The sequence below is a fragment of the Pseudoduganella sp. jia 9 genome, assembly GCF_055502615.1.
On the sequence record NZ_JBUPWE010000006.1, the window covers coordinates 1 to 56,049 of the forward strand.

General features: G+C 64.2%; 54 protein-coding genes and 1 pseudogene (1 of these 55 only partly in view). 33 read left to right on the forward strand and 22 right to left on the reverse strand.

Going from position 1 to position 56,049, the window contains the following annotated elements:
* Positions 1–178 precede the first annotated feature (178 nt).
* A pseudogene (locus ACY34H_RS08065) lies at positions 179–1,606 on the reverse strand (IS1182 family transposase); the annotation flags it as partial.
* A gap of 137 nt (positions 1,607–1,743) precedes the next feature.
* On the opposite strand from ACY34H_RS08065, the gene ACY34H_RS08070 reads away from it, so the two are divergent.
* The 4 genes from ACY34H_RS08070 (at position 1,744) to ACY34H_RS08085 (ending at position 4,678) form a co-directional block, all read left to right on the forward strand.
* Positions 1,744–2,211 carry a hypothetical protein gene (locus ACY34H_RS08070; protein ID WP_464976980.1) on the forward strand — a complete coding sequence of 156 codons (468 nt, stop codon included), beginning with the start codon at positions 1,744–1,746 and terminating at the stop codon, positions 2,209–2,211.
* Between the two features lie 505 nt (positions 2,212–2,716).
* The gene (locus tag ACY34H_RS08075; RefSeq protein ID WP_464976981.1) at positions 2,717–2,899 is read left to right on the forward strand and encodes a hypothetical protein; all 183 of its coding nucleotides are present in this window, start codon (positions 2,717–2,719) and stop codon (positions 2,897–2,899) included.
* Positions 2,900–3,244: 345 nt separating this feature from the next.
* Positions 3,245–4,120, forward strand: coding sequence for a TraB/GumN family protein (locus tag ACY34H_RS08080; protein WP_464976982.1), 876 nt, complete (start codon positions 3,245–3,247; stop codon positions 4,118–4,120).
* A 180-nt stretch (positions 4,121–4,300) separates the two neighbouring features.
* Positions 4,301–4,678: a hypothetical protein gene (locus tag ACY34H_RS08085; protein ID WP_464976983.1), complete on the forward strand. Its 378-nt coding sequence runs from the start codon at positions 4,301–4,303 to the stop codon at positions 4,676–4,678.
* A 10-nt stretch (positions 4,679–4,688) separates the two neighbouring features.
* On the opposite strand, the gene ACY34H_RS08090 is transcribed toward ACY34H_RS08085, so the two are convergent.
* The 4 genes from ACY34H_RS08090 to ACY34H_RS08105 all read right to left on the reverse strand — a co-directional run bounded on the left by ACY34H_RS08090 (position 4,689) and on the right by ACY34H_RS08105 (position 7,936).
* Positions 4,689–5,093: a VanZ family protein gene (locus tag ACY34H_RS08090; RefSeq protein ID WP_464976984.1), complete on the reverse strand. Its 405-nt coding sequence runs from the start codon at positions 5,091–5,093 to the stop codon at positions 4,689–4,691.
* Between the two features lie 648 nt (positions 5,094–5,741).
* Complete coding sequence (locus ACY34H_RS08095) at positions 5,742–6,251, reverse strand: TPM domain-containing protein (RefSeq protein ID WP_464976985.1); 510 nt, start codon at positions 6,249–6,251, stop codon at positions 5,742–5,744.
* Complete coding sequence (locus tag ACY34H_RS08100; protein WP_464977278.1) at positions 6,251–7,054, reverse strand: TPM domain-containing protein; 804 nt, start codon at positions 7,052–7,054, stop codon at positions 6,251–6,253. Before ACY34H_RS08100 ends, ACY34H_RS08095 begins: the two co-directional genes overlap by 1 nt.
* Before the next feature lie 279 nt (positions 7,055–7,333).
* Positions 7,334–7,936, reverse strand: a complete 603-nt coding sequence (locus tag ACY34H_RS08105) for a LemA family protein (RefSeq protein ID WP_464976986.1) — start codon at positions 7,934–7,936, stop codon at positions 7,334–7,336.
* A 157-nt stretch (positions 7,937–8,093) separates the two neighbouring features.
* Here ACY34H_RS08105 and pyrF point away from each other — a divergent pair, with 157 nt between their 5' ends.
* Positions 8,094–8,909 (forward strand): orotidine-5'-phosphate decarboxylase, encoded by an 816-nt coding sequence (gene pyrF / locus ACY34H_RS08110; protein ID WP_464976987.1) that lies wholly within the window; start codon positions 8,094–8,096, stop codon positions 8,907–8,909.
* A gap of 134 nt (positions 8,910–9,043) precedes the next feature.
* Here the strand turns inward: pyrF and sbcB are convergent, their stop codons facing one another.
* The gene (sbcB, locus tag ACY34H_RS08115) at positions 9,044–10,489 is read right to left on the reverse strand and encodes an exodeoxyribonuclease I (RefSeq protein WP_464976988.1); all 1,446 of its coding nucleotides are present in this window, start codon (positions 10,487–10,489) and stop codon (positions 9,044–9,046) included.
* A gap of 34 nt (positions 10,490–10,523) precedes the next feature.
* Between sbcB and ACY34H_RS08120 the strand changes: the two genes are divergently transcribed.
* Entirely contained in the window at positions 10,524–11,072 is a 549-nt protein-coding gene (locus tag ACY34H_RS08120) for a DUF5610 domain-containing protein (RefSeq protein ID WP_464976989.1), read from the forward strand.
* A gap of 36 nt (positions 11,073–11,108) precedes the next feature.
* Here ACY34H_RS08120 and ACY34H_RS08125 read toward each other — a convergent pair whose 3' ends face one another.
* On the reverse strand, positions 11,109–12,083 hold the full coding sequence (locus tag ACY34H_RS08125; RefSeq protein WP_464976990.1) for a GGDEF domain-containing protein: 975 nt from the start codon (positions 12,081–12,083) through the stop codon (positions 11,109–11,111).
* Between the two features lie 97 nt (positions 12,084–12,180).
* Here ACY34H_RS08125 and ACY34H_RS08130 point away from each other — a divergent pair, with 97 nt between their 5' ends.
* The gene (locus ACY34H_RS08130; protein ID WP_464976991.1) at positions 12,181–12,963 is read left to right on the forward strand and encodes a helical backbone metal receptor; all 783 of its coding nucleotides are present in this window, start codon (positions 12,181–12,183) and stop codon (positions 12,961–12,963) included.
* On the opposite strand, the gene ACY34H_RS08135 is transcribed toward ACY34H_RS08130, so the two are convergent.
* The 3 genes from ACY34H_RS08135 to ACY34H_RS08145 form a co-directional block, all read right to left on the reverse strand.
* Entirely contained in the window at positions 12,964–13,338 is a 375-nt protein-coding gene (locus ACY34H_RS08135) for an HPF/RaiA family ribosome-associated protein (RefSeq protein ID WP_464976992.1), read from the reverse strand.
* Positions 13,339–13,424: 86 nt separating this feature from the next.
* Positions 13,425–14,672, reverse strand: a complete 1,248-nt coding sequence (locus ACY34H_RS08140) for an MFS transporter (protein WP_464976993.1) — start codon at positions 14,670–14,672, stop codon at positions 13,425–13,427.
* A gap of 72 nt (positions 14,673–14,744) precedes the next feature.
* On the reverse strand, positions 14,745–15,770 hold the full coding sequence (locus ACY34H_RS08145) for a CDP-6-deoxy-delta-3,4-glucoseen reductase (protein WP_464976994.1): 1,026 nt from the start codon (positions 15,768–15,770) through the stop codon (positions 14,745–14,747).
* Positions 15,771–15,782: 12 nt separating this feature from the next.
* Here ACY34H_RS08145 and ACY34H_RS08150 point away from each other — a divergent pair, with 12 nt between their 5' ends.
* The 3 genes from ACY34H_RS08150 (at position 15,783) to ACY34H_RS08160 (ending at position 17,513) form a co-directional block, all read left to right on the forward strand.
* Positions 15,783–16,739 carry an SDR family oxidoreductase gene (locus ACY34H_RS08150; RefSeq protein WP_464976995.1) on the forward strand — a complete coding sequence of 319 codons (957 nt, stop codon included), beginning with the start codon at positions 15,783–15,785 and terminating at the stop codon, positions 16,737–16,739.
* 62 nt (positions 16,740–16,801) lie between these two features.
* Complete coding sequence (locus tag ACY34H_RS08155; RefSeq protein WP_464976996.1) at positions 16,802–17,065, forward strand: hypothetical protein; 264 nt, start codon at positions 16,802–16,804, stop codon at positions 17,063–17,065.
* Positions 17,066–17,270: 205 nt separating this feature from the next.
* Positions 17,271–17,513 carry a hypothetical protein gene (locus ACY34H_RS08160; RefSeq protein ID WP_464976997.1) on the forward strand — a complete coding sequence of 81 codons (243 nt, stop codon included), beginning with the start codon at positions 17,271–17,273 and terminating at the stop codon, positions 17,511–17,513.
* An 82-nt stretch (positions 17,514–17,595) separates the two neighbouring features.
* Here ACY34H_RS08160 and ACY34H_RS08165 read toward each other — a convergent pair whose 3' ends face one another.
* The 4 genes from ACY34H_RS08165 to ACY34H_RS08180 form a co-directional block, all read right to left on the reverse strand.
* Positions 17,596–18,375, reverse strand: coding sequence for a glycine-rich domain-containing protein (locus ACY34H_RS08165; protein WP_464976998.1), 780 nt, complete (start codon positions 18,373–18,375; stop codon positions 17,596–17,598).
* A 186-nt stretch (positions 18,376–18,561) separates the two neighbouring features.
* Positions 18,562–19,212 carry a glycine-rich domain-containing protein gene (locus tag ACY34H_RS08170; protein ID WP_464976999.1) on the reverse strand — a complete coding sequence of 217 codons (651 nt, stop codon included), beginning with the start codon at positions 19,210–19,212 and terminating at the stop codon, positions 18,562–18,564.
* A gap of 129 nt (positions 19,213–19,341) precedes the next feature.
* Positions 19,342–21,153, reverse strand: a complete 1,812-nt coding sequence (locus tag ACY34H_RS08175) for a CHASE domain-containing protein (RefSeq protein ID WP_464977000.1) — start codon at positions 21,151–21,153, stop codon at positions 19,342–19,344.
* 221 nt (positions 21,154–21,374) lie between these two features.
* Entirely contained in the window at positions 21,375–23,138 is a 1,764-nt protein-coding gene (locus ACY34H_RS08180; protein WP_464977001.1) for a glutamine--tRNA ligase/YqeY domain fusion protein, read from the reverse strand.
* 139 nt (positions 23,139–23,277) lie between these two features.
* Between ACY34H_RS08180 and ACY34H_RS08185 the strand changes: the two genes are divergently transcribed.
* From ACY34H_RS08185 to ACY34H_RS08200, 4 genes are read left to right on the forward strand one after another with little or no spacing between them, the layout of a single operon-like run.
* Positions 23,278–23,571 carry a DnaJ domain-containing protein gene (locus ACY34H_RS08185; RefSeq protein ID WP_464977002.1) on the forward strand — a complete coding sequence of 98 codons (294 nt, stop codon included), beginning with the start codon at positions 23,278–23,280 and terminating at the stop codon, positions 23,569–23,571.
* 32 nt (positions 23,572–23,603) lie between these two features.
* Positions 23,604–24,107: a hypothetical protein gene (locus tag ACY34H_RS08190; RefSeq protein ID WP_464977003.1), complete on the forward strand. Its 504-nt coding sequence runs from the start codon at positions 23,604–23,606 to the stop codon at positions 24,105–24,107.
* Positions 24,107–24,889 carry a hypothetical protein gene (locus ACY34H_RS08195; RefSeq protein WP_464977004.1) on the forward strand — a complete coding sequence of 261 codons (783 nt, stop codon included), beginning with the start codon at positions 24,107–24,109 and terminating at the stop codon, positions 24,887–24,889. The genes ACY34H_RS08190 and ACY34H_RS08195 overlap by 1 nt, the downstream gene beginning before the upstream one ends.
* Complete coding sequence (locus ACY34H_RS08200) at positions 24,889–25,761, forward strand: hypothetical protein (RefSeq protein WP_464977005.1); 873 nt, start codon at positions 24,889–24,891, stop codon at positions 25,759–25,761. The genes ACY34H_RS08195 and ACY34H_RS08200 overlap by 1 nt, the downstream gene beginning before the upstream one ends.
* A 203-nt stretch (positions 25,762–25,964) precedes the next feature.
* Here ACY34H_RS08200 and ACY34H_RS08205 read toward each other — a convergent pair whose 3' ends face one another.
* Complete coding sequence (locus ACY34H_RS08205) at positions 25,965–26,858, reverse strand: LysR substrate-binding domain-containing protein (RefSeq protein ID WP_464977006.1); 894 nt, start codon at positions 26,856–26,858, stop codon at positions 25,965–25,967.
* 100 nt (positions 26,859–26,958) lie between these two features.
* On the opposite strand from ACY34H_RS08205, the gene ACY34H_RS08210 reads away from it, so the two are divergent.
* The 8 genes from ACY34H_RS08210 to ACY34H_RS08245 all read left to right on the forward strand — a co-directional run bounded on the left by ACY34H_RS08210 (position 26,959) and on the right by ACY34H_RS08245 (position 36,675).
* Positions 26,959–28,170, forward strand: coding sequence for an MFS transporter (locus tag ACY34H_RS08210; protein WP_464977007.1), 1,212 nt, complete (start codon positions 26,959–26,961; stop codon positions 28,168–28,170).
* Positions 28,171–28,321: 151 nt separating this feature from the next.
* Positions 28,322–28,645, forward strand: a complete 324-nt coding sequence (locus ACY34H_RS08215; protein ID WP_464977008.1) for a hypothetical protein — start codon at positions 28,322–28,324, stop codon at positions 28,643–28,645.
* Between the two features lie 191 nt (positions 28,646–28,836).
* Positions 28,837–29,580 carry a glycerophosphodiester phosphodiesterase gene (ugpQ, locus tag ACY34H_RS08220; RefSeq protein WP_464977009.1) on the forward strand — a complete coding sequence of 248 codons (744 nt, stop codon included), beginning with the start codon at positions 28,837–28,839 and terminating at the stop codon, positions 29,578–29,580.
* Between the two features lie 87 nt (positions 29,581–29,667).
* Positions 29,668–32,277, forward strand: coding sequence for an alanine--tRNA ligase (gene alaS / locus ACY34H_RS08225; protein WP_464977010.1), 2,610 nt, complete (start codon positions 29,668–29,670; stop codon positions 32,275–32,277).
* A gap of 328 nt (positions 32,278–32,605) precedes the next feature.
* The gene (locus ACY34H_RS08230; protein ID WP_130190229.1) at positions 32,606–32,833 is read left to right on the forward strand and encodes a sulfurtransferase TusA family protein; all 228 of its coding nucleotides are present in this window, start codon (positions 32,606–32,608) and stop codon (positions 32,831–32,833) included.
* Between the two features lie 252 nt (positions 32,834–33,085).
* Positions 33,086–33,835: an electron transfer flavoprotein subunit beta/FixA family protein gene (locus ACY34H_RS08235; protein ID WP_464977011.1), complete on the forward strand. Its 750-nt coding sequence runs from the start codon at positions 33,086–33,088 to the stop codon at positions 33,833–33,835.
* Between the two features lie 18 nt (positions 33,836–33,853).
* The gene (locus ACY34H_RS08240) at positions 33,854–34,786 is read left to right on the forward strand and encodes an electron transfer flavoprotein subunit alpha/FixB family protein (protein ID WP_464977012.1); all 933 of its coding nucleotides are present in this window, start codon (positions 33,854–33,856) and stop codon (positions 34,784–34,786) included.
* 86 nt (positions 34,787–34,872) lie between these two features.
* Entirely contained in the window at positions 34,873–36,675 is a 1,803-nt protein-coding gene (locus tag ACY34H_RS08245; RefSeq protein WP_464977013.1) for an acyl-CoA dehydrogenase, read from the forward strand.
* A gap of 103 nt (positions 36,676–36,778) precedes the next feature.
* Here the strand turns inward: ACY34H_RS08245 and ACY34H_RS08250 are convergent, their stop codons facing one another.
* Both ACY34H_RS08250 and ACY34H_RS08255 read right to left on the reverse strand, forming a co-directional pair.
* Positions 36,779–37,210, reverse strand: a complete 432-nt coding sequence (locus ACY34H_RS08250) for a glycine zipper 2TM domain-containing protein (RefSeq protein ID WP_464977014.1) — start codon at positions 37,208–37,210, stop codon at positions 36,779–36,781.
* Positions 37,211–37,464: 254 nt separating this feature from the next.
* Positions 37,465–37,875 (reverse strand): TM2 domain-containing protein, encoded by a 411-nt coding sequence (locus tag ACY34H_RS08255; protein WP_464977015.1) that lies wholly within the window; start codon positions 37,873–37,875, stop codon positions 37,465–37,467.
* A 242-nt stretch (positions 37,876–38,117) separates the two neighbouring features.
* Here ACY34H_RS08255 and rpsP point away from each other — a divergent pair, with 242 nt between their 5' ends.
* The 8 genes from rpsP to ACY34H_RS08295 all read left to right on the forward strand — a co-directional run bounded on the left by rpsP (position 38,118) and on the right by ACY34H_RS08295 (position 45,466).
* On the forward strand, positions 38,118–38,366 hold the full coding sequence (gene rpsP / locus ACY34H_RS08260) for a 30S ribosomal protein S16 (protein WP_131147267.1): 249 nt from the start codon (positions 38,118–38,120) through the stop codon (positions 38,364–38,366).
* A gap of 21 nt (positions 38,367–38,387) precedes the next feature.
* Positions 38,388–38,948 (forward strand): ribosome maturation factor RimM, encoded by a 561-nt coding sequence (rimM, locus tag ACY34H_RS08265; protein ID WP_464977016.1) that lies wholly within the window; start codon positions 38,388–38,390, stop codon positions 38,946–38,948.
* Between the two features lie 37 nt (positions 38,949–38,985).
* Positions 38,986–39,744: a tRNA (guanosine(37)-N1)-methyltransferase TrmD gene (trmD, locus tag ACY34H_RS08270; RefSeq protein ID WP_464977017.1), complete on the forward strand. Its 759-nt coding sequence runs from the start codon at positions 38,986–38,988 to the stop codon at positions 39,742–39,744.
* Between the two features lie 131 nt (positions 39,745–39,875).
* On the forward strand, positions 39,876–40,262 hold the full coding sequence (gene rplS, locus ACY34H_RS08275; protein ID WP_464977018.1) for a 50S ribosomal protein L19: 387 nt from the start codon (positions 39,876–39,878) through the stop codon (positions 40,260–40,262).
* 125 nt (positions 40,263–40,387) lie between these two features.
* The gene (locus ACY34H_RS08280; protein ID WP_464977019.1) at positions 40,388–41,071 is read left to right on the forward strand and encodes a CoA pyrophosphatase; all 684 of its coding nucleotides are present in this window, start codon (positions 40,388–40,390) and stop codon (positions 41,069–41,071) included.
* 36 nt (positions 41,072–41,107) lie between these two features.
* Positions 41,108–42,067, forward strand: coding sequence for a CobD/CbiB family protein (locus tag ACY34H_RS08285; RefSeq protein ID WP_464977020.1), 960 nt, complete (start codon positions 41,108–41,110; stop codon positions 42,065–42,067).
* A 292-nt stretch (positions 42,068–42,359) separates the two neighbouring features.
* Complete coding sequence (locus ACY34H_RS08290; protein WP_464977021.1) at positions 42,360–42,671, forward strand: DUF3579 domain-containing protein; 312 nt, start codon at positions 42,360–42,362, stop codon at positions 42,669–42,671.
* A gap of 74 nt (positions 42,672–42,745) precedes the next feature.
* Positions 42,746–45,466 carry a M16 family metallopeptidase gene (locus tag ACY34H_RS08295; protein WP_464977022.1) on the forward strand — a complete coding sequence of 907 codons (2,721 nt, stop codon included), beginning with the start codon at positions 42,746–42,748 and terminating at the stop codon, positions 45,464–45,466.
* Between the two features lie 76 nt (positions 45,467–45,542).
* On the opposite strand, the gene ACY34H_RS08300 is transcribed toward ACY34H_RS08295, so the two are convergent.
* Entirely contained in the window at positions 45,543–46,280 is a 738-nt protein-coding gene (locus ACY34H_RS08300; RefSeq protein ID WP_137316515.1) for a GntR family transcriptional regulator, read from the reverse strand.
* A 379-nt stretch (positions 46,281–46,659) separates the two neighbouring features.
* Here ACY34H_RS08300 and ACY34H_RS08305 point away from each other — a divergent pair, with 379 nt between their 5' ends.
* The 3 genes from ACY34H_RS08305 (at position 46,660) to ACY34H_RS08315 (ending at position 51,386) form a co-directional block, all read left to right on the forward strand.
* On the forward strand, positions 46,660–49,461 hold the full coding sequence (locus ACY34H_RS08305) for a TonB-dependent receptor (RefSeq protein ID WP_464977023.1): 2,802 nt from the start codon (positions 46,660–46,662) through the stop codon (positions 49,459–49,461).
* A gap of 141 nt (positions 49,462–49,602) precedes the next feature.
* On the forward strand, positions 49,603–50,382 hold the full coding sequence (locus ACY34H_RS08310) for a cupin-like domain-containing protein (RefSeq protein WP_464977279.1): 780 nt from the start codon (positions 49,603–49,605) through the stop codon (positions 50,380–50,382).
* Positions 50,379–51,386, forward strand: a complete 1,008-nt coding sequence (locus ACY34H_RS08315; RefSeq protein ID WP_464977024.1) for a glycoside hydrolase family 18 protein — start codon at positions 50,379–50,381, stop codon at positions 51,384–51,386. The genes ACY34H_RS08310 and ACY34H_RS08315 overlap by 4 nt, the downstream gene beginning before the upstream one ends.
* Positions 51,387–51,471: 85 nt before the next feature.
* Here the strand turns inward: ACY34H_RS08315 and ACY34H_RS08320 are convergent, their stop codons facing one another.
* The 4 genes from ACY34H_RS08320 to ACY34H_RS08335 all read right to left on the reverse strand — a co-directional run.
* The gene (locus ACY34H_RS08320; protein WP_464977025.1) at positions 51,472–52,776 is read right to left on the reverse strand and encodes a tetratricopeptide repeat protein; all 1,305 of its coding nucleotides are present in this window, start codon (positions 52,774–52,776) and stop codon (positions 51,472–51,474) included.
* Positions 52,777–52,929: 153 nt separating this feature from the next.
* Positions 52,930–54,291, reverse strand: a complete 1,362-nt coding sequence (locus ACY34H_RS08325; RefSeq protein WP_464977026.1) for an MFS transporter — start codon at positions 54,289–54,291, stop codon at positions 52,930–52,932.
* 41 nt (positions 54,292–54,332) lie between these two features.
* Entirely contained in the window at positions 54,333–55,826 is a 1,494-nt protein-coding gene (gene nagZ, locus ACY34H_RS08330; RefSeq protein ID WP_464977027.1) for a beta-N-acetylhexosaminidase, read from the reverse strand.
* A gap of 157 nt (positions 55,827–55,983) precedes the next feature.
* Positions 55,984–56,049, reverse strand: partial view of an SIS domain-containing protein gene (locus ACY34H_RS08335; protein WP_464977028.1) — the final stretch only. It continues 948 nt past the right edge of the window; only the last 66 of its 1,014 coding nucleotides appear in the window; its start codon lies beyond the right edge, outside the window; the stop codon is at positions 55,984–55,986.

Sequence of the window (56,049 nt, forward strand, 5' to 3'; positions counted from 1 at the left end):
TCGGCCCAGACTGTGTAAAAACTCAGAAATGGATAGATGTGATCAGTCTGCACCCGGCCGCTGCATTTCTGCGGTTTGAAGGGGCGCTACATGAGCTATTCCCACCTTTCGAGCTCGGCGACTGAACCAGTAGGGTAACCGCTGCAAACGCACGTTGTAACGCCCGTAAAAGGGCATATGCCCTGACTGCTTCGATCATGCCATCGACACCAAGTAACGTCATCAAGCGCTTCAGGTTATAGGCGAGCACGTGCAGGCTCATCTCGGCCTTCACACGCTCGAGTCCTTTTGTCAGGAAATGCGTGGCGCCCATCCATGACTTGATCGTCCCGAAGGGATGCTCGACCGAGCAACGCCGGATTCGCATGGCGTTCGGATTTTGTTCAAGACGCTCCTGCATGTCGTCAAGCACGTCCTGGTGTTCCCAGCGCGTCACCCGGCGCTCCTGGCTCGACGTGCACTTATCCTTGAGCGGGCAACCCTTACAGTTCGAGCTCCAGTAGCGATGAAGCGTCATGCCCTTTTCAACGCCGGAAAATCGCCAGATCAGGGATTGACCAGCTGGGCAGCGGTACTCGTTCTTCTCCCGATCGTAGACGAAATCGGCTTTGTCGAATCGCCCGTCGGCCTTGGCATTGGACGTCTTTGTCGCTGGCACTACTGCAGTGATGCCGGCTTGGCTGCATGCCGGGACTTCCTCGCCTTTGAAGTAGCCGCGATCAGCGATCGCAGTTAGCGTGGTGGTCCCGATTGCAGTGCGGGCCTTCTTAGCCATCCTTGACAGTTGATCGCGGTCGCTGCCGATATTGGTTACCTCGTGCTCGACGATCAGGTGGTGCTTGGCGTCGACCGCGGTCTGGACGTTGTACCCGACGATGCCCGAGCCTCGCGTCATCATTGAACGGGCATCCGGATCGGTCAGCGAGATCTGCGTTTCGCCAGTCGCTTCCAGCTTCGCTTCGATTTCCTTAAGGACAGCCATCTGCGACTTCATCGCCGCGATCCTGTCGTTCAGCCGGGTGCTGCGCGCTTGTTTCGTCGCCGGTTCTTGCCTGTCAGCCGTGTCCAGGTCTGCCAAGTAACGACCGATGTTGGCCTCGATCTCTTCCATCCTGCGCTTGAGCTTGGCCTGCGTGAAATTGCGATCACTGCTGTTGACTGCCTTGAACTTGCTGCCGTCAATTGCGACCATTGCATCGGCGAACAGGTCCAGTTGTTGACACAGTACGATGAACTGCCGGCAGACATTGCGAATCGCCTTGCCGTTGTCCTTTCGGAAGTTGGCAATCGTTTTGAAGTCCGGCGTCAGCCGCCCCGTCAGCCACATCAGTTCCACATTACGTTGCGCTTCACGCTCAAGCCGCCGGCTCGACTGAATGCGGTTGAGGTAGCCATAGATGTAGAGCTTGAGCAGTACTGCTGGATGGTAGGACGGTCGTCCCGTCCTGGCCGGCTGCACACGCCCGAAGCCGAGTTTTCCCAAGTCGAGTTCTTCTACAAATACATCGACCACGCGAACCGGATTGTTCTCGGCCACGTAGTCGTCCAGCAGCTCAGGCAGCAACGTCCCCTGTCCTCGGTCTTCACCTTCAATGAAGCGCTTCATCTTGCACCCCGGTTGATGAGATACTCACCCAACGTTTACCGAACTCGTTTCGTTTACACGGCCGGCGTTTTTACACAGCCTGGGCCATAAGCGGACACTGGTCCTTACTCACCTAATGAAATTTTTTTCGCATCACTATGTCAAAGTTCGTAAGCGAAATTAGTTCCTGCAAATGGCTTTTCCTGAACAGCATCGGTGAGCCCGAAGAAAACACTTTGCGCCTCGAAATATTGGAGGCTGCGACACTGCATGATCCTGAGCCCAAGGTGCGTCCACTTAACGAGTCCCTGGAGCGCGGTCTACCTCTGGGGAGCCCCATCAAGCATGTTGCTGGTTGCAGGATTTTCACTGTGGATTGGCCAGATTATGTTGCCTATTCAGTACGAAACGAAAGCTATGTGACCACGGATAAGTATGAGATTTTTGGGGGACGTAACTTCGTTAAATATACGAAATCGCGTTACTTAGATTTTGTCGAGCAGGCGACGTTTGCAAGTGACAGTTACCCTGGCCCAATGACTCATTGGGGAATATTCTGCTTGAATCACATCGTTGATGTGGTGTCATGTAGCGAGCCTGCTTGGCAAGTTTCTGTCGCCAACTAAGTGGCCTCAAGTGTCCGCTCTGGGGCGGGAACTGTCAGACGTTGCAGGCGTAGCGATCGGTATCACCGTTGTCAACCACAGTAGCGCGTAATGGACTATGGCCGAAAATTTTGATTTGCACGATGCCACCTTGGTGACGATAATCGTCAGCTGGGCTGACGGGACTTGTCGCGCTGAGATACGACATGGTGAATTGGGAACGCTCAATCTTACGTTCACGACGGTTTCAAACTTGACATTGCCGCGCAGGCAAAGCTGGGGGCGTTCAGAATCGATCAACTCTTTCTCTATGCCGACTGCCAGCCGTTACGAAATTGAGATGCAGTCTGGGGATCTGATCACAATTGAGGCGACAGGAATGGTAGTAAGCAAAGCCGCTCAAGGCTGATCTCCCAAAGTCCGCTCCGGGGCGGAAGCAGACTGTCGGGCAACGCACGTGGCTAGTCAGGCTGTGGCAAACTTTATTGTTGCAAACTGCCGGTCTGGGACGGTTCTAGGTGCAGTTGTGGCAAACATTATTTGCGCGGACAACCTGCCGAAATCGTCCTGTCTCATAGGGGAACTTGTGGCAGGCTTTATTGTTGAGTACATCTACACCGGCCACTCCGAGCATGAATTCATCAGCGAAAAACAGTTGTCGCTGAACCTGCAGATGTATACGGCGGTGCTGGTGGAACTGGCGAAATAAAGGCGCCGCGCCAGCGTGGGAAAATGCCGGCATTGCTGGCAAAAGCATCAATCTTGATGAATCAGCCATTCGGCCGGCATTGAAACACATTGTTGTTTCATTCCGGCCGTTTTTATTCATCGCGCACAAATAAATTTCCTCAGCGCGCAAATTCATTTACCATCAGCAACAGAGCCGCCACCACGCGGCCGGCAGCCAGTGCCCGGCTGACTTCCAGGGCATGACCGTTCATCTTTTCGGATCAATGCCAGCCTTTTATCCAGAGGCCGGTCGGGGATTTGCATGCTGCGCTATCTGACTTTCACCGTTGCCTTCTTGATTTCCTGGTGCGCCAACAGTATGGAAATGAATGTCCCCAACGCGGTCGCCACCGCGGAACCGATCGAGGTGAAGCCGGTACCGCGGCGTGGCGCGCTGTACCGTGTTACGCACGACGGCAACACCAGCTACCTGTTCGGCACCATCCACGTCGGCAAGCAGGGGTTTTTTCCACTCGAGCCGGAAGTGACACGGGCACTGGCCCATGCCAGCTCGCTTGTCCTGGAAATCGATACCCGCCAATATGAACCCTTCCAGCGCGCGCTGGCGAAATACGGCACCTATCCGGCAGGCGAGTCCATTACGCGCCACCTGTCGCCGGGGGCGCTGGCGCGGCTCGAGCGGGCCCTGGCCAAGGCCGGGATTGCGCTGCGCAGCGTCGAGGGTTACCGGCCGTGGCTGGTGGCGAACATCCTCGTTGGCGGCGAGATCGAGAAGCATGGTTATCACCGCAGCAATGGCGTCGAAGGTTTCCTGCTGTCCGCTGCCGTGAAGCAGAAAAAACAGGTACGCGAGCTGGAAACGGCGGATTACCAGCTCAGCCTGTTCGCTTCGCTGGACGATGCGCAGCAGGAGAAGTATCTGCTTGAAAACCTGGACGACCTCGACAACGGCAAGGCCGTGCAAAAGTCGGCCGGCCTGATCGATGCGTGGAGCACCGCCGATGCGGGACGCATCGCTGCGCTGGCGCGCGAGCTGACCACGGGCGATACGGTGTCCGCCACGTTCATGGACCAGACGCTGCTCCGCCAGCGCAACCCGCAGATGACCGCCCATATCGAGGCGATCATGCGCAGCGACGAGGTGGCATTCGTCGGCATCGGCCTGCTGCACCTGGTGGGCGAAGAAAGCGTGCCCGAGCTGCTGCGGCGCCGCGGCTACGACGTCGAAAAGATGTACTGACGGCCTGCGTGCCGCGCCTTGTTGACCGCTCGCCCATCCCGGGCACTCGCCCTGCTGTATTCCGCCATGCCTTTTCGGCCTTCCGCCTTGCCGCTTCCGACGGGCAGGGCTTGATGCAAATCAAACTGTAGAGTCCGGTGCAGCTTGATAATTAGGTATTAGATAACTATAAGGAGCGATATGCTCAAGCATCGGACGGAAGCAGTGATCTCGGACCTGGTCGACGCCGCGCATGGCGGGCAGGCTGGCCGGATCGGGCGGCGCAAGCGCCATGTGCTGCGCCAGGCGCTGTATGCGCTGGTACGGCTGGCGAAGGTCGAACAGTTGGCGGACATGCGGCTCGATGCCGAACGCGCCACGGGCGGCATGGTCGGCGCGGAACAGCGCCGCCATACGAAGGCGCTGCTGCGCAAGATCGGCATGGATGTGCATGCGGACCGGGCTCGCCTGGAACGCGATTGGACATCCGCAAGCGACGCCACGCCAGTGTCGCCAGCGAAGGCAGCTCGGGACGAAAAAATTTTCCCCGATGTTGAAAACGATTGCGGGACAAGCTGACGCCGCAGGATCAGGTAGCGACCTTGCGAGTCGTCCACACTGCCCAGAGCAGCGTGGACGTGACGATGGCGGCCGTGCAATCGACCAGCCAGTCGCCGATGGCGCCGTGCCGGTAGGGCAGGAAACTCTGCACCACTTCGTCGACGGTGCCCATCGCGGCGATCGTCAGCACGGCTTTCACGGCGCGTTGCGCGGGCGTTCCGCTGCTGCCGGTGAAGACCAGGAATGTCAGCACGGCATAGGCGCAGGAATGCAGCACGACACCCGACGCGACTTCGGCGGCGTCGGCCCGGGCGCCGGGAATCGAACCGATGATGACGATCAGCGCGAACAGCGCCATCGCACTCCAGAACCGCAGGCGGGCATAGGCGGGAGTCAGCAGCAGGAGATGAAGAAGTTGGGGAAGTTTCAGCACGACGTCACAGTGGTATTGGCAAAAGCGTCACCATAGCACGGGTCAAGAAAAAAAGAGCCCGCCATTGCGGCGGGCTCAAACCCTGTCCGGGCCAAGAGACCATGAAGCGATGCAGGGTTGGTCGATGCATGGCAATCGATGCAAGACGATCGATGCAATACCGATCGATGCAATACCGATCGATGCAATACCGATCGACCAAGACGGATCAAAGCAGACCAACCGATGCGGCGATGAAAACCTGCTGCATTCACGGAATCAAAGTCGGATCGATACAGATCAGGATCACGGACGATGGCACCGGAATGCGAATTCGAAAGAGGTGTGCCGAAGCACACCTGGTCTGCCACCACGCATATCGGTTGCATGTGTGGCAGATGAATCAAGTATAAGCGTTGCTTGTTACGGCGCCATGACAGCGCGCAAACATGGCGCACTCGACAGGTATGGATCAAGCGAATGGAAGCGGGGAAACAAGACAGGCAAAAAAAAGCCCGCTGGTTCGGCGGGCTTCAAACTATTATCTTGGAGGAGAATAGTGGAGACAGGTGCAATTATGCTGCAGCGCCACATATACGTCCAATTTTGAATTTCGATAATAGTTATACCGTTAATGTATATCTCATCGGTGCCAGGCGAGGTGTTTCCTCACAGGATCACGGCTTCATCGGGTAGCTGGTTGGGACGCGAGCCGTCGGAAGGGAAATGCCGATGCAGCAGGTCGGCCAGCTGGCCCAGCGCCGCCACGGTGCCTTCCCGGAACTCGCCGCGCTTGTAGGCTTCCGTCATCGTACGGCAGACAGCCTGCCATTCCGCCTCGGCAATACGGCGGCCCACATTGCGGTCGGCAACGATGTCCACCGCGTGGTCGGCCAGGTTCACGTAGATCAGCACGCCGCAGTTTTCTTCCGTGTCCCACACACCGTACTGGGCGAACAGTGCGCGGGCACGGTCCCGGTTCGCCATGCCGTCCAGGGCGGCGCCGAACGGCAGCGCCGGTTCCACCACCAGCCGCACCTCGGCACGGTGGCGGCGTTCGCCTTCGGCGACCGCGACGGCAATTGCCTGCAGCGCCTCGTCGGGGAAATGGCGCCGGCCAGTGCCGGCCCCTGTCATCAAGTGCCGCATTGCGCGGCGCCAGCGTGCAATCGCATCCATCACCAGTCTCCCGAGGCGCCGCCGCCATCGAACGTTCCGCCGCCACCGCCACCGAAACCGCCGCCACCGCCACCAAAGCCGCCGCCGAACCCGCCACCACCACGGTGGGCGCTGCCCAGGGCGCTGCCGATCGCACTGCCGATCAGTACGCCGGCGGCATCCGAGCCCCAGCCGGAGCGATGCAGGCTGTTACGCCGCCCGCGGCCGCGAAACATCGGCAGGACGATGAAAACGCCGAACAGGATGGCCGGCCATACCCATCCACCAATCCCGTCGGCCTGCGCCTGCCGCTGCGCCGGCTGCTGTTGCGGCGCAGGGAAATGTTCCTTGTCCAGCAAGGTGGCGATGGCGGACACGCCCGCGGTCAAGCCGCCGTAGAAATCGTTATTGCGGAAGTGCGGCGCGATCACATCCTGCAGCACGCGCTTCGACTGGGCATCGGTCAGCACGCCCTGCACGCCACGGCCCGCCTCGATGCGCAGGCGGCGCAGCGACGAGGGATTATCCTTCGCCACCAGCAGCAATACGCCGTCGTCGACGCCCTTGCGGCCCAGCTTCCACGCATCGGTCACGCGGATGCCGTACTGCTCGATCGGCTCCGGCGCCGTGCTGTTCACGATGAGGATCGCGATCTGGCTGCCGGTACGGGTTTCGTAGTCGGCAAGCACGGATTCCAGCGCGCCACGCTGCTGTGCCGTCAGCATGCCGGCCTGGTCCGTGACGCGGGCCGATAGCTGGGGTACCGGCACGAAGGGATCGGCGGCCGCCGGCGCTGCCTGCGCGCGCGCCGCCTCGACGAACAGCAGCGCGAAGCACAGCAGGATCACCAGCAGCGTGTAGCGCACCAGCCAATGGCCGAGCCAGCTTTTCGATGGCCTGGGCACCAGCCGGCGCAGGCCGCGCCGGCGGGCGGCGTCGTGCACTTCGCGCTCGCTGGTGTTATTGGCGGTGCCCAGCCACTTGCCTTCGGAAGGATGTTCGCGCGTGCGCCGCCGCGGGGCGGCGGGTGGTGCGGGCTTGTCCTGCGGACCCAGCGGCATGGCGATTTCCTGCTCGTGCATGGTTGCCGGCGCAATCAACGTTTACTTCTTCGCGCCGAAATCGACGGTCGGCGCGGTCGAGATGGCTTTTTCGTTTTCCACCGTGAAGCTCGGCTTGACGTCGTAGCCGAACATCATCGCGGTCAGGTTGGTGGGGAAGCGCCGCGCGAGCACATTGTAGTCCTGTACCGAGGCGATGTAGCGCTGCCGTGCCACCGTGATACGGTTTTCCGTGCCCTCCAGCTGCGATTGCAGGTCGCGGAAACTGGTATCGGCCTTCAGATCGGGGTAGCGTTCGGACACCGCCATCAGCCGCGACAGGGCGGACGACAGCTCGCCCTGCGCCTGCTGGAATTTCTGGAACGCGGCCGGATCGTTCAGCACCTCGGGCGTGACCTGGATGCTGGTGGCACGGGAGCGCGCCGCGGTGACCGCTTCCAGCGTTTCGCGCTCGTGCGACGCATAGCCCTTGACGGTATTGACGAGGTTGGGAATCAGGTCGGCGCGCCGCTGGTACTGGTTGACGACTTCGCCCCAGGCCGCCTTGGTTGCTTCATCCTTGCTCTGGAAATCGTTGTAGCCGCAGCCGGACAGCGTGGCCGCCAGCAGGCCCAGGGCGATCCAGCGTACGAAATGGTTGCGCATGCTTCCTCCTTGAAATGACATATTCCCTTGTTGAAGCGACTATACACGGATGGCAGTTCCGCAGTGTTCGGTGCAGCACATAGCCGGGGAAGAGGCGGTCGGGGCAACGTTCCATTTATAATGGTCGGTTTGCACAATTTTCGATTAAGGGGCCGCCGTGAATTTCATCAACAAACTGAACGCCGCCTGGGCCGCCAACGATTCGCTGCTGTGCGTGGGACTGGACCCGGACCTGGACCGCCTGCCGGCACAGTTCCGCGGCACCCCGGACGGCATCTACCGCTTCTGCACCGGCATCATCGATGCCACGGCCGACCTGGCATGCGCCTTCAAGCCCCAGATCGCCTACTTCGCGGCGCTGGGAGCGGAAGGCCAGCTGGAGCGGATCTGTGCCTACCTGCGCGACAAGCACCCGCACATTCCGCTGATCCTCGATTCGAAGCGGGGCGACATCGGCGCCACGGCGAAGCAATATGCGCGCGAAGCCTATGACCGCTACGGCGCGGATGCGGTCACGGTCAGCCCGTACATGGGCTCCGATTCGGTGGAACCGTACATGGAATGGAACCGCGGCGTGATCGTGCTGTGCCGCACGTCGAACCCGGGCGGTTCCGATCTGCAGTTCCTCGAGGTGAACGGCAAGCCGCTGTACCAGCACGTCGCGCAGCTGGTGGCCGACAAGTGGAACGGCAACGGCCAGTGCGCCCTGGTGGTCGGCGCCACGTTCCCGGAAGAGATCGGCGCCGTGCGCGCCATCGTCGGCGAGATGCCGCTGCTGATTCCCGGCATCGGCGCGCAGGGCGGCGATATCGAAGCCACGGTGCGCGCCGGCCGCACCGATGCCGGTACCGGCATGATGATCAACTCGTCGCGCGCGATCCTGTACGCGGCACCGCAGGCTGGCGAAGACTTCGCGCAAGCCGCGCGGCGCGTGGCGGAAGAGACGCGGCGGGCAATCAACGCCCACCGCTGACAGAAACAGGTCCGGACCCCTGAAAATAGGGACGGACCCTGTTTTTCGGGAAAGTTCCGATACCACTGCCGCGCATGGATTTGGCGGCTCGGATATTTCCACAAAACAGGGGTCCGTCCCCAGTTTTGCTGCCGTTAAAAGTCCTGCGGCACGATCATTTCGGCGTAGTCGTACAGCGCGCCCAGGATTTCCTCGGCGCGTTCGTCGGCGGTCTGCGCCAGGGTGTCGATCTCGCCGAACAGCTGGTCGACGCTGCGCGCACCGCCGGCGCCTTCCAGCAGCCGTGCGGCGCGATGCTGTGTCCAGTGCTCATGTTCCTGTTCCGACAGCGTGTCCGGGAAGTTGCGGGCGCGGTAGCGGAACAGCAGCTCGGCCAGGCGGTCATCCTGGAAATGCGGCGACATGGTGGCCAGTTTGCCGGGCGGTTCGCGGCGCAGCGTGTCGAGCAGCCGGCGGTCTTCCTTGCCGATGAAGCCGCCATACAGGTCTTCGTCGACATCGGCCGGGTCCGCCGGCGGACGGTGGAATACCTGTTCCCACAGCGCCGCCAGATCGGGGCCACCGGCCGCATATTGCGCATGCGCCAGCGCCAGCTCCAGGTCGATGCCCCAGCGCTGCGCCATGTCCGCGCTCAGCGTTTTCAAATTGCCCACCAGCATGGGCGATTTGTTCAGGTGCACGCTCTTGATGGGCAGGCGCGTCACGCCTTCCGGCAGCGCATCGGCACGGCTGAACAGCCGGGTGCGGATGGTTTCCGCATCCAGCGTGAACAGTTCGCGCGGGTCATGGCTGCAATCCCATACCAGTACTTCGTTCTTGTTCGTCGGGTGCACGCCAAGCGGCCATACCAGCGCCAGGCAACCCCGTTCCACCGGGAACATTCCAGACACATGCAGGAATGGCTTGCGCAGCTCGCGCGCCAGGTGCAGGCCCATCTCGTCCGCCGCACGCCCCTTGTCGCGCAGCGCCAGGCAGAAGTCCCACAGCCGCGGCTGCTTCTGCCGGATCAGCCTTGCCAGCGCAATCGTGGCGCGCACGTCGGACAGCGCGTCGTGTGCCGCCTCGTGCGTCAGATTGTTGACTGATGTCAATAATTCAAGTTTGAAGCTGGTCTTGCCGTTATCCCCTGTAGGCCATTCGATACCGTCGGGACGCAAGGCGTGGCACATGCGCACCACGTCCAGCAAATCCCAGCGGCCGCAGCCGTTCTGCCACTCGCGCGCGTAGGGATCGATCAGGTTGCGCCAGAACAGGAAACGGGTGAACTCGTCGTCGAAGCGGATCGTGTTGTAGCCCACGCCCACCGTGCCGGGTTCGGCGAAGAGTTCGAGGATCGTGGCGGCGAACCGGTGTTCCGGCACGCCGTCGCGCAGTGCCTGCTGGGGCGTGATCCCGGTGATCAGGCAGGACTGCGGGTCGGGCAGGTAGTCGTCCGCCGGCTTGCAGTAGAGCATTACCGGTTCGCCGATCTCGTTCAGGTCGGCATCGGTGCGGATGGCGGCAAATTGCGCCGGACGGTCGCGGCGCGGCACGGCGCCGAACGTTTCGTAGTCATGCCAGAGAAAGGTGTGGTTGCTCATGAGTAGCTTAGTCGTGTCATAACCGGAGATTATCGTGGCAAACAGCGTTTCCCTCAATTCCAAGGCCATCTCCACCGATTCCAAGGTGGCCAACCAGGGCGAAGTCACCGCGGCCCGGGCGAAGATGCAGCTGAACGTGTCGATCATGGAAGCTTCCGCATCGATCTCGATCGGCGTGGGCAGCAATCCGCAGGCGCTGCTGTACAAGTCGGCGATCACCAGCATCAACGAAGCGCTGCGTGCGGAGCTGGGCGAAAATGCCGTGCAGAATGCCGCGCGGCTGGACAACTCGCCACAGGCGACCGCCGACCGCATCGTGTCGCTGGCCACCGGGTTCTACGAGGTGTTCCGGCGCCAGAACCCGCAGATGGAAGACGACGCGGCGCTGCAAAAGTTCATGGATGCGGTGAAGGGTGGCGTCGAGCAGGGTTTCAAGGAGGCGCGCGACATCCTGAAAGGCCTGAACGTGCTGGGCGGCGACGTGGCCGCCAACGTCGACCGGACCTACGAGTTCGTGATGAAGGGGTTCGACGACTTCGCGACCCGCGCGGCGGAACCGAAGGAAGAACAGGAAGCGGCCTGATCGTCCTGATTCGCCGCAGGCAGTGACCGATTCGTACTACGCTGTCGGCTGTTCAATCCCCGCAGCCACCACCACCCGGTTGCGGCCGGCCGCCTTGGCGCCGTACAGTGCCGCGTCGGCGGCTGCGATCAGCGCATGGTCGTCCTGTGACCGTTCCAGCGAGGCGACGCCGAACGATGCGGTGATGTGGGGCAGCGGCAGCCGCATGTCGTCGAACACGACTGCTTCGCGCATCCGCTCGCACAGCCGCTCGGCCACGCCGGCCGCCACCGCGCCCGGCGTATCGGGCAGGATCACCATCAATTCCTCGCCGCCGTAGCGTACCGCGAAATCGCTGGGACGCAGCGCGCCGGCCAGCACGTGCGCCGCAATGCGCAGCGCGCTGTCGCCCTGCAGGTGGCCATGGCGGTCGTTGAATGTCTTGAAATGGTCGAGATCGAGCATGACCAGCGACAGCGGCGCGCGGGTCGCATGGGCCGTGGCAACGAGCCGTGGCAGCACGTCGCCCAGCCAGGCACGGTTGTACAAGCCCGTCAGGCCGTCATTCAGCGACAGCTGGCGGTAGAATTCGCCCAGCTTTTGCCGCCGGCGCAGCTGCATGCTGGCGGCCCGGATGCGGAACGACAGCAGCCGCAGCAGGTTGCGCGCCACGCCGTCGGCTTCCTCGATCAGCCGCCACGCCAGGTCGGCATCGACCAGCAGCAGTTCGCTTTCTTCCAGTGCCGTCAGGCCGGACAGGTCGGCCTCGCCATCGAGCACCGATTGTTCGCCGGTGCTTTCGCCGGGCAGGATCTTCGTGGTGGCGCCGTCGCCGGTGGCATCGGCCAGCGCACCGCGCAGCACGATCACGAGACGGGGGGAGGCCGGGGCGGAGACGACTTCACCGGCGGCGGCCAGCATCACGGGGCAGTGCGCCAGCATCGCCCTGGCGCCGGTGGTATCGGCGTCGCGAAACAGTTGCAAAGTGGCGAGGTCGTGCGAAGAAGCGGCGAAAGTGCTGAGTAGTTTCACGGCGGGAGTTCCAGGAAGTCATGCCATGATAGCGCATGAAAAGCATCGAAACAGCGATGATTAATTTCAATACATTACTTTTACTTTCTATAGCAACATGATGCTTACCGACGCCCTCGGCCGCGTACACCGGCCCGACCCGAATGCCCGCATCGTTTCGCTGGTACCGTCGATCACCGAGCTGCTGTGCACCCTGGGACTGGCGCCGCAGATCGTGGGTCGTACTGGTTTCTGCATCCACCCGCGCGATGTGGTCCGCACCATCCCCAAGGTTGGCGGCACCAAGGACGTCAACCTGGACAAGCTGCGCGCCCTCGCACCCACGCACGTGGTGGTCAACATCGACGAAAACGAAAAGCCCACCGTCGACCAGCTGGCCCAATTCGTGCCGAATGTGATCGTCACGCACCCGCTGTGCCCGGAAGATAACCTGAGGCTGGCGCGCCTGCTGGGCGGCGTGTTCTGCGCGGATGAGGCGGCGGCGCGCTGGTGCGAGGCATTTGCCGCCGAACTGGCTGCCTTGCGCACCATGCCGAAAGGGCCGCCGCAGCGCGTGCTGTACTGCATCTGGCAGGATCCCTGGATGACCGTGTCGCACGGCACGTATATCGCGGCGATGCTTGCGGAAATCGGCTGGAGTGTGCCGGACCTCGGTGTCGACCGCTATCCACGCTTCGAGTGGAACGCGGCGCTCGTGGCCGGTATCGACCAGGTGCTGCTGTCGACCGAACCGTACCGGTTTACGGAAGCGCATGCCGACGTGCTGGAAAAGCAGGTCGGCAAGCCGGTGCAACTGGTCGATGGGGAGATGATGTCCTGGTACGGCAGCCGCGCACTGGGCGGGCTGGCGTACCTGCGCGCGCTGGCCGCCGCGGGGTGATCAGTCGTCGGATTCGACCGGATCGGGCCGTACCAGGTCGGCAACGGGGGTATTGTGCTTGACGTCGCTGCGCTTGCCGATGGCGCTGTCGAGCGCACGCACCAGCTTGCCCGAGGCGCCGGTAATGGCCTGGTGCAGGTCGCCGGCCTGGTCGGTCACGGCGATTGGCTGGATGCCGGCCACGCGTGCTTCCATCATGCAGCGCTTGTCGTTCGGGCCCGATTTGTGGCTGCTGTTGTTGTCGCCCAGGTGGACTTCGACCCGGGTGACCTGCTCGCCGAAGCGTTCGAGCGCGGAGCGCACCACGCTTTCCACGTGGTTCTCCAGGTTGATGTCATGGGTGATGGCCTTGTCGGTATTGACTTGAACTTGCATGTTTTCTCCTCGTTGTGTAGGTGCGATGTTACGTCGTACAGTTCCCTTTTGTTGTTAAGTGCAGCACATTGCCGGGTTTTCAAGGGTTACTTCACCTGCTCGGCCAGTTCTTTCTCGTGATGGGGGAAGCGGTCCATCTTCGCCAGCACGGGGAACAGCTTGATCCATGCGCCTGTCACGGCCAGGGTGGCGGCGCCGCCGAAGACGATGGCGCGCGACAGGCCCATCCAGCCGGCCGTGACGCCGGATTCGAATTCGCCCAGTTCGTTCGATGCGCCGATGAAGACGGAATTCACGGCACTGACGCGGCCGCGGATGGCATCCGGCGTTTCGAACTGCACCAGCAGGTGGCGCACATAGACGCTGATCATGTCGCCGGCCCCCATCAGCAGCAGGCAGGCGAGGGCGACGGCGAAGGTGGTGGTGGTGCCGAGCACCACGGTGCCCACGCCGAACACGGCCACGCCGCCGAACATCCAGGCGCCGACCCGGCGCGTGATGGGGAAGAACGCCAGCGCGATCGAACACAGCGCCGCGCCGGCACCCGGCGCGGTGCGCAGCAGGCCCAGGCCGGTGGGCCCCACGTGAAGCACGTCGTGGGCCAGCGCCGGCAAGAGTGCCGTGGCACCGCCGAACAGCACGGCGAACAGGTCCAGCGAGATCGCGCCCAGTACGATCGGGCGCGACATCACGAAGCGCAGGCCTTCCAGCACGCTGTGCCAGGTCGCCGGTTCGCGGTTGCTGGCCTGCGGCGGCGCCTTGACGATCGCCATCAGCACCGTCGCCACCAGCAGCAGCGTGGCGGCAATCGCATACACCGCGATCGGGCCGTAGATGTACAGCAGGCCGCCCAGCGTGGGGCCGAGGATCACGGCGACATGGAAGCTCGATGACGACAGCGCGACGGCCTTGCTGAGATCCTGCTGGGGCACCAGGTTGACCAGCATGGCCTGCGTGGCCGGCCCCATGAACGCGCGCGCGCTGCCGAACAGCACGAGCACGGCGAATACCGGCCAGACGATGTGCATCGCGCTGTAGGCAAACCCCAGCAGCAGCAGGCCGACGAGCAATTGCGTGGCCAGGCAGGCGGTGACGATGTTGCGGCGGTTGTAGCGGTCGGCCACGTGGCCGGCCGGCAGGATCAGCAGCAGGAACGGCGCGAACTGGGCCAGCCCGATCATGCCGAGGTAGAACAGGTTGTGGGTCATCGAATAGACCTGCCAGCCGACGGCGACGTTCTGCATCTGCACGGCAAGCGTGCCGAGGATGCGGGCGGACAGGTAAAACGAGAAGTTGCGGTGACGCAGGACGGCGAAGCCGTTGGATGTGGACATGAAGCGATCGTCAGGTCACGCGGCGCCGGCCCCGGGCGGGGTGGCCCGCGGGACCGGGACCGCGGGTGTTGGTCAAGGTTGGGCCAGGTCGGCTTCGGTGGTGAAGGCGTCGGCGTAGAACTCGTCTTCCGGCAGGCCGCACCGGGCAACGAAATCACGTTTTGCCGATTCGACGACGATCGGCGCGCCGCAGGCATAGACCTGCCAGCCGGAGAGGTCGGGCAGGTCGGCGACGGCGGCCTGGTGCACATAGCCGGTGCGGCCGGTCCAGCCGTCTTCCTCGAGCGCGTCCGACACCACGGGCACATAGCTGAAATTCGGCATCTCGCGGGCCCACTCCTCGCACAGCGCATGCATGTACAGGTCGCGCGGGCGGCGCCCGCCCCAGTACAGCACCATCTTGCGCTGCGAACCGGACGACTTCATCTGCTCGACGATGGCCTTGATCGGCGCGAAGCCGGTGCCGGAGGCCAGCAGCACCATCGGCTTGTCGGAGTCTTCGCGCACGAAGAACGTGCCCAGCGGGCCTTCGAAGCGCAGGATGTCGCGCTCCTTCATCGTGCCGAACACCTGGTCGGTAAACAGGCCGCCCGGCATGTGCCGGATGTGCAGCGTGACCGGGCCGACGCCGGGCGCGCTGGCCATGCTGTAGCTGCGGCGCTTGCCGTCGCGCAGCAGGAATTCGATGTACTGGCCGGCGCGGTATTCGAGCACTTCGTTGGCGGGCAGTTGCAGCGTCATCACGATCACGTCCGGCGCCACCTTTTCCAGCGTGGTCACGCGCGACGGCATCTTCTTGACGGGGAAATCGCCGCTGCCGGCCACTTCGCGGGCGGCAATCACCAGGTCGGAATGGGGCAGCGCGCAGCAGAACAGCGACATGCCCTGGGCTTCTTCTTCCTCGGTGAGCGCGCGGCGCTGGTGGGGTTTGTGGGTGATCGAACCGGCAACCACCTTGCCCTTGCAGGAACTGCAGGCGCCGTTCTTGCAGCCGTACGGCAGGCCGATGCCGGCCCGCATCGCGGCCGCCAGCACGGTTTCGTCTTCGTCGCATGCGAACTGGTGGCCGCTGGGCTGAACAGTAATCTGAAACGTCATACAATCCTTGAGATGAAAAGCTTAAGCAAACAAAATCCAGGGCGGACGCCAGCCCAGGCGCAACCCGGGCAGCCGCGCCTCGGGCAGCCGCGCTTCGGGAAGCCGAACCTGTTGATCCTCGGTTGCGGCGACGTGGGCATGCGGCTGTTGCCACTGCTCTGCGCGCGCTACCGCGTCTTCGCCGTCACGCGCGACACTGCCGACATCGGCACCCTGCGCGCGGCGGGTGCCGTGCCCGTACTGGCCGATCTCGACCAGCCGGCATCGCTGCGCCGGCTGGCCGGCCTGGCGCACACGGTGATCCACCTGGCACCGCCGCCGGCAGCCGGCGAGCGCGATACGCGTACGCGCAACGTGACCGCCATTCTACCCGAGGCGGCAAGGGTCGTTTATGTCAGCACCACCGGTGTCTATGGCGATCTGGAAGGGCGCCTGGTCGATGAAACGCAGCCGGTTGCCCCCCGCAATATCCGGGCACGCCGCCGGGTCGACGCGGAACGGGTACTTCGCGACTGGGCCCGCCGTGCGAACGGCCGGCTGTCCATCCTGCGCGTGCCCGGCATCTACGCGGCGGATCGGCTGCCGCTCGAGCGCCTGCGGCAGGGCACGCCCGCGCTCGACGCGGCGGACGACGTCTACACCAATCACATCCACGCGGACGACCTGGCGGCACTGCTCCGCACGGCGCTGTACCGCGGCCGGCCGCAACGGGTCTATCACGCCGTGGACGACAGCCGCATGCGGATGGCCGAGTACTTCGACGCCGTGGCCGACGCGGTCGGGCTGCCCCGCCCGCCGCGATTGCCGCGGCCGCAACTGGCCGAAGTGGTATCGCCGACGCTGCTCTCGTTCATGTCCGAGTCGCGCCGGCTGGACAATGGCCGGCTGAAGCACGAACTGGGCATGCGGTTGCGCTATCCCACCGTTGCCGAAGGGCTACAAAACATGACAGGCGCCCGGCAGGATTGACGTCCCGCAAACGTGGAGGTGTCGCTTGCGACTAACGTAGGCAGACATCACCAGGAGGTCGTATGGACGCGAACCACCGGCATCCCAGCAAGGAAGAAGTACGGGCATGGATGACCCGGCGCCGGGTTTCCTGCCGCGCCGGGTTGCCGTTGCCGCTGCCGTCGCCCGATGAAATCCGCCGCGAACTGGGCTGGCACCATCTGCCGGTGGCGCGGCAGGAGGCCGCGTCCGTGGCATTGCCGATGATGCTGGCCGAGCTTGCGGCACTCACGGCGGTGACGTGGTACTGGCTGCTGCTGCAGCTGGCCCGCGAGTGTCCACGGTGACTTTCCTAGCATAAAAGAAGGTAGGGAAATCTCTCTAATTCTCACTGGCGTTGCCAAAAATAAAGCATTTCGGTGTACCATATTGTCCGCATGCAAACTAGTTCTGCATGCGCGACCGTTTCACATCCAGAGACCGGTAACAAGCCGGCGACAAATTGGTAAACCCGCTACTGCTTTACAAGAGCACTGCCCGAGAGAGTTTGAAATGTCCTTCCTGAAAGATCTGACCGCATCTCCGTCGTACAATCCGAACCGCGTCCTCGACGCCATCATCAGCAAGCTGCAACTGAAGAACGACGCGGCGCTGTCCCGCGCGCTCGAAGTGGCGCCTCCGGTCATCAGCAAGATCCGCCACAACACGCTGCCGATCGGCGCCACGATCCTGATCCGCATGCACGAAGTCAGCGATTACTCGATCCGCGAACTGCGCGAGTTGATGACGCACTGACGATGACGCACCGAGGTGCAAAAAAGGCCGGCCCCGTTCGCGGGGGCGGCCTTTTATCATTGGCAAATCGGCTCAGGCGCGATCAGGCCAGGCGCGGGCGTTCCGTATAAAACGCTTCCTGCGACGGTGCTGCCTCGATACGGCCCGAGTACGCCGTGGCGGCCCGGCCCGAGTAGGCGGTTTCGGTGCCGACGCGGCCGGAATACGCGGTTTTCGGGTTCACGTTCGCGTCGCTGATCCGGCCCGAATATGCCGTTTTCGCGGCCACGGTGGGTTCGCTGACCCGGCCCGAGTAGGCGATGCGGCCGGAATAGGCGGTATCGGTGCCGATGCGGCCCGAGTATGCCGTGTCGGCGCTGATGCGCCCGGAGTAGGCAGTGTCGGCGCTGATGCGGCCGGAGTAGGCGGTGTCGGTGCCGACGCGGCCGGAATACGCCGTTTCGGTGGCGGCGCGGCCGGAGTATGCGGTTCCGGCATTGCGCAGGTAAGGCTCGCCGAAGGTTTCTTCGTACAGTTCCTTCATCCGGTCGCCCACGCGGCGGTGCGCTTCCACGTCGTCTTCGCCGCGCAGGCCGATATACGGGAAGTGATGCAGGAAATAGCCGAACACCTGTTCGCAATCGACCGCATACTTCATCGTGTCCAGGATGTGGTAGTGCCAGAACGTGTCCACGTCCATCAGCGGCGCGGTCTGCTCGTTCGGGAACGTCTTCATCAGGTACAGGAAGCGGCGGTACTCGAACTCGACGGCATTGGCTTTTTCCAGCGACCAGCCTTCGCCGGATTCCTCATGCATCAGCTTGACTTTGATGGGGTCCAGATCGAGATCGGCAATCGGTTTGAAGTGCTCGGAAGAAATCATGTAATCCTCTCTGATGTAATGGCGGTTACTGGCGACAGGGCGGCCACCCAATGATTGTTGATGCATGGAAACATCAACAGGGCTCAGTATAGGACCAGATTGCCGATTGCAACGCCGCGCTTTCAATCGTGTGCGAGGTCTCAAGGGGAAATGCGGAACTGACGTTGCAGTCCCGCAACATCCATATCAGGCCGCGGCTGGCACCAGGCGCGGACGCTCCGTGTAGAAACCGTCGACCGTGGCGCGGGCCGACCACGCCATTGCTGGCGCTGGCGTAGCGGGCGCGCGGGCGGACCAGACCGTGGTGGCGGCCAGGCCGGCCGGTGCGCGGGCCGACCACGCCGTTGCCGCGGCCAGGCCCGCCGGCGAGCGCGCGGACCAGGCAATCTGTGCGGGGGCACGCGCGGACCATGCCGTGCCGGCCTGGCGTTCCGGCGCGCGGGCGGACCAGGCGGTGGTGGCGCTGGTGTAATCCTCGCCGAACGTTTCCTCGTAGAGTACGCGCATGCGCTCGCCCATCTGCCGGTGCGCTTCCTCGTCCGCTTCGCCGCGCAGGCCCACGTAGGGGAAGTGATGCAGGAAATGGCCGAACACGGCCTCGCAATCGGCCGCGTACTTCATCGTGTCGAGGATGTGGTAATGCCAGAACGTGTCCACGTCCATCAGCGGCGCGGCTTCTTCGTCGGGATATTTCTTCATCAGGTACAGGAAGCGGCGGTACTCCTTTTCCACCGCGTTGGCGTGCTCCAGGCTCCATCCCTCGCCGGATTCTTCGTGCATCAGTTTGACCTTGATGGGTTCCAGGTCCAGGGTATCGATAGCGTTGCGGTCGGTCATTGGAATCTCCTTGTAGTTGAGAATAATCAACACTTGCCGGTTACAAGGACTATTCTTGTCCTTGCGTAAAGGCACCTATTGATTTTGATCAAACTATAGAGAACTCCTATGATGCTAGTGAGCAAGCGATCACTGGCCGACAAATGCGCCGGCGGGCTGCGTGGCGCGCCAGGCCATCGGCACGGTAACGGTAACGGTGGTGCCGCCATGCGGCCGGCTGACGATCGAGCAATCGCCGCCGAGCAGGCTCATGCGTTCTTCGATGCCGACCAGGCCGAACGAACCATTCTTGTTGCGGCTGCCGTCGTGCAAGCCGATGCCGTTGTCGGCGATCGTCATGCGCAAGGTGCCGCCGAGCTGGCGCAGTTCAACGCGCACATGCGTGGCGCGGGCGTGCTGCTGGATATTGCTGAGCGATTCCTGCAGCACGCGGAACAGTGCCACGGCGCAGCGGTCATCCACGTCGGGCGTGCCTTCCGGATCCACCACGTCGCATTCGATGCCGGAGCGCTTGCGGAACTGCGTGGTCTGCCATTCGACCGCGGCGGACAAGCCCAGGTCCAGCACATTGGGCCGCAGGTCGTTGATGATGTTGCGCACGCTGCGGATCGTATCGTCGATCTGCTTCAGCGTGGCGGTGGCGCGCGCGTGCAGGCGCGGATGGCGCTGCGACGTGCGGCTGGCCAGGATATCGGCCTCGATGCGCAACGCCAGCAGGTTCTGTCCCAGGTCGTCGTGGATTTCGCGCGCGATGCGCTTGCGTTCTTCTTCCTTGATCTGTTCGGCGTGCGCAGCCAGCCGGCGCAGGCGCTGGTGCGACAGTTGCAGCTTGGCCTGGCTGTCGCGCAGTTCCCGCGTCATGTCGCGCGCCATCTGCAGCGCCCGCCGGCGCGACGATACCTGGGCATGGAACAGCGCGTACATCAGCAGCGTGCTGACGAACCCGACCAGCGCGGCAAGCCAGGGCAGGTAGGCGTCGAATGTGGAAAACAGCGCGGAGCGGGGCGCGTCGAAATAGACCTGCCACAGGCGGCCGTTGAAATTCAGCGGCAGGCTCAGCTGCACATGATTGTCCGGCGGCGCCCGGCCGGCGGACGATTCGATGCTGTCGAACAGCAGGTAGCCATTCGGCGTCTTGCTGTTCGGCGGCGTGCCGAGGCTGGTGTTGTACAGGCGCACGCGGATCTCGCGCACCGGCGTATCGACCATCGCGGCTTCCACCAGGCGCGGCACCGAAAAGCCGATGCCCACCGATCCCAGGTAGGCGGCACGCCGGTCCTCCACGGTGTCCACCGGCATGTCGGCGCGGTAGACCGGCAGGCGCAGCGGCATACCGAACTGCGTGGGCGCTTCCGGCAGCTGCACCGGCACCCCGGAGCTGGACATCTCGCCGGTGTCGCGCGCGCGTGCCAGCGCCTGCGCGCTGGCCGGCCGGGCCGACAGGTCATAGCCGAATTTTCCCTTGGCACCGTACATCGGTTCCAGCAGCGTGATCACCGTGTAGTAAGGCCGCTTGCCCGGCGGGGAGATGCGGAATTCCGGATAGCCCAGCTCGCGCACCGCCGCGCCGCGCATCTGTTCCTCGAATGCGGCGCGCCCCTCGTCCGGCACGTACTGGGCAAAGTTGATGCTGGCGATCGATGGAAAGTTGTGCGGAATGTCCAGTCCCCGCACATAGCGGTGGAAACTTTGCGGCGACATGCCTTCGCTGGCCTGGAAATGGCTGGCGGTGCCGCGCAGCACGTCGGTACATGCCTTGATACCGCCGGCAATGTTGTACTGGATGCTGCGTGCCTGGTTGCGGAAGCGCTCCAGTGCCTCGCTTTCCAGCGAATTGGCCATCCAGGCATAAAAGCCCGCACCGACCAGCATCGACAGCAGCACGCCGCTCCACCAGGAAGGTTTGGCTTCGTGCAGTTTTCCTGACAGAGGTTGTTTCATGGACGGCGGCGCGCAGAGAAAGCTGGGTTCGTGGCCAAAATATAGGCAGTCGGTATGAGCTGCGTCAAGAACAAAGCCGCTATCGGACGTTAACCGTTGCGGTGGGTGCAGCCTTGATCCCTGCTGTCATGGAAAACTGACAGGAACTTAAGCATTGTGACTATCGGTGTTCCGGCATGGCTGAAAAAAGGCCGCCTCGGGGGCGGCCTGGTCTGCCTGGATTATTTCGTGCCCCAGCTGTCTTTCAGCGTGACGATGCGGTTGAACACGGGTTTGCCCGGCTGGGAATCGACCCGGTCGGCGATGAAGTAACCGTGGCGTTCGAACTGGAAGCGCTGTTCGGCTTGCGCATCCTTCAGGCCCGGTTCCAGGTACGCCGTCACGACTTCCTTGGCCTTCGGGTTGAGGAACTGCTTGAAATCCTTGCCGCCGGCATCCGGTTGCGGGTCCGTGAACAGGCGGTCGTACAGGCGCACTTCGGCTTCCAGCGCGGCGCTGGCGCTGACCCAGTGGATGTTGCCCTTCACCTTGTAGTTGTTGGCGCCATCCGTGCCGGACCGGCTGTCGGGGAAGTAGTTGACGTGCACGGCGGTAACCTTGCCGCTGTCATCCTTGTCATACCCGGTGCATTCGGCCACGAAGCCGTATTTCAGGCGCACGCGCGCGCCCGGCTGGTCGCCGATCGGCGGATAGAAGCGGAAGTAGCCCTTGCTCGGCACTTCCATGAAGTCTTCTTCCTCGATCCACAGTTCGCGGGTGAACGGGAACGTGCGGTTGCCCAGCTCGGGGTGGTGCGGATGGACGGGCGAGCTGCATTCGACGCTGTCGTTGGCATCGAAGTTATCGACGATCAGTTTCAACGGCTTGAGCACGGCGATCGCGCGCGGCGCCTTCGGGTCCAGGTCTTCGCGCACGGCGCCTTCCAGCACGCCGAAATCGATCCAGCCATCCGATTTCGTCACGCCGGTGCGCTCGGCCATCAGCTGGATGCCTTCCGGCGTGAAGCCGCGCCGGCGCATGCCCACCAGCGTGGACAGGCGCGGATCGTCCCAGCCGTCGACGATGCCTTCTTCGACCAGTTGGCGCAGCTTGCGCTTGGAGGTGACGATGTACGTCAGGTTCAGCCGCGAGAATTCGTACTGCTTCGGCAGCGGCTTCTTGAAGAAGCCGCCTTCTGCCAGCGTTTCCAGCAGCCAGTCGTAGAACGGGCGGTGATCCTGGAATTCCAGCGTGCACACGGAATGGGTGATGTTCTCCAGCGCGTCCGAGATCGGGTGCGTGTAGTCGTACATCGGGTAGATGCACCACTTGTCGCCGGTGCGGTGGTGGTGCGCGTGGCGGATCCGGTAGATGGCCGGGTCGCGCAGGTTCATGTTCGGCGACGCCATCGCGTCTTCGCTCATCTTCGCGCGCAGGATGTGTTCGCCGTCGGCATACTTGCCGGCCTTCATGTCGCGGAACAGTTGCAGCGATTCCTCGGCCGGGCGGTTGCGGAAGCGCGAGTTCACACCCGGCGTATTGAAATTGCCCCGGTTGGCCGCCATTTCCTCGGCGCTCTGGCTGTCCACGTAGGCGTAGCCGGCCGTGATCAGGTACTCCGCCATCTCGTACAGCCGGTCGAAGTAATCGCTGGCATAGTGCAGGTAGGCGTCACCGTCGGCGGAATCCTGGTTTTCCCAGGAAAAGCCCAGCCACTTGACACTGTCCATGATGGAGTCGACGTATTCCTGCTCTTCCTTGGCCGGATTGGTGTCGTCGAAGCGCAGGTGGCAGCGGCCCTGGTAGTCGCGCGCCAGGCCGAAATTCAGGCAGATCGACTTGGCGTGGCCGATGTGCAGGTAGCCGTTCGGCTCGGGCGGGAAGCGGGTGATGACTGGCGGCAGACCCTCGCGCTGGTGCGCGCCGGTAGCCAGGTCGTGTTCGACGATGTTGCGAAGGAAATTCGGCGCTGGGGCCGCTGCGGCAGTCTTTTTGTCGTTGCTCATGTACGAAGGCGGGAATTGGAGTCGATTGACGGCCATTTTACCGTACACGCGCCTGCGCGGCGGGACGGCGGAGCGTTTTCTATAGGATAATTCGCCCTTACGCCCTCGTTTTGGACAAGAGTTACTAGGCAGATAAAACATGGATAATTTGTACAACGTGCTCGGCGTGGCCCCGAACGCAACGGACGACGAGATCAAGAAGATCTACCGTTCGCTGGCCATGCGCTTCCACCCGGACCGCAATCCCGAGCCGGGCGCCGATGCCCGTTTCAAGGCCATCGCCAAGGCCTACGAGGTATTGTCCGACCCGGCAAAGCGGGAAGAATACAACCAGAGCCTGAACCACCGGATCATCATCGATCCGGAGGAGGAAGCCTACCAGTTATGGCGTTCCGTCTTCAGCCTGCATGGCGTGGCACTGCCAACCGCCTGAGCAAAACACAGCATTCAAGAAGAGAGTCAGCAATGAGAAGAGTACACCCCGAGTTCGCCTTCCAGGCGCGCGAACTGGCCGACCAGATCGAAGGCATCCTCGGCGACCCGCCGGACCGCAAGAACTACCAGGCGATGACGAAGGCGCTGGTGACCGAATATGCCAACGGCGGCGGCATCGAGGATCTGAACATGATGGCGTTCGCGCTGGTCGACGTGATCGAGATCGCCGAGCCGAAGACGCTGCTGGCCGATGCCGAGGACTTCGAGTTCGGCGATCCGGCGCGCGTGTTCTCGGCCGTGTCGTGCCCTGAAGGCGAGCCTGCCCGCATGCTCGAAGCGATCGAGGAAAACCATCCCGACCTGGGCCGCCAGGCCATCGTTACCGCTTTCCTGCACAAGCATCCACGCATGTGGGACGACGACGACACGTCGCTCGACCAGCTGGCCGAAGGCGACGACGGCGATGACGACGAAGAGGAAGGCGGCGCCAGCGAGGAATTCACCCAGATGTTCGACCAGGAAGGAGAGCGTTGATGTCCGACGAAAAATCCCATCTGCCCGCACTCAGCAAGCAGGTGACGGAACTGGTGCTGGCCGGTTCGCTGAGCCATGCCGAGCAGGCATTCGCCGATGCGGCCGAGCAGCATGGCGACCTGGCCGTGGCCGAGGTGCTGCAGAACATCCCGCCGCACGTGACGGCGCTGCACATGGCCGGCTTCGATGGCGGCAAGCTGTCGCTGGCCACGCTGCTGGTGCCGCCGAAGGCGTGGGCCGACAGCCTGGCCTACATCGCCGCCACGTGGAACGAGGACATGATCGAGGATGACCCCGAGCGCATCGCCGAGTCGCTGTTCTCGCACATCCACGGCGTGGTGTTCGGCACGGAGGACGAGGAGCGCCGCCGCGAACTGCTGCAGGAAGCGTCCGCCACCGACCATGGCGCGACCGTGTTCGCGATCGTGTTCTCGCTGGCGCCGAAGGAAATGCTGGAAGTGGCCGGCGAGGTGATCTCGAAAGGCCAGTACATCACCGCGCAGTCGTCGTCCGACAGCGACGTAGTACCGCTGGCCGTGGCGCTGGCGCAGGCCAGCGAGGATGGCTGGGACCGCGCGCTGTTCGAGCTGTTCCCCGAGTTCCGCCACAGCGCCGACCTGGCCGACGCCGAGTATTCCGACGATCCGGACGAGGAAGAACCGTCGGTGCTGCAGCGCTCGACGAAAGAGCTGCTGTACCGGCTGCGCAAGCAGGTGCCGAGCACCCGCAGCGGCAGCGCCCGCGGCGGCCGACGCAACCTCGGCACGGGGATCTTCTCCTGATGCTGCCGGCACTCGTACGCGAAAACCTGCCAAGACTGACGCGCGCGATCAAGCTGCTGCCGGGCGATCCCCGCCCGGACGCGGCCGTGATGCTGGCCGACGAACTGGCCGGCATCACGGCGATGGTCGCCGAGAAGTTCACCAACCACCGCACGTCCGAGGGCATCCAGAAAGCCGTCAACCTGACGGTAGGCGGCGTGTCGCTGGGCCTCGAGCAGCTGCTTGCCGTGGACAGCGATGCGGCCGCGCTCGACTTCCTCGTCGATAACGGCGCCGAGGCCGCGTTCCAGGCCGGCTTCCGCCAGCTGAAGGACCTGGCCGCGATGCCGGAAGATACGCTGGTGGGCGAATACGACCAGGACCCGGTGTATGCGCAGCGGCGCCTGCGCGACATCTTCTTCGATATCTGTCTGACCGACCCGAACGCGAACTGGGATGGCCCGGCGCGCTACCAGGCGCAGCTGAAACAGCGGCAGGAAGCGCAGGCCGTGGTGCGTTTCGCCAACTGGCTGCGCCGCCACAACAGCGCCGGCGCCATCAAGGACACCGACCTGAACGCGGAAGGCGTGATCGCGCTGGCGATCATCTTCGCCGTCGAAGGGGGCGGACGCATCGTGGCGCGCACCGGCCAGAAGGACTTCGAGCGTTTCGTCAAGGCGGTGCGCGCGAACAAGCCCGACTTCGAAGCCGGCTGGGCCGAACTCGCCGCCGCCGTGCCCGTCCAGCACCACCCGGTGCTGCTGAACCGCATCGACCTGTATCGCAAGGGTTGCACGGTACTGCAGCACATTCCCGGCCGCACGGCGATGAAGACGCTGTTCGCCGAACTGGAGAACTACGCCGGTTCGGAACTGGACGCCGACTACGACTAACCCACGGCAAAACTGGGGACGTACCCCTGTTTAGAGGAAACACGGGCCGTCCCGTGTTCTCATGTCGTCGAGGCTATGGGCTGAAGCATCGATGACCGGCCCCACGCTTGGATGGCCCAGTATCGATGGCATTTCCTGCAAACAGGGGTACGTCCCTAGTTTTCCTGAAAACAAGGGTACGTCCCCAGTTTTTGGTTCGGCGATCAGTCGATGGCGGCGGCTTGCGCGAGTGCGAGGAATGCTTCCACCAGCGGCCCGCCGCCATCCGTGCGGCGGGCCAGCATCAGTGCTGTCGTCGCCTGCGGGTCGTCCAGTGGCCGGTACACCACGCCGTCCATGTGGATGCCCTCGAACGAGCTCGGCAGCACGGAGATGCCGCAGCCGGCGGCCACCAGCCCGATGATCGTCGACGCCTCGCCTGCCTCCATCGCGATCTGCGGCGTGAAGCCGGCGGCGCGGCACATGCGGAACAGTTGCGGGTGGATGCCCGTGCCTGCGTCCTTTGGAAAGATCACGAACGGCAGTCCCTCCAGGTCTTTTACCGTGATGGCGTCCATCGACGCGATCGGCCAGTCCGCCGGCAATACCAGGCGCAGCGGGTCGTGGCGCAGCGTCGTCAGCGTGATGGTGTCCGGGATCGGCACGCTGACGGTGCGCACGAAGCCGATGTCCAGTTCGCGTGCTTCCAGTTTCGCCAGTTGCGGCAAGGTTGCCATCTCCTGGAACGTCAGCAGCACGCCGGGATACTGCTGGCGGTAGCGCCGCACCACCGAGGCGAACAGCGGGGTGAACGGGGTCGAGAACGTGAACCCGACGCGCAACTCGCCGGCCTCGCCCCGCTGCGCGCGCCGCGCGGTTTCCTTTGCCTGCTCGGACAGCGCCAGCACGCGCCGCGCATCGGCCAGGAACAGCTTGCCCGCTTCCGTAAGGCGCACCCAGCGCTTGCTGCGCTCGAACAGTCGCGCGCCCACTTCATGTTCCAGCGCCTGGATTTGCTGCGAGAGGGGCGGCTGGCCGATGTGCAGGCGCTCGGCGGCGCGCGTGAAGCTTAGTTCCTCGGCCACGGCGACGAAATAACGCAGGTGTCGAAGCTCCATTTGTTATCGCTTTTAAGTATTAGTGATGACTCAAATATATATTGGACAGTAATACGGGGCAATCCTACCATCGCTCTATCGTCCTTGAAAGCACAACACCATGGAGCGCATTTCCCCCGCCAGTCCCGCCTTCCGGCGCACCAACCGCGCGCTGTTCTTCGGCGGCTTTTCCTGTTTCGCCCTGCTGTACTGCGTGCAGCCGCTGATGCCGCTGCTGGCGCACCAGTTCGCGCTGACGCCGGCGCAAAGCAGCCTGTCGCTGTCGGTCTCGACGGGGGCGCTGGCGGTGTCGCTGCTGCTGTCGTCGATCGTTTCCGACCGCATCGGCCGCAAGGGCCTGATGATCGGCGCGCTGTTCCTGGCCGCCGTGATGACGCTGGTCTGCGCGCTGGCCCGCAACTATCCGCAACTGCTGGTGGCGCGTGCGCTGCTGGGCCTGGGGCTGGGCGGCATGCCGGCCGTGGCGATGGCTTACCTGAGCGAGGAGATCGAACCGGAGTCGCTGGGCCTGTCGATGGGGCTGTACATCAGCGGCAGCGCGTTCGGCGGCATGCTGGGGCGGGTCGTGACGTCGACGCTGTCCGACGTGTTTTCGTGGCGCGTCGCCATGGCGGCCATGGGCGTCGCCGGCCTGTACGCGGCCTGGGAATTCTGGCGCAGCCTTCCCGCGTCGCGCAATTTCCGCCCCGCGCAGGGCGGACTGGGCGGCATGGCCGCCGGCTTGCGCCGCCACCTTGCCGACGCCGGCCTGCCATGGCTGTTCGCACTGGCCTTCCTGCTGATGGGCTGCTTCGTCAGCGCCTATAACTTCATCGGCTTCCGGCTGATGGGCGCGCCGTTTTCGCTGCGCCCGAGCATCGTCGGCGGCATTTCCTTCCTGTACCTGCTGGGCATCTACAGTTCCGTATGGGCCGGGCGCCTGGCGGACCGCCTGGGTCGCCGCAAGGTGCTGTGGGCCACGTTGTCGGCAATGCTGGCCGGCCTGCTGCTGACGCTGGCCAACAACCTGATGGCGATCGTCGCCGGCATGGCGCTGTTCACGTTTGCGTTCTTTGCCTCCCATTCGATGGCCAGCAGCTGGGTAGGACGGCGTGCCCGCGCGCCCCAGGCACTGGCGTCGGCACTGTACCTGTTCTTCTATTACCTCGGATCGAGCGTCGTCGGCTGGCTGTGCGGCGTGCTGTGGGCACATGGCGGCTGGCCGGGCGTGGTGGCGCTGCTGGCGTCGCTGCTGGCCGCCGGGCTGCTGGTCGCGTTGCGGCTCCGTCACCTGGTGCCGGTGGAAACGGCCCTGAAGGCGCAGGCCGCATAATGTGTTGCAAAGCTCGAGCCCGCTGCAAAGCTCGAGCCCGCTGCAAAGCTTGAGCCCGCTCAAGCCTGAGGCAAACTCAGGCAACCTTCGGCCCGCACCACTCTCCAAGCATCACCGGCGCATCCGCTGCCGCCCATCCATGGAGAGAAATATGGGAGAACAGGAAATTCGCAGCCGCTTCAGCAGCATCCGGCTTGCCGTCGGCCAGGCCGCGCAGGCGCTGTCCGCCGAGCGCAACCTGCCTGGAGAGTTGCGCGACTACATCCAGAAGCTGGACCGGCAATCCGACCGTATCACCGACATCCTCGCGCTGCGCGATCGCGCGCGCATCGTCAAGCTGATCAGCGACATGGAACTGCTGGGCGCGCGCGCCCGCCGCGTCTGCGGCAGCGGCCTGCCGCTGTCGGGCCAGATGAAATCGGCCGTGAACCACATGCACAATGAACTGATCGACTTCAAGCAGCATCTGCACTGAGTTGGGGCGATGGCGCCGGGGCCTGCTGTGTCACTTCCATGGGCCATGCTTCAGGATCGCGGCTTCCCGCATCATCCTGCGTGGCGACCGGCGTCTTGCAGGGCCGCTTCGATGGCATGAAGCGGCCTTTTTTTGCCCGCCGGTTTTCCCTGTTCGCCCCTTTTTGCGGCAAGCGTGATAGTGTCGCAGCCATGTGGCCCTATCCAACCATGATCGCGCATCGCGGCGGCGGCACGACCGCCCCCGAAAACACCATCGCAGCGCTGGCCGCCGGCCTGCGCCACGGCTATCGTGCCGTCGAGTTCGACGTGATGCTGTCGCGCGACGGCATCGGCGTCGTCATGCACGACCCGGATTTCGGCCGCACCGTGGCCGAAGCGGGCAGCATTGCCGGAACCGATGCCGCCGATATTGCCAGGCTGGACGCCGGTTCATGGTTCGGTGCCGAATTTGCCGGCGAGCCGGTACCGCTGTTCGTGCCGTTCGCCGAATACTGCAAGGCGCACGAACTCTGGATGAACGTGGAAATCAAGCCGGCGCCGGGCCATGACGAAGCCACCGGCCGCCATGTGGCCGAGACAGTGCGCAGGCTGTTTCCCGCCGAAAGCGATGCGGCCAGGCTGCCGCTGCTGTCCTCGTTCAGCGCCGCGGCGCTGCGTGCCGCCCGTGCCGCGGCGCCGGAACTGCCCCGTGCGATCGCCTTCGAAGGCCTGCCCGACGACTGGGAAGGACAGGCGCGCGAACTGGGCGTGCTGTCGGTGCACGTCGACCATGCACAGTTGACGCCGGCGCTCGCGGCAGCCGTGAAAGCGGCCGGCTTCGGCCTGTTTTGCTATACCGTCAACGATCCCGGGCGTGTCCGCACGCTGCTGTCCTGGGGCGTGGATGCCATCTGCACCGACCGTATCGACCTCCTGCCGGCGGACTTCAAGTAAGCATAAGCGTTATATAATCGACGTTTTGCATTTCAGCCAGGGCGCCCGCCCGCCTTCAGCCTGTCTCTAATAACCTGCACCAGCCAAATGAAATCATCCGAAATCCGCGAGAAGTTCCTTAAATTCTTCGAGTCCAAGGGTCACACGATCGTCCGTTCCAGCCCGCTGGTACCCGGCAACGATCCGACCATGCTGCTGACGAACTCCGGCATGGTGCAGTTCAAGGACGTGTTCCTCGGACTGGATACGCGCCCGTATTCGCGCGCCACCACCGTGCAGCGCTGCGTGCGCGCCGGCGGCAAGCACAACGACCTGGAAAACGTGGGTTACACGGCACGCCACCATACGTTCTTCGAGATGCTGGGCAACTTCAGCTTCGGCGACTATTTCAAGCGCGACGCGATCGCCTACGCGTGGGAATTGCTGACCAAGGTGTACGGCCTGCCGGCCGAGAAGCTGACCGTCACCGTCTACCAGGAAGACGACGAAGCCTACGACATCTGGGCCAACGAGATCGGCGTGCCGAAAGAGCGCATCATCCGCATCGGCGACAACAAGGGTGCGCGCTACGCGTCGGACAATTTCTGGCAGATGGCCGACACCGGCCCGTGCGGCCCGTGCACCGAGATCTTCTATGACCACGGCGCGGAAATCTGGGGCGGCCCTCCGGGTTCGGCCGAGGAAGACGGCGACCGCTTCATCGAGATCTGGAACCTGGTGTTCATGCAGTTCAACCGCGACGAAGCCGGCAACATGACGAAGCTGCCGAAGCCGTGCGTCGATACCGGCATGGGCATGGAGCGCCTGGCCGCCGTGCTGCAGCACGTGCACAGCAACTACGAGATCGACCTGTTCCAGAACCTGATCAAGGCTGCCGCCCGCGAAACCCGCACGGAAGACCTGGAAAGCAAGTCGCTGCGCGTGATCGCCGACCATATCCGCGCCGCCTCGTTCCTGATCGTCGACGGCATCATCCCGAGTTCGGAAGGCCACGGCTATGTGCTGCGCCGTATCATCCGCCGCGCGCTGCGCCATGGCCACAAGCTGGGCCAGGCGAAACCGTTCTTCTACAAGCTGGCGGCCGACCTGGACAAGGAAATGGGCAGCGCGTATCCGGAGCTGACGGAAAAGCTGGCCTACGTGCAGCAGGTGCTGAAGACGGAAGAAGAGCGCTTCGGCGAAACGCTGGAAAACGGCATGAAGATCCTCGAAGCGCAGCTGGTCAAGGATCCGCACAAGCTCGATGGCGGTACCGCCTTCACGCTGTACGACACCTATGGCTTCCCGCTGGACCTGACGGCCGACATCTGCCGCGAGCGCGGCGTGACGCTGGACGAGGAAGGTTTCGTTGCGGCGATGGAAAACCAGAAGCGCACCGCGCGCGCGGCCGGCAAGTTCAAGATGGCCGCCAACGTCGAGTACACCGGCGCGAAGACCAGCTTCGTCGGCTACGAGCAGCTGGTGTTCGATTCGGCCGTCATTGCGCTGTACAGCAATGGCGCCTCGGTGCAGGAACTGAAGGCCGGCGAAGCGGGCATCGTGGTGCTCGATACCACGCCGTTCTATGCGGAATCCGGCGGCCAGGTGGGCGACCAGGGCATCATCCAGAGCGCCGGCGCGAAATTCACCGTGGACGATACGCTGAAGATCCAGGCCGACGTGTTTGGCCAGCACGGCGTGCTGGAAAGCGGCGCGCTGAAAGTGGGCGATAAAGTGTCCGCCCAGGTCGATACCGTGAAGCGCGCGCGCACCATCCGCAACCACTCGGCCACGCACCTGATGCACAAGGCACTGCGCGAGGTGCTGGGCGGCCACGTGCAGCAGAAAGGCTCGCTGGTCGATCCGGACAAGACCCGCTTCGACTTCAGCCATAACGCACCCATGACGGCCGAGCAGATCGCGCGGGTGGAAGCGATCGTCAATGCCGAGATCCTGGAAAACCATCCGGTCAAGGCGCAGCACATGTCGTTCGACGACGCCGTCAAGCATGGCGCGATGGCGCTGTTCGGCGAGAAGTACGGCGACGAAGTGCGCGTGCTGGACATCGGCTCGTCGAAAGAGCTGTGCGGCGGCGTCCACGTCACCCGCACCGGCGACATCGGCCTGTTCAAGATCGTCTCCGAAGGTGGCGTGGCGGCCGGTATCCGCCGCGTGGAAGCCGTGACGGGCGAGGGCGCGCTGGCGCTGGTGCAGGCAATGAACCGCCGCCTGAACGAAGCCGCCGCCGCGCTGAAGTCGACGCCGGAGGACATCACGTCGCGCATCGGCCAGGTGCAGGACCAGGTGAAGGCGCTGGAAAAGGAACTGAATGCGCTGAAGTCGAAGCTGGCGTCCGGCCAGGGCGACGAACTGGCCACGAAGGCCATCGACATCAAGGGCATCAAGGTGCTGGCTGCCACGCTGGAAGGCGCCGACGTCAATGCGCTGCGCGAGACGATGGACAAGCTGAAGGACAAGCTGAAGACCGCCGCGATCGTGCTGGCAGCCGTGAACGGCGACAAGGTCAGCCTGATCGCCGGCGTGACGGCCGATTCGATCGGCAAGGTGAAAGCCGGCGAACTGGTGAATTTCGTGGCCCAGCAGGTGGGCGGCAAGGGCGGCGGCCGTCCGGACATGGCGCAGGCCGGCGGCACCAATCCGGCCGCGTTGCCGGAAGCCCTGGCCGGCGTGCAGGGCTGGGTCGAGCAGCGCGTATAAGCCAACTGGCGGGGAGAAGGGCGGCGCCAGCCGCCCTTTTTTGATTGTATGTATGAATGGCATGCCGGGGCGGACGCCCTGTCGCGGGGCACAGGGCGCACGGTAATGACGCAGTGCGTCAGAGCTTGATTTAGGTCTATACTGCGGTTTCGACCTTATGGCTCCAGCAGGTCTTTACTTTATTGAATCGTACGTTGCAAAAGTGCAACGTCTTGCGAACTCTTTTGGTGCACTGCGTCAAGGCACACTTTTTGGAGTAGACTGTCGTGACTCTGCACAATACTTGTGAGAATTTTTGATGAGCGATACTTTACTCGACACTGAAATCATGGAATTTCATAAGGAAATCGATGCACGGGGCTTGAACTGCCCGCTGCCGATCCTGAAGGCGAAGAAGGCGCTGGCCGAACTGGAGAGCGGCCAGGTGTTGCGCATCGTGGCGACCGACCCCGGTTCCGTGCGCGACTTCCAGGCGTTCGCCAAGCAGACCGGCAACCCATTGTTGTCGCATGTACAGCAGGGCGCCGAGTTCACCTTCCTGATGCAGCGGAAGTAACCCGGCGACCTTCATGGCGCCGCCACAGCGGCGGACAAGGGGACAGTTCCTGGCATCAGGACTGTCCCCTTGTTGTTTCTATTGCCGAAAACAAAATATTCCCTGGCTGTCCAGCGACCTGATCGAACAACGTCTGTTTTAGAGGAATGCTACTAGCATGAAAACGTACGGTCGTGCTTTAATTCCGCCGTGGCCTGGAAAAACTCCTATAATCTAGCCCATTTCACTTATCACTTTTCCCAAAGGCATCCCATGAAAGTCCTGGTACCTGTCAAGCGCGTGGTCGACTACAACGTCAAGGTGCGCGTGAAGTCCGACGGCACTGGCGTCGATATCGCCAACGTCAAAATGTCGATGAACCCGTTCGACGAGATCGCCCTGGAGGAAGCCACGCGCCTGAAGGAAGCGGGCAAGGTGACCGAGATCGTGGCAGTGTCGGCTGGTGTGGCGCAGTGCCAGGAAACCCTTCGCACGGGCATGGCGATCGGCGCCGACCGTGGCGTGCTGATCGAAACGAGTACCGAACTGGAGCCGCTGGCCGTGGCCAAGCTGCTGAAGGCACTGGCCGACAAGGAACAGCCGCAACTGATCATCCTGGGCAAGCAGGCGATCGACGACGATTCGAACCAGACCGGGCAGATGCTGGGCGCGCTGCTGGGCTGGCCGCAAGCCACCTTCGCCTCCAAGGTCGTGCTGGAAGACGGCAAGGTCACCGTGACCCGCGAAGTCGATGGCGGCCTGGAAACGCTGTCGCTGGCACTGCCGGCGATCGTCACCACTGACCTGCGCCTGAACGAGCCGCGCTACGTGACGCTGCCGAACATCATGAAGGCGAAGAAGAAGCCGCTGGAAACGGTCAAGCCGGAAGACCTGGGCGTGGACGTGACGCCGCGCCTGAAGACGGTGAAAGTGGCCGAGCCGGCCAAGCGTTCCGCCGGCGTCATGGTGCCGGACGTTGCCACGCTGGTGTCGAAGCTGCGCACCGAAGCCAAAGTCATCTAAATACAGGAATCACACATCATGGTCGCACTCGTCATCGCAGAACACGACAACGCCAGCCTGAAAGGCAGCACCCACCACACCGTTACCGCTGCCGCGCAAGCCGGCGGTGAAGTCCACGTCCTGGTCGCCGGCGCCAACGCTTCGGCCGCCGCCCAGCAGGCCGCCCAGATCGCCGGCGTCACCAAGGTGCTGCTGGCCGACGCGCCGCACTTCGCCGACGGCCTGGCCGAAAACGTGGCCGAGCAGATCCTGGCCGTTGCCAGCGCCTATTCGCACATCCTGGCGCCGGCCACCGCCTACGGCAAGAACATCCTGCCGCGCGTGGCCGCCAAGCTGGACGTGGCGCAGATTTCCGAGATCACCAAGGTCGATTCGCCCGACACGTTCGAGCGTCCGATCTACGCCGGCAATGCGATCGCCACCGTGCAATCGTCGGACAAGGTGAAAGTCATCACCGTCCGCACCACCGGTTTCGATTCCGCCGCCTCCACCGGCGGCTCGGCCGCCGTCGAGAACGTGACGGCCGTCGCCGACTCCGGCAAGTCGAGCTTCGTGGGCCGTGAAGTGGCCAAGTCGGACCGTCCGGAACTGACGGCCGCCAAGGTCATCGTTTCCGGCGGCCGCGGCATCGGCTCGGCCGACAACTTCAAGGTCCTGGAGCCGCTGGCCGACAAGCTGAACGCGGCCATGGGCGCTTCGCGCGCCGCCGTCGACGCCGGCTACGTGCCGAACGACTGGCAGGTGGGCCAGACCGGCAAGATCGTCGCGCCGTCGCTGTACATCGCCGTCGGTATCTCCGGCGCGATCCAGCACCTGGCCGGCATGAAGGATTCGAAGACGATCGTGGCCATCAACAAGGATCCGGAAGCGCCGATCTTCTCGGTGGCCGACTACGGCATCGTCGGCGACCTGTTCGAGATCGTTCCGGCACTGGTAAAAGAACTGGGCTGATCCTCACCAGGGACCTGACCCCACCACGAGCCACGCTGGCCAGGCACCACCGCCCGGCCACCGTGGCTTTTTTTTTGGAGACGACAATGAGCTATACCGCCCCGATCAAAGACATGCTGTTCGTGATGAACGAACTGGCCAACCTGGACGCCGTCAGCGCGCTGCCCGGCTGCGAAGACGCCACGCGCGATACGGCCGAAGCCGTGCTGGAAGAGAACGCCAAGTTCGTCAGCGGCGTGATCGACCCGCTGAACCATGCGGGCGACAAGGAACCGAGCTACTGGCACGACGGCCAGGTCACGACGACAAAAGGTTTCAAGGAAGCCTTCCGCCAGTTCGCCGACGCCGGCTGGCAAGGCCTGCAGCACCCGCAGGACTTCGGCGGCCAGGGCCTGCCGAAGCTGATCGGCACGCCGTGCGTGGAAATGCTGCATGGAGCGAACCTGTCGTTCGCCCTGGTGGCATTGCTGTCCGACGGCGCCATCGAAGCGCTGATGACGGCGGGCAGCGATGAACAGAAGGCCACCTATCTGGAGCCGCTCGTCACCGGCAAATGGACCGGCACGATGAACCTGACCGAGCCGCAGGCCGGCTCGGATCTCGCCGCCGTGCGCACGCGCGCCGAGCCGCAGGGCGACGGCACCTACAAGATCTTCGGCACCAAGATCTTCATCACCTACGGCGAGCACGACATGACGGAAAACATCGTGCACCTGGTGCTGGCGCGCACGCCGGACGCGCCGCCGGGCGTGAAGGGCATCTCGCTGTTCATCGTGCCGAAGTTCCTGGTCAACGCGGATGGTTCGCTGGGCGCGCGCAACGACGCGCACTGCGTCTCCATCGAGCACAAGCTGGGCATCAAGGCCAGCCCCACGGCGGTGCTGCAGTTCGGCGACAACGGCGGCGCGATCGGCACGCTGGTCGGCGAGGAAAACCGCGGCCTCGAATACATGTTCATCATGATGAACGCGGCCCGTTTCGGCGTGGGCATGCAGGGCATCGGCCTGGCCGAGAACGCGTACCAGAAGGCGGTGGCGTTCGCCCGGGAGCGGGTACAGTCGCGCGACGTGGCCGGCTCCAGCGGCCCGGTATCGATCATCCACCACCCGGACGTGCGGCGCATGCTGATGTCGATGCGCGCCCAGACCGAGGCGGCGCGCGCGCTGGCCTATGTGGGCGCCGGCTTCCACGACATCGCCCATCACCACGAGGACGAGGAAACGCGCGCGGCGCACCAGGCGGTGTACGAATACCTGGTTCCCGTCATCAAGGGCTGGTCGACCGAGATGAGCGAGAACGTGGCGCGCGACGGCGTGCAGGTGCATGGCGGCATGGGCTTCATCGAGGAAACGGGCGCCGCGCAGCACTATCGCGACGCGAAGATCCTGACGATCTATGAAGGCACGACGGCGATCCAGGCCAACGACCTGGTCGGCCGCAAGACGCTGCGTGACGGCGGCAAGGTTGCCGCGCACCTGATCGCGCAAGCGCGGGCGACGGGCACGCAATTGGGCGAACAGGAAGGTGGCGACTTCGCCGCCGATCTGGCCGCGATCCGGGGCCGGCTGGAGCAGGGCGCCGCCGACCTGGAAGCAGTGGTCGGCTTCGTGCTTGCCAATGCGAAAAGAGATGTGAAGGCGGTGTTTGCCGGCAGCGTGCCGTACCTGAAGCTGGCCGGCATCGTGCTGGGCGGCTGGCAGATGGCGCGCGCCGCGCTGATCGCCCAGCAAAAGCTGGCGTCCGGCGCCGGCGATGCCGCGTTCTACCGGGCCAAGATCGCCACCGCGCGCTTCTTCGCCGACCATTTCATCGCGCAATCGGGTGCGATGCGCGCCGCCATCGTCGATGGCCACGCCGGCGTGCTGGCGTTGCCGGAAGAGATGTTCTGACGTTTCAGCCGATCAGCCCGTGCCCCACCGGCGGCGGAGTCTCACGTGCGCCGGGCTGTTGTCCAGCGCCGGCGTGGGGTTGCTGCTGGCGCGGCGCGCCTGATCAGCTGCGTACGATCGAGCCGCGATCCTTGCGCACCCGGTCGCCCTTGCGCATGTGCGGGTCGTTGGCAAAGCTGTACGAGGCAGTGCGGCCGTTCTCGTAGCGCACGCTGACAGTCCACGACTTTTCCTTCTTCATCTTGCCCTCGATGTGCTTGCCGGCATAGGCGCCGCCAACGGCACCGGCCACGGTGGCCAGATCGCGGCCCGTGCCGCTGCCGATCTGGTTGCCCAGCAGGCCGCCGGCCACGCCGCCAACGATGACACCCGCGGCGCCACCCTTGCCATCCTTCTCGACGACGCGCACGCCGGTCACCTTGCCGCAATCGTTGCAAACGCGTTTCTTGTGGTGCGGGTCGGCGTGGGCACCGGCCATCAGCGTGGACAGGGCGAGGGCGGTGAGGGCGGTGGACAGTGCGGCGCGGAATTTCATGATTGCTCCAGGTAATGACAGATGGGCGCAGTATAGGCGGGCGCACGCCCACCAAGGCCGGGCAAATTGTAATCTCTTGTAAATATGCAATGTCTGCAATGATCGGCAGGCCGGCCGACATGGACGAAACGGCAGGTCAGCCGACCTGCACGGTCGGCAGGACAGCCGACGATGCACTGATCGGCAGACTGACTGGCAGGTCAGCCGACGATGCAGGAAACGGCAGGTCAGCCGACGATGCACGAAACGGCAGGTCAGCCGTATGCGCCCCCCGTGTACAGCAGGTCGAACAGGCGGGCCAGCGTGGCGATCAGGGTGCCGGCACCCACCATCACGGTGGCGACGAGTACCACGGCCAGCGGCCAGCGCGAATCGCTGCGGCGAACCGAGCCGCTGTTGTAGGTGGCATCCCATTTTTCGTCCGGCATCAGGCCCAGCACGAGCGCTTCGAGGAAGCCGGCCAGCATCGACAGCGTCAGCGGCAGGTACCAGAAATACCAGTTGGCCGCCGGTGCCGCGCCCATCGCGATGCCGCAGGCGGGCAGGGACGCCGCATGCAGCCAGCCCCAGCGGTCATTGAACCCTTTCAGGTAGAAGCGGTGAATGCCCAGTCCGCCGAGGGCGAAGGCAAGCAGCGTGGCCAGCGTTTTGTTTTTATGCGACATGTCGATGAGCGTGGCAAAGTTTCCAGGAACTGCTCAGTATCGGGCAAAATCCGCTGCCTGTGTGGGCCGGCACGACAGCCGATACCGGGGAGAAGCCAATTTGCGATTGCCCATCGGGTCCATATAAGCGATAATCATGGATTGCCCCAACTCTCACTATTGTCAATAATTCTTGCTGGGCAATGGAGGAGCACGCTATAATCGGCGGCTTTTTCCGACTCAGTACACTTTTTGGAAATATTATGGTCGTTATTCGTTTAGCTCGTGGTGGTGCCAAGAAGCGCCCTTTCTACAACATCGTTGCAACCGATTCCCGCAATCGTCGTGATGGTCGCTTCGTCGAGCGTATCGGTTTCTTCAACCCGATGGCTTCGGGCAAGGAAGAGCTGCTGCGTATCGCCGCTGACCGTCTGTCGTACTGGCAAGGCGTTGGCGCACAGCTGTCCCCGGCTGTCGAGCGTCTGGTCAATTCGCAAAAAGCAGCAGCCTAAGTTTTCGCGGGTTCGAGCGGTTTGAGCGGCAAGAGCGAAGCCGGGGACGTTCCCGGCGATCTGGTACAGGTGGGATTCATCGCCGGTGCCTACGGTCTGGTTGGCGGAGTGCGGATTCGTCCATTCTCCACGGATGCCGACGCCTTGCTGCACGCAACAACCTGGTGGCTGGACAAGCCGGGCCTGCGCGACGTCGAAGTCAAGCGGGCCAGGATGCATTCCGGCGACGTGGTGGCGACGCTGGTCGAAATCACCGACCGGAACATGGCGGAAGCGCTGAAGGGTGCCGCGGTCTTCATCCCGCGCAGCCAGTTTCCGCAGCTGAAAGATGAAGATGAATTTTACTGGGCCGACCTGATCGGCCTGGAAGTCGAGAACCTGCAGGGCGAACGCCTGGGCGTGGTGCACGACATGATGAGCAACGGGCCCCAGTCGATCCTGCGCATCACGGATCAGGCTGATCCGGAGTCGCCGGCCACGCAGTCGGCAAATGAGCGCCTGATCCCGTTCGTGGAGCAGTTCGTCATCAAGGTAGACCAGGAAGCGAAGAAGATCGTCGTGGACTGGGGCCTTGATTACTGAGCGCCGTTTTCCGAATCTGTCCCCTGAATCCGCTCCCATGCAGTTCGACGTCGTCACGCTGTTCCCCGAGATGTTCGCCGCGCTCACGCAGTCCGGCGTCACGCGCCGTGCGCACGAGCAGGGCCGGTGGGGCCTGAACCTGTGGAATCCGCGCGATTTCACGACCGACAACCACCGTACCGTGGACGACCGGCCCTACGGCGGCGGCCCCGGCATGGTGATGCTGGCAAAGCCGCTGGAGGCCACGATCGCCGCCGCGAAACGGCGCCAGGTCGTGGCCGGCCTGCCCGCGCCGCGCGTGGTGTTCATGTCGCCGCAAGGCCGGCAGCTGACGCATGCGAAGGTGATGGACCTGAAGAACGAGCCCGGGCTCGTGATCCTGTGCGGCCGCTACGAAGCAGTCGACCAGCGTTTGCTGGACCGCTGCATCGACGAGGAAATCAGCCTCGGCGACTTCGTGCTGTCCGGCGGCGAACTGCCGGCGATGGCGCTGATGGATGCGGTAGTGCGGCAGTTGCCCGGTGTGCTGAACACCGATGCCTCGGCCGTCGAAGACAGCTTCGTCAACGGCCTGCTGGATTCGCCGCATTACACGCGGCCCGAGGTGTACGAAGGCGTGGCCGTGCCGCCCGTGCTGATGGGCGGGAACCACGCCGAGATCAACAAGTGGCGCCGCGAGCGCATGCTCGAAGCCACTGCGCACAAGCGGCCCGATCTTCTCGACCGGGCCCGCGCTGCGGGACTGTTGAGCAAGCAGGATGAAAAGTTTTTGGCGGGTTTGGCAAAACCTGCTTAGTTGTGCATGCAGTAAGCGGCGTCAGCCGTGTGCAGTACCCGTGCGGACCGGTGACGGTCCGCTTGTTTAAACCCATCCTCTACCGGGCAATTCAAAAGCTGCGCCGGCAAGATGGCAACAGGAGTCATACAATGGATCTGATCCAGCAACTCGAGCAAGAAGAAATCGCCCGCCTGGGCAAGAACATCCCCGACTTCGCCCCTGGCGATACCGTGGTGGTGAATGTGAACGTGGTCGAAGGCACGCGCAAGCGCGCCCAGGCTTACGAAGGCGTCGTGATCGCCCGCCGCAACCGTGGCCTGAACTCGAACTTCATCGTTCGTAAAATCTCGTCCGGCGAAGGCGTCGAGCGTACCTTCCAGCTGTACTCCCCGCTGATCGCTTCGATCGAAGTGAAGCGTCGTGGTGACGTCCGTCGCGCCAAGCTGTACTACCTGCGCGAGCGTTCGGGCAAATCCGCACGTATCAAGGAAAAACTGCCGAACCGCCGCGCCGCTGCTGCGACGAAAGGCGAGTAATCGGCATTCTTCGCGGCGAATCTTGCCGCGAAGGTCGTCGTCGATTATTGGAAAGGGTGCCTCGGCACCCTTTTTTTATGTCCCTTTTGCCCATACCTGCCGGTATTGCCACCCTGGAGACCACCTTGGCCAAGCCGCTCTTCGATCCCGCCCAGCTTCCCATCGACGCCATCGCCGGCGAGCCGCCATTGCCGCACGAGCGACTGGCACCTGGGTGGCTGCGCGAACGCTTTGCCCGGCCGGCCGACTGGCTCCCGGAAACCGCGGACGAATCGCGCGCCGTCAAGGCCCATCCGGTGCCCGCCTCGGTGCTGGTGCCGCTGGTATTGCGCCCGCAAGGCATTTCCGTGCTGCTGACGCAGCGCACCGCGCACCTGAACGACCATGCCGGCCAGGTTGCCTTTCCCGGCGGGCGTGCCGAGCATGACGATGTCGACGCCGTCGATACCGCGCTGCGTGAAACGGAAGAGGAAATCGGCCTGCACCGCCGGCATATCGAGATACTCGGTACGCTGCCGCTGTATTACACCGGTACCGGGTATGCGGTAACGCCGGTGGTCGGCCTGGTCGCGCCGCCGTTCGAGCTGAAGGCCGACCCCTTCGAGGTGGCCGAAATCTTCGAAGTGCCGCTGCGCTTCCTGATGGACGGTGCCCATCACGAGGTGCGTTCGGCAACCCCGCCGGCCGCGGACGGAGAGCCGGGCCGGCCAGCGAAACGCACCTTCTACACGATGCCGTACGAGGGCCATTTCATCTGGGGTGCCACGGCCGGCATGCTGCGCAATCTGTTTCATTTCTTGCGCGCTTAAGCTATCGTAGCGCACATTGCACCCCAAGGGATTTAGATGACTTTTCTTTCGATTCTCTGCGCGCTGCTGCTCGAGCAAATGAAGCCGCTGCGCGCGGATAACCCGATCTACGCCAACATCAAGCTGTTCGCGGTGCGCATGGAAACCTGGTTCAACGCGGGCCAGGCAAGCCACGGCCGCATGGGCTGGTTCCTGATGATGGCGGCGCTGATGGTGCCTACCGCGCTGATCTACTGGGTACTGCTGCGTTATAACCTGATCCTGGCCGCGTTCGCATGGAACGTGCTGATCGTCTACCTGACCCTGGGATTTCGCCACTACAGCCACTATTTCACGTCGATCCAGCTGGCCTTGAACGCCGGCGACGAAGCCGCCGCCCGCGCGCTGCTGGCCGAATGGACGAAGCAGGATACCGTGGGCCTCGAGGCGAACGAGATCGCCCGCATTGCCGTCGAAAAAGCACTGATCACCACGCACCGCAACGTATTCGGCGTGTTCTTCTGGTTCCTGCTGCCGCTGGGCCCCGCCGCCGCCGTGATGTACCGCGTGTCCGAGTACCTGGCCCGCGCCTGGAACGAGCCGGATCACATGAGGAACGAGGCGTTCGGCCAGTTCGCCGCGAAGGCGTTCTACTGGATCGACTGGATTCCCGCACGCCTGACCGCCGTGGCTTTCGCCATCGTCGGCAACTTCGAGGATGCCATCTACGCATGGCGCAATTTCGCCCATCGCTGGCGCGACGAAGCGATCGGCATCATCCTGGCCGCCGGCGGCGGTGCGATGGGGGTGCGCCTCGGCACGCCACAGGAAAATGCCGCGAAGGTGGTGCCGGCCGATGCCGCCACGGTCGACATCAGCGATGTCGAAGTTGAAACGCTGCCGGGCGACGAGCCCACCGTGCGTGCATTGCAAAGCACCGTGGGCCTGGTCTGGCGCGCACTGCTGCTGTGGATGCTGCTGCTGCTGCTGATGTCCGGCGCGATGGCGCTGGGCTGATGGCGGGGCAGGGCCGGGGGCGCCGCGTTGCCGGATCGGTGCCCGGTTCAGCGTCATGCGCAAGAAACAACGCGTTCGCACGAACCGGCTTACAATGCGGTGCGCACGCTTGCGGTGCGCAAGCCTGGAGCAGCGGGGAAGCGGCATGAACGATCATTAATGGCTATTCCACCCCGCCGCGGTCGGGTACTGCGGTACTCAAGTCTTCTATAAGATATAATACTCATCGCGTTGTCCAGCGTGTTTTCCAGCGCATTTTCCAGTATCTCTGCCACGTACCAGTTTCCAGCCTATGGCCAGCGAGTTCTTCATTCTTGGGCTTACCACCGACGGCAAGCAGTTTCGCCCCAGCGACTGGGCCGATCGCCTGTGCGGTGTGATGTCATGCTTCCGGCCCGCGGGCACCGGCGGCCGCAATGCCCACCTGCAGTACTCTCCGCTGGTGCGGCCGACGATGATCAATGGCGTCAAGGCCGTCGTCGTCGATGAAACCCTGAAGGAGATCGAGCCGATGGCCTATCACTTCGTCAAGCAGTTCGCCGTCGACAACAAGCTGCAGGTCGTCGACGCCTGCTACGTCCCGGGCCCCGGCGACAAGCGGTAGCGGTCACTAGTTCTTCCCATGCCGGCCATCGCCGGCGTAGGATATGGTTTTGCCAACGCTATCAGCGAAACCACATGACCCTACGCCGTGCCTCCATTCCCGCCGCGCTGCTGTCCTGCTTCAGCTTCACGTTCATTGCCCCCGCAGTCCATGGCCAGACCCTGCCGCCCGGCGTGGTCAAGGGGCCGTCCGTCGAAGGCATCACCGAATACCGCCTGCCGAACGGCCTGAAGGTCCTGCTGTTCCCCGATTCGTCGAAACCCACCGTCACCGTCAACGTCACGTACCTGGTCGGCTCGCGCCACGAGAACTACGGCGAAACGGGCATGGCGCACCTGCTCGAACACCTGCTGTTCAAGGGCACGCCGAAGCACCGCAACATCCCGCAGCAATTCTCCGAGCGGGGCATGAACTTCAACGGCACCACGTCGCAGGACCGCACCAACTACTACGAGGTGTTCCCGGCCAGCGCCGGCAACCTGAAATGGGCGCTGGAGATGGAAGCGGAACGGATGACGAAATCGTTCGTCGCGAAGAAGGACCTCGACTCCGAGATGACCGTGGTGCGCAACGAATACGAGGCCGGCGAGAACAGCCCGTTCGGCGTGCTGATGAAGCGGATGGAAAGCGTGGCCTACGACTGGCACAGCTACGGCCGTTCCACGATCGGCAACCGCAGCGACATCGAGAACGTGAAGATCGAGAACCTGCAGGCCTTCTACCGCACGTACTACCAGCCGGACAACGCGGTGCTGCTGGTGGCCGGCAAGTTCGATCCTTCGCAGACGCTTTCCTGGATCAGCAAGTCGTTCGGCGTGATCCCCAAGCCGAAACGCAAGCTGCCGCCGTTCTGGACGGTGGAACCCGCGCAGGATGGCGAGCGCCAGTTCGCCGTGCGGCGCAAGGGCGACGTGCAGCTGATCCTGGTCGGCTACAAGGTGCCGGCCGGCCTGCACGCGGATGCCGATCCGCTGCAGTTCATGAGCCAGATCCAGGGCGATGCGCCGAACGGCCGCCTGCACAAGCTGCTGGTGGAAACCGGCAAGGCGGCGCAGGTGTTCAGCTTCGGCCAGACCGGCTACGCGCCGGGCCTGCAGCTGTTCGGCGCCGTCGTCAAGGCCGGGCAGCCGGTCGAGCCGGTGCGCGATGCGCTGGTCGAGGCCATCGAAGGCTTCGCCAAAACTCCTCCCAGCGAGGAAGAGATGGAGCGCACGCGGCGCAATTTCGCCAACGGCATCGAGAAGGCGCTGAACGATCCGCAGCAGGTGGGCGTGGCGCTTTCCGAGCAGATCGCCCTGGGTGACTGGCGCCTGCTGTTCCAGGGCCGCGACACGCTGCCGAAGATCACTTCGCAGCAGGTGGCCGAGGCGGCCGGACGCTACTTCCGGCGCGATAACCGCACTGTCGGCCTGTTCCTGCCGGATGACGCGCCGCAGCGCGCCGTCATCGGCGCGGCACCCACCGCGCAGGAAGTGATGAAGGATTACAAGGCGCGCGAGAGCGTGCTGACGTCGGAGGATTTCGATCCGAGCCAGGACAACATCATGGCGCGCACCGAGATCCGCAAGATCGGCGGCATCGAAGCGGCCCTGCTGCCGAAGAAGAACCGCGGCGAAACGGTATCGGTCAACCTGCGCCTCCATTGGGGCGACGAGAAGAACCAGTTCGGCAAGTCGATGGTGGCCGCCGTCACCGGCGAAATGCTCACGCGCGGCACCAGCAAGTATACGCGCGCCCAGCTGGCCGACGAGATGTCGAAGCTGAAGATGACCGGCAACAGCGTCTACCGTTTCGACACCACCCGCGAATACCTCGACGAATCGCTGCGGCTGATGGCGCACGTGCTGAGGGAGCCGAGCTTCCCCGAGGCGGAATTCGAACAGCTTCGCCAGCAGTGGATCGTCGGCATCGAAGCGAACCGCAACGAGCCGCCGGCGCTGGCCAGCCAGGCGCTCAGCGAATACTTCGACCACTGGCCGAAGGGCGATCCGCGCAATGTGATGACGGTCGACGAGCAGCTGGCCGAACTGAAGGCGATGAAGCTCGACGACGTGAAGGCCTACCACCGCGAATTCTATGGCGCATCGCACGGCGAACTGGCGATCGTGGGCGACTTCGACAAGGAAGCTGCCAGCAAGACAGTCGCCGGCGTGCTCGCCGGATGGGACAGCAAGGTGGCCTATGCCCGCATCCCCGATGCGAACGCGGACCGCGCCGCCATGCGCAAGGCGATCGACACGCCGGACAAGGAAAACGGCTTCTATATCGCGCGCATCAACCTCGACCTGCGCAGCGACGACCCGGATTACCCGGCGCTGGAACTGGCCAATTTCATCTTCGGCGACGGCGGCCTGAAGTCGCGGCTGATGGACCGCATCCGCCAGAAGGATGGCCTGTCGTACGGCGGCGGTTCCTCGCTGTATGTGGGCGACATCGACCGGGCATCGAACTTCCTGATCAACGCGATCGCCGCGCCGCAGAACCTGAAGAAGGTCGAAGCGGCGGTGCGCGAGGAGCTGGAACTGGCGCTGAAGAACGGCTTCACGGCCGCCGAAGTGGCCGGTGCCAAGTCCGGCCTGCTGCAGCAGCGCGTGCAGAACCGCACGAAGGATGGGGTGGTGGCCAGCGCCTGGACCAACTTCCTGTACCTGGACCGTACCTTCGCATGGAGCAAGCAGCATGAGCAGAAGCTGCAGGCGCTGACGGTGGAGCAGGTCAACGCCGCCTTCCGCAAGCACGTCGATCCGGCGAAGCTGGTCGTGGTGACGGCCGGGGACCAGTCGAAGGCCAAGTGACCCGCCAGCGTGCCTGCGTACCGCGGCCGGGCTGGCCGCGGCACGCAGGCACGCAGGCGTGAAAGCACACCGTCGCCTACGGCGTGCTCAGCTCCGCCACGAAGTCATACATGTCGCCGCGGAAGATCGAGCGGCAGAATTCCACCGCGCGGCCATCGCGCAGGAAGCCGAGGCGTTCGACGGCCAGCCCGGCATCGCCCTCGCGCGTGTGCAGCAACTGCGCCTGCTCGGCATTGAGCAGCAGCGCGGACAGGCGCTGCAGCGCACGCACGGGGCGGTGACCGGTCTTTTCCAGTGCTTCGTACATCGACACATCCACCGCGTCGAGCGAGGGCAGGGCGGTGGCGACGATCGTCGCGTATTCGAGGCACATCGGCACGTCGTCGGCAAAGCGGATGCGGTTGAAGCGGTACACCGGCGCGCCGGGCGACAGCCGCAGGCGCAGCGCCTCTTCCGGGGTCACGGTGCCTTCCGAGCGCTTCAGCCACACACTGTGCGGAATGCGGCCGCGCGCGCGGATATCTTCCGAGAACGACGTCAGCTTGGCGAAGTTCTTTTCGATGCGGGTGTTGATGAAGTTGCCCGAGCCGGGGCGGCGCACCAGCAGGCCTTCGTCGACCAGGCCATCGATGGCCTTGCGCACCGTGATCCTTGAAATCGCCAGGTCGGCTGCCAGTTGCCGTTCGGCCGGCAACGCTTCTTCCGGGCCGAAGATGCGCTTGTCCACCGCTTCCCGCAGCGCCCGCTGCAATTGCTGGTACAGCGGCAATCCCGTCTGCCGCATGCCGCGCATGATGTCCGCCAGCGAAGTCAATGTGTTCTCCCCTAAATCGTCCGAATGCGTCGTGGGTGGCCTGGCCCGATGAGCCAGGGAATGGCGGCGTCGATAATACCAAAAAAAGACCATACATAAAGCGGTCCGCATGGCCGCATTCCGATACCTACAGGGAGTTAGCGCTATCTGCCGGCATTTTGACAGGAAGTGGTATGTATTCCTGATACAACATTACAAAAAAAGAAGGAAATTGGTAGTGTTCTGGTATTGGTTGGCGTTATATTGGCGTTCGATTGGTTTTGCAAGAGGTAGCAAATTTGCAGCTGTGCCGTTGGCGGCGTACCGTCGGCGCGGCGCGCACGGAATCATGGAAACGACCGGCCCGGCAAGTCGACGGGCCCTCATCAAGGGGGAGTAAATGAAGCGCATCCAGGCAGCACAACAACACAAGCACCGCCCGGCCACCAACCGCCTGACGCCGGCGGCCGCCGCGGCAGCGATCCTGGTGCTGGGCATGGCCGGCACGGCCCACGCGCAGCAGTCCGCGGAACAGCAGGGCGGCACGCCGCAGGCCGAGCCGGAGCGGGTGATCGTCACCGGTATCCGCGCCGCGCTCCAGCAATCGCTGGCCGTCAAGCGCAATGCGTCCGCCAACGTCGAGGTCATCACTGCCGAAGACGTCGGCAAGATGCCCGACAAAAACGTGGCCGACTCGCTGCAACGCCTGCCCGGCGTGAATATCAGCTCTTCCGCGGCCGGCTCCGGCGGCTTCGACGAGAACGACCGCGTCAGCCTGCGCGGCACCGCGCCCAGCCTGACCCAGACCACGATCAACGGCCACGCCGTGTCGTCCGGCGACTGGTTCGTCCTCGACCAGGTGGGCGGCGCCGTGGGCCGCACCACGTCGTACTCGCTGCTGCCTTCCGAGATCGTCGGCCAGGTCATCGTGCGCAAGGCGGCAACCGCCGACATGGTCGAAGGCGGCGCCGCCGGCTCGATCGACGTGATCACGCGCCGCCCGCTCGACTTCAAGGAACCGCTGACGCTGGAAGGCTCGGTGCAGGCCGTGTATTCCACGCTGGCCGAGAAGACCGACCCGCAGTTCTCCGGCCTGGTGAACTGGAAGAACGCCACCAATACCTTCGGCGTGATGCTGCAGGGCTTCTCCGAGAAACGCAGCCTGCGCCGCGATGGCCAGGAACTGCTGCAGTACACGCAGATCGGCGCCAGCAGCCCGCTGGCGCAGGCGCGGCCGGACCTGGCCAACGTGTGGTACCCGCGCCTGATCGGCTCCTCGCTGTTCACGCAGGAACGCCACCGCAAGGGCGGGCTGGTTGCCGCGCAGATCAAGCCGTCGCGCGACCTGTCGGTGGAAGCCACGTACTTCAATTCGAAGCTGGAAGCGTCGAACTACAACCGCAACTACATGACCGACATGAATGGCAGCGGTGCCATCGGCGGCAACGTGGTGCCCGATTCGTACACGGTGCGCAACGGCACGCTGACCTCGGTCAACTACAGCAACAAGGGCACCGCCGCCGCGCCGTTGCGCTACGGCATCGTCGACGACATCGTGCGCGAAGGCGCCTATGCGAAATCCGAATTCCTCGACCTGAACGGCAAGTGGCGCGTCAACGATCAGTTGACCATCTCCGGCCTGATCGGCAAGACCCGCGGTACCGGTGCCACGCCGTCGCAAGGCGTCTACGAGGGCGACGTGAACAACTCAGGCGTCAGCTACCAGCTGAACGGCCTGGGTTCGCCGGCCACGGTGAAATTCCCCAGCATCGATACGTCCGTGTTCACCGGCACGGTGCTGGACTGGGTGTTCGGCTACAGCCCGGCCACCACGTCGGACGAGGAAACCTACGGCCAGATCGACGCCGCCTTCCGCCTCGAGAACGACACGTTCAGGGAAATCAAGTTCGGCCTGCGCGGCACCGACCACAAGCGCAGCAACTTCGCGATCTCGCAGGGCCCCAACTGGGCGAACACTGAACCCGGTACCGCCAATACCAACCCGGCCTGGAACGGCAACACGTACCCGGGCGATTTCGCCGCGGACCTGGGCGGCGACTTCCCGCGCAATGTGTGGGAACTGGACCCGGCCATCCTGCAGGCATGGGGTGCCGAGCACTCGAACCGCAGCACCGAGCGGATCTACTATCCGGACATGTTCAACCTGTCGGAAAAGACCAAGGCCGCCTACGTGTCGACCGAGATGGAAGGCGACGGCTGGAGCGGCAACCTGGGCGTGCGCGTGGTGCGCACCGAGGGTGAGTCGAACGGCTACCAGATCCTGCCGAACCAGCTGCCGGGCGGGAACCTGCCCGCGTTCCCGTGGGGCGGTTTCGTGCAGCAGACGCGCATCGAGAACAACCATACCGAGATCCTGCCGAGCCTGAACCTGCGCTTCGACGTGCGCAGCGATGTCGTGGCCCGCTTCGGTGCCTCGCGCACGATGACGCGGCCGGACTTCGGCGCGCTGGGCGGCACCGTGTCGCTGACCGATGAAACGCATACCGGCAACGGCGGCAACGCGGCGCTGAAACCCACGCTGTCGAACAACCTCGATGCGACCGTGCAGTGGTACTTCGCGCCGCGCGCGCTGGCATCGGTGGGCCTGTTCTACATGGACCTGCACAACTACGTGGGCTACGGCACCAGCACCGGCACCTTCATCGACAGCCGCGCATCGCAGCAGTCCGGCCAGCCGACCTTCGCCACCTACACCATCACGTCGCCGATCAACGTCGACGCGAACGTGAAGGGCATCGAGCTGGCGCTGCAACTGCCGCTGGGCGCGGGCTTCGGCGTCGACGGCAATGTCACGCTGTCCGATTCGAAGCAGGACTTCGGCAGCTGCCCGGCCACGCAGACGATGACGTCCTCCGACCCGTGCGACATGCTGGGCGCCTCGAAGACCACCGCCAACGTCGGCGCCTACTTCGAGAACGACCGGTTCAACGTGCGCATCGGCTACGCGTGGCGTTCGGCGTACCTGGCCGCCCAGGACCGCGGCACGCCGCTGTACCAGGATGCGGTGGGCCAGCTGTCGGCCTCGCTGAACTGGAACATCACGAAGAACGTCGTCCTCACCTTGAGCGGCCAGAACCTGAACGAGCCGATCCTGAAGAACTACGTGTACAACAAGGACCAGCCGGGCCGCTTCTATGCCAACGGCGCGCAGTACTACGCCGGCCTGCGGTTCAAGTATTGATTCCAGCCGCAAACATTTCCTGAAACCGGGGTCTGACCCCGGGTTAGGGAAACTTTCCGTTAACGCATCCGTTTTCGACTTCGCGCGATGACTTTTTGCCTGGAATTCCACCGGATGGATGAGAAAGCATGTGCTGCGTTGATGGTTGGGCAGCGGCCGGTGATCGTACGCGGCTGCGTCAGTCACTGGCCGGCTGTCGTGCAGGCGCGCAAGGCGCCGGAGGCGCTGTGCCGCTACCTGCTGCGCTTCGACCGGGGCACGCCGGCCGATACTGTGCTGATGCCGCCGGAGGTGCAAGGGCGGCTGTTTTATTCGCCCGACATGAAAAGCTTCAACTTCGTGCGCAGCAAGCGCACGGTGGGCGCCGTGCTGGAACAGGTGGCGCGTTATTCGCAGTTTCCGGCCGCGCCGGCGGTAGCGATGCAGAGCGCGCTGCTGGACGATGTGCTGCCCGGATTCGCAGCGGAAAACCGTGCGCCGCCGCTGGCGCAGCTGGGCCACCCGGCGGTGGCGCCGCGCCTGTGGCTGGGCAACGAAGTGATCACGCCGGCGCATTTCGACGAGTCGCACAACCTCGCCTGCGTCGTCAGCGGCCGGCGCCGCTTCACGCTGTTTCCCCCGGAGCAGGTGGCGAACCTTTACCTCGGACCGCTGGATTTCGCGCCGACGCCGACACCGATCAGCCTGGTGAGTTTCCGCGCGCCCGACTTCGGTCGCTTTCCGAAATTCCGTGAAGCGCTGGAGCACGCCATCGTCGCCGAGCTCGAACCCGGCGATGCGCTGTACATTCCGTCACTGTGGTGGCATCACGTCGAATCGATCGGCGTGCTCAATGCCATGGTCAATTACTGGTGGACCGCGCCGGCGGCGAACGGCCTGACGAAGGCCGCCGTGCTGGCGCAAGCCGTGGAGAACCGATGAAAAAATCCCTGCTCGCGACGGCGAATTTGCTGGCGCTGCCGGCGCTGCTGGCGCTGCTGGCGCTATCCGCGCCGGCCGCGCTGGCCGCGCCGCGTGTCGTCGTCAGTCCCTATAAATTCCTGCCCCTGAACCGCGCGCCGGACCATGCGATCGGCGCGCGCGATGCAACGCCCTACCTGCGCAGCAAGCCGGCGGCGCTGACGTGGGCGTTCGCCACCGGCGAATGCGGCAGCGAGACGTGGCGCGAACAAACGGGTGCCCAGGTGGCGCAGGCCAACGTGGCGGCATTTGCAAAAGCCGGTATCGATTACGTGATCTCCACCGGCGGGCAGGGCGGCGTATTCACCTGCGCCACCGATGACGGCATGGAACGCTTCCTGGCCCGCTACGACTCGCAGCACCTGGCCGGCATCGATTTCGACATCGAGGCCGGGCAGACGAAGGAACAGATCGCCTCTCTCGTGCAGCGTGCCGCCACCGCGCAGCAGAAGCGCCCGCACCTGCGCTTCTCGTTTACCGTCGCCACGCATGCGGCGTCCGATGGCAGCAGGCGCAGCCTGAATGCGCTGGGCGAGACGATCCTTGCCGCGGTGCGCGCGAGCGCCCTGCGCGACTGGACGTTCAACCTGATGGTGATGGACTACGGTCCGCCCGCGCCGGACGTGTGCGTGCTGCGCGGCGAGGTGTGCGACATGGGCAGGTCGGCCGTGCAGGCGGTGCGCAACGTGCACGTTAAATACGGTATTCCGCTTGCGCAGATCGAGGTGACGCCGATGATCGGCGTAAACGACGTGCCACGCAACGATTTCACGCTGGCCGATGCGCGCATGCTGGGCGCGGCCGTGAAGGACATGGGCCTGGCGGGACTGCACTGGTGGTCGCTCGACCGGGACCAGCCGTGCAAGGTGCCGGTGCAGGGCGCCAGCGACCGCTGCAGCGGGACGGATGGTGCCGCGGGCGCGTTCGATGCGGCGTTCAGGGAAGGCTTACGGGACGCGCGCTGAATGCGGCAAGGCACACCGGTGCCAGCGCCAGCAATAAAAAAAGCGGGAAGGCCATCGGCCATTCCCGCTTTCGATGCGCAGCTGATTACTGGGCAGCCTGGGCCTGGGCGTTGCCGCCGGCCGGGCGGTTCACCCACATGATCCAGTAGCGTGCCAGGTCGCCGCGGCCGTCGGCGCCGGTCACGGTCTGCAGCGTCTTGATCGCGTCGTCCTTGCGGCCGGCCAGCGCGTACGAATAGCCCAGGCGCAGCTTGGCGTCGTCGGCGTTCTGCAGGCCGCCCTTGGTGATGCCTTCCTGGATCAGGGCGATGCCCTTGTCGTGCTGGCCCAGCGTCACGTACGCGTAGCCCAGGTTGATCAGGCCGGTACCGTTCTTCGACTTGCGGGCCGAGGCTTCGCCGGTGCCGATGTTCTTCGTGTCGTCGGCGGCCTGCTTGTCGGCCTGTGCGCGCAGCTTCTTGTGCTCTGCCGCCTTGGTGCCCGTACCCAGCACGCCGTTCGAGAAGCCGGCGTCCAGCGCCTGCTTGGCTTCGATCGGCTGGCCGGCCAGCAGCGCCAGTTCGGCCAGTGCCGTGTACTCTTCGGCGGCCATCTTCGACACGGCCACTTTCTCGAGGCGCAGCACATCCAGCGCGAAACGGTTCGAGTAGCTGGCCTTGCCCTGCGTGCGGCTCAGCAGGTCGAGCCAGTAATCGTCGTTCGGGTAGTAGCGCACCAGGTTTTCCAGCGCCACCAGGTAAGTGGCCTGGTCCTTGGTCTTTGCACCCGAGTTGGCCAGCAGCTGCAGTTCTTCCAGCTTCGGCGTGGTGCCGGCCTTCTGGTGCGCGTCGAGGTCCTTCAGCAGCTCGGTCTTCGCGGTGGCGAAGTCGTTGTTGAAGTAATGGGCGCGGATGATGTACGGGCGCACCTTGGTGTCGCCGGTTTCGGTCTGGTAGCGGTTGAACCAGGTGATCGCTTTCGCGTAATCCTTGTTATTGTAGTACTGGGTCGCCAGCGCCTGCACGAAGTCGCGCTGCTCGGTCGGCTGCAGCTTGCCGGAATTGATCACGGCTTCCAGCGCGGTCGTCAGCGCGGCGGTGTCGTTGGTGGCCGAGGCCACCGAGATGCGCATGCGGTTCAGCACGAAGTCTTCGTATACAGTGCGGTTCGGCAGCGCTTCGGCCTGGGTCAGGCGGTTCTTCACTTCGTCGTAATTCTTGGCATCCATCAGCGGCTTGATCTGGGCCGGATCGACCAGCTTGAAGATCTCAGGACGCACGGTGTCCTTCGGTGCCTCGGCCGGGGCTGCCGGCTTGTCTTGGGCGAATGCCGCCGCTGGCAGCGCGAAAACGGCGTTCAGGCCGATGGCAGCCAGCAGGAGGCTGATGCGGGCGAGACGGAACTGGGGCATGATGAAAAAATCCTTCAATCAAGGGACAAACACTTATTGTCCCATAAATTTTAATAACGATAGGGTTTCAATTAACGCAACTGCGGCGACGCGTAAAGATACTACCAAAGGCTTGCGGACGCCATTGGTACCGCAATCAAATCGCCCGCGCCATCATTGCGCCGCCGCTTCCCGCGCCTGTCCGTCCGGCTGCTCGGCGTCGTTCGCCACCCGCGATTCCATCGGAATGAACTGCGACAGCACGGCCACGGGGATGGCCGCCACCAGTACCCACACGAAGAATTGCTGGTAGCCCAGCGCGGCCTGGATATCGCCGCTGATCCACTTGAACAGCACGAAGCCCAGCTGCATGATGCCGGTCGAGAAAGCGTAATGGGCGGTCGTGTACTTGCCCGGAGCGACCACCTGCATCATGTACAGGATGATGCCGACGAAGCCGAAGCCGTAGCCGAACATCTCGGCCGACAGCGCGGCGCCGATGATCACCAGGTCGTGCGGATGCCAGGTCGACAGGTACCAGAACACTAGGTTCGGCAGGTTCACCGCCAGGATCAGCGGCAGGATGGCGCGGCGCAGCCCGAGCCAGGAAGTGAAATAGCCGCCGGCGATGGAGCCGACGATGAACGCCACCGTGCCCGAGGTGCCGTAGACGATGCCCACTTCCGCGGTGGACAGGCCCAGGCCGCCCTTGTCGATCGCATCGCGCAGGAACAGCGGGCCGATCGTCTGCACCTGCGCTTCACCGGCGCGGAAAAGGATGATGAACAGGATCGACACCCAGATGCCCGGCTTTTTCAGGTAGTCGATGATGACTTCCTTCAGCGTGCGGGCGATGCCGGCGGCCGTGCGGTCGCTGCCGCCGGTGTTGGCGGCCGTGGGCAGCGACCAGGCGTGGTACAGGCCCAGCGACACCATCGTGGCGGCCAGGATGAGGAAGATGATCGTCCATGCGTTCGTCACGCCCTGCGTCTTTTCCAGCTGGCCGGCCAGGATCACCAGGCCGCCCAGCGAAATGAAGCGCCCGGCGTTGAAGAAGGTGCCGGTCCAGCCGGCATACTGGGCCTGCTGCTTCTTGCTGAGACTGGCGATGTACAGGCCGTCGCAGGCAATGTCGTGCGTCGCCGAGCTGATCGCGACCAGTCCCAGCATCGCCACGCTGGCCGCCAGCCATATCGGCAGGTGCAGTGCCAGCGCCACCAGGCCGAGGCAGGCGCCGCCCAGCAGCTGGAAGGTGACCACCACCGCCTTCTTGCTGGGCGCCAGTTCCAGGAACGGGCTCCACAACGGCTTGAAGACCCAGGCCGCGCCGATATAGGCCGTCCAGTGGGCGATATCCTCGTTCGCCACGCCCATGCTCTTGAACATGAGCCCCGCGATCAGCGCCACGGCGAAATAGGGCAGGCCCTGGGCAAAGTACAGCGAGGGCACCCAGAACGGCGGATTGCGCCCAGGGCTTCCTGCCTGCGTGGCTGCCAGAGCGGCTGCCGGGTTGACTCCATTGGCGGCGTTCGGCATCGTCTGTCCCGTGGTCGTGGTCGTAGTCGTAGTCGTGATGATTAAGCGAAGCCCAGCACCGGGCATTTGCCGGCCGCTTCCAGGTCGCCGGCCAGCCAGGCGCCGACGGCTTCCAGCGCCGGCGCGGCGAAGCCGTAGGTCATCAGGGCGGGCGCATCGATGTCGAGCGCCTGGTAGGGATTCCACAGCGCCACGTGCAGGTCGGGGCGCCAGGTGGCGCGTGCATGCGGCCCGTAGCGCAGGCGCGAGGTGGAGGCCAGGATGGTATAGCGGCCATCGTCCGGCAGCGCGGACCAGTCGAAGCTTTCGGCATCGGCGAACGTCACCAGGTCCACGTCATGCAGCCGGCGCAGCATGTCGGCGATCCTGGCCGCCGGTACGCCGGCTTCCGAGACGCCGTCGCTGACGACGTCCTGCCGCGCCACCAGCCGCACCCTGGCGCCGGGCGCGGGGCGTTGCGGGTTGCCGCGGCTGGTCAGCGCGCGGCGCCAGCCTTCGGCCATCACGGCGCGGTCGGCGGCGTCCTCGGTGTAGTCGCGCGGCACGACCGGGTACTTGTTCGCCAGCGCGGCCAGCCGGGCCAGGCTTTCGTCGACCCGGGCGCGCGGGACGGTGCCGTCGGCGATGGCCTGCGCGATGGCGTCCAGCGTCTCGTCCTGCGTTTCCGGAGTGCCGAGCGCCATCACCATGTCGGCGCCGGCGGCCAGCGCACGCACCGCCGCGTTGCCCACGCCGTAGCGGCCGGCGATCGCATGCATGTCCATGCCGTCGGTGATGATCACGCCGCCGTAGTTCCACTCGCGGCGCAGGATGCCGTCCAGGATCGCCGGCGACATCGTGGCCGGGTTGTCGGCGTCGATGGCGGGGTAGACGATGTGCGCCGTCATCACGGCCGGGGCCTCCGGCGCGGCGGTGCGGAACGGCGCGAACTCGAACGCTTCCAGTTCGTCGCGCGGCTTGTCGACGGTGGGCAGGTCGCGGTGCGAGTCCACGCTGGTGTCGCCGTGGCCGGGGAAGTGCTTGACGCAGCAGGCCACGCCTTCCGCCTCGCTGCCGGCCATCCACGCCATCGCCAGCTCGGCTGCGCGTTGCGGATCGGCGCCGAACGAGCGCTCGGCGATCACCGGGTTGTGCGGATTGTTGTTCAGGTCCAGCACCGGCGCGAAGTTCCAGTTGAAGCCCAGCGCCTTCACGGCACGCGCCACGGCGGCGCCGGTGCGCTGCGCGAGACCGGTATCGTCCGCGGCGCCCAGGCCCATTGCCGCCGGCGGTGCCGGCACCCAGGTCGAGCGCACTACCGCGCCGCCTTCCTGGTCGATCGCGATCAGCGCTTCGGGGCCGAGCACGGCGCGCAGGTCGGCCGTCAGCTTCGACAGCTGCGCCGCATCGGTCATGTTGCCGCGGAACAGGCATACGGCGCGGATGCCGTTCTCCTTCAGGAACGCCGCCGTGGCGGCATCCAGTTCGGTGCCGGGGAAGCGGATCATGATCAGCTGGCCCGCCAGCTTGCGCAGTGCGTTCGGTTGTTGGTTCATTGTTCGTTCGTGACCGATGGGGAAACGTTGAAGGAAAGGGCTGCCGCGATCGTGCGGTGCATCGACCGCAGGATCACCGCTTGCGGGCAACTGCCCGGCCGCGGCGGCGCCGGGCGCGGTACTGTCCGGCCCGGCCGGCTCGGCTTGATCAGCTGGCTCAGTTGGTCCTTGTGACCTTGGACAGGTGCCTTGGCTTGTCCGGATCGAGCCCGCGCGCGGCCGA

Excerpts from the sequence above, each read along its gene's own strand:
- ACY34H_RS08235 (WP_464977011.1), top strand. The coding sequence starts at position 33,086 with ATGAAAGTCCTGGTACCTGTCAAGCGCGTGGTCGACTACAACGTCAAG.
- ACY34H_RS08250 (WP_464977014.1), bottom strand. The coding sequence starts at position 37,210 with ATGAAATTCCGCGCCGCACTGTCCACCGCCCTCACCGCCCTCGCCCTG.
- trmD (WP_464977017.1), top strand. The coding sequence starts at position 38,986 with ATGCAGTTCGACGTCGTCACGCTGTTCCCCGAGATGTTCGCCGCGCTC.
- alaS (WP_464977010.1), top strand. The coding sequence starts at position 29,668 with ATGAAATCATCCGAAATCCGCGAGAAGTTCCTTAAATTCTTCGAGTCC.
- ACY34H_RS08295 (WP_464977022.1), top strand. The coding sequence starts at position 42,746 with ATGACCCTACGCCGTGCCTCCATTCCCGCCGCGCTGCTGTCCTGCTTC.
- ACY34H_RS08255 (WP_464977015.1), bottom strand. The coding sequence starts at position 37,875 with ATGTCGCATAAAAACAAAACGCTGGCCACGCTGCTTGCCTTCGCCCTC.
- ACY34H_RS08245 (WP_464977013.1), top strand. The coding sequence starts at position 34,873 with ATGAGCTATACCGCCCCGATCAAAGACATGCTGTTCGTGATGAACGAA.
- nagZ (WP_464977027.1), bottom strand. The coding sequence starts at position 55,826 with ATGAACCAACAACCGAACGCACTGCGCAAGCTGGCGGGCCAGCTGATC.
- ACY34H_RS08290 (WP_464977021.1), top strand. The coding sequence starts at position 42,360 with ATGGCCAGCGAGTTCTTCATTCTTGGGCTTACCACCGACGGCAAGCAG.
- ACY34H_RS08170 (WP_464976999.1), bottom strand. The coding sequence starts at position 19,212 with ATGACCGACCGCAACGCTATCGATACCCTGGACCTGGAACCCATCAAG.
- ACY34H_RS08240 (WP_464977012.1), top strand. The coding sequence starts at position 33,854 with ATGGTCGCACTCGTCATCGCAGAACACGACAACGCCAGCCTGAAAGGC.
- ACY34H_RS08185 (WP_464977002.1), top strand. The coding sequence starts at position 23,278 with ATGGATAATTTGTACAACGTGCTCGGCGTGGCCCCGAACGCAACGGAC.
- ACY34H_RS08210 (WP_464977007.1), top strand. The coding sequence starts at position 26,959 with ATGGAGCGCATTTCCCCCGCCAGTCCCGCCTTCCGGCGCACCAACCGC.
- rpsP (WP_131147267.1), top strand. The coding sequence starts at position 38,118 with ATGGTCGTTATTCGTTTAGCTCGTGGTGGTGCCAAGAAGCGCCCTTTC.
- ACY34H_RS08205 (WP_464977006.1), bottom strand. The coding sequence starts at position 26,858 with ATGGAGCTTCGACACCTGCGTTATTTCGTCGCCGTGGCCGAGGAACTA.
- ACY34H_RS08145 (WP_464976994.1), bottom strand. The coding sequence starts at position 15,770 with ATGACGTTTCAGATTACTGTTCAGCCCAGCGGCCACCAGTTCGCATGC.
- ACY34H_RS08200 (WP_464977005.1), top strand. The coding sequence starts at position 24,889 with ATGCTGCCGGCACTCGTACGCGAAAACCTGCCAAGACTGACGCGCGCG.
- rplS (WP_464977018.1), top strand. The coding sequence starts at position 39,876 with ATGGATCTGATCCAGCAACTCGAGCAAGAAGAAATCGCCCGCCTGGGC.
- ACY34H_RS08175 (WP_464977000.1), bottom strand. The coding sequence starts at position 21,153 with ATGAAACAACCTCTGTCAGGAAAACTGCACGAAGCCAAACCTTCCTGG.
- ACY34H_RS08130 (WP_464976991.1), top strand. The coding sequence starts at position 12,181 with ATGATGCTTACCGACGCCCTCGGCCGCGTACACCGGCCCGACCCGAAT.
- ACY34H_RS08320 (WP_464977025.1), bottom strand. The coding sequence starts at position 52,776 with ATGCCCCAGTTCCGTCTCGCCCGCATCAGCCTCCTGCTGGCTGCCATC.
- ACY34H_RS08195 (WP_464977004.1), top strand. The coding sequence starts at position 24,107 with ATGTCCGACGAAAAATCCCATCTGCCCGCACTCAGCAAGCAGGTGACG.
- ACY34H_RS08160 (WP_464976997.1), top strand. The coding sequence starts at position 17,271 with ATGTCCTTCCTGAAAGATCTGACCGCATCTCCGTCGTACAATCCGAAC.
- ACY34H_RS08325 (WP_464977026.1), bottom strand. The coding sequence starts at position 54,291 with ATGCCGAACGCCGCCAATGGAGTCAACCCGGCAGCCGCTCTGGCAGCC.
- ACY34H_RS08230 (WP_130190229.1), top strand. The coding sequence starts at position 32,606 with ATGGAATTTCATAAGGAAATCGATGCACGGGGCTTGAACTGCCCGCTG.
- ACY34H_RS08180 (WP_464977001.1), bottom strand. The coding sequence starts at position 23,138 with ATGAGCAACGACAAAAAGACTGCCGCAGCGGCCCCAGCGCCGAATTTC.
- ACY34H_RS08105 (WP_464976986.1), bottom strand. The coding sequence starts at position 7,936 with ATGCGCAACCATTTCGTACGCTGGATCGCCCTGGGCCTGCTGGCGGCC.
- ACY34H_RS08190 (WP_464977003.1), top strand. The coding sequence starts at position 23,604 with ATGAGAAGAGTACACCCCGAGTTCGCCTTCCAGGCGCGCGAACTGGCC.
- sbcB (WP_464976988.1), bottom strand. The coding sequence starts at position 10,489 with ATGAGCAACCACACCTTTCTCTGGCATGACTACGAAACGTTCGGCGCC.
- ACY34H_RS08070 (WP_464976980.1), top strand. The coding sequence starts at position 1,744 with ATGTCAAAGTTCGTAAGCGAAATTAGTTCCTGCAAATGGCTTTTCCTG.
- ACY34H_RS08140 (WP_464976993.1), bottom strand. The coding sequence starts at position 14,672 with ATGTCCACATCCAACGGCTTCGCCGTCCTGCGTCACCGCAACTTCTCG.
- ACY34H_RS08155 (WP_464976996.1), top strand. The coding sequence starts at position 16,802 with ATGGACGCGAACCACCGGCATCCCAGCAAGGAAGAAGTACGGGCATGG.
- ACY34H_RS08305 (WP_464977023.1), top strand. The coding sequence starts at position 46,660 with ATGAAGCGCATCCAGGCAGCACAACAACACAAGCACCGCCCGGCCACC.
- ACY34H_RS08165 (WP_464976998.1), bottom strand. The coding sequence starts at position 18,375 with ATGATTTCTTCCGAGCACTTCAAACCGATTGCCGATCTCGATCTGGAC.
- ACY34H_RS08080 (WP_464976982.1), top strand. The coding sequence starts at position 3,245 with ATGAATGTCCCCAACGCGGTCGCCACCGCGGAACCGATCGAGGTGAAG.
- ACY34H_RS08315 (WP_464977024.1), top strand. The coding sequence starts at position 50,379 with ATGAAAAAATCCCTGCTCGCGACGGCGAATTTGCTGGCGCTGCCGGCG.
- ACY34H_RS08215 (WP_464977008.1), top strand. The coding sequence starts at position 28,322 with ATGGGAGAACAGGAAATTCGCAGCCGCTTCAGCAGCATCCGGCTTGCC.
- ACY34H_RS08150 (WP_464976995.1), top strand. The coding sequence starts at position 15,783 with ATGAAAAGCTTAAGCAAACAAAATCCAGGGCGGACGCCAGCCCAGGCG.
- ACY34H_RS08135 (WP_464976992.1), bottom strand. The coding sequence starts at position 13,338 with ATGCAAGTTCAAGTCAATACCGACAAGGCCATCACCCATGACATCAAC.
- ACY34H_RS08285 (WP_464977020.1), top strand. The coding sequence starts at position 41,108 with ATGACTTTTCTTTCGATTCTCTGCGCGCTGCTGCTCGAGCAAATGAAG.
- ACY34H_RS08095 (WP_464976985.1), bottom strand. The coding sequence starts at position 6,251 with ATGGATGCGATTGCACGCTGGCGCCGCGCAATGCGGCACTTGATGACA.
- ACY34H_RS08085 (WP_464976983.1), top strand. The coding sequence starts at position 4,301 with ATGCTCAAGCATCGGACGGAAGCAGTGATCTCGGACCTGGTCGACGCC.
- ACY34H_RS08310 (WP_464977279.1), top strand. The coding sequence starts at position 49,603 with ATGGTTGGGCAGCGGCCGGTGATCGTACGCGGCTGCGTCAGTCACTGG.
- ugpQ (WP_464977009.1), top strand. The coding sequence starts at position 28,837 with ATGTGGCCCTATCCAACCATGATCGCGCATCGCGGCGGCGGCACGACC.